The organism is Mycobacterium sp. (assembly GCF_052144515.1).
In the GTDB taxonomy this organism is placed as follows: domain Bacteria; phylum Actinomycetota; class Actinomycetes; order Mycobacteriales; family Mycobacteriaceae; genus Mycobacterium.
In genome coordinates, this window is record NZ_JBKQQD010000535.1 from 1 (window position 1) to 49826 (window position 49826).

The following is a 49826-nucleotide window of genomic DNA, read 5'->3' on the forward strand; positions in this document are numbered from 1 at the left end:
ATCGGTCGCGTCGCTGGCGTCCAATTCCGCCCGGATCCGGCCGCCGCCGCGCCGGGCGACGGTTGTCGAGTCTTGCAGTTTGGCGAACAACGACGAGCCCGCCGCCGCGGGAAAGGATTGAAACCACTGGCGGGCGTCGAGGCTGAATACACCTGTACGCGCCCGGTCGGCGCCGAGCACCAGCTGCATCGCGGCCAGCCCTTCCTCGGCCGTGATCATCGAGATGCCGAGAGCGGCGAAGAACTGGGCACGCCCGACCTCGGCCCATGGGCCCCAGTTGATTCCGACCGCGGGAAGTCCAAGGGAGCGCCGATAGGCGACAAGGCCGTCGACCCACGAGTTCGCGGCGGCATACGCTCCCTGGCCGGGCGCGCCCAGCAGGGAGGCTGCCGACGAGAATGTCAGCCACCAGTCGACGTCTAAGTGGGCGGTGGCCTGATGAAGCCGCCAGCTGCCGGTGACTTTCGGAGTGAACACGCGCCGCGCGGCCGAATCCGACATATTCAGCACAATCTCATCATCCAGAACCATTGCGCTATGCAGGACTCCGGCCAACCGGAAACCGGCGTTTTCGACCGCCGCCACCAGCCGATCGGCTGTGCCGGGTTCGGCGATGTCGCCGGTGACCACCTCGACCCGGCTACCCGCGGCGTTCATCTCCGCGATAGCCGCCCGAACGTCGTCGCTGGGAGCCGAACGCCCGTTCAGGACAATCAATCCCGCGCCTTGCTGCGCCAGCCACTGTGCGATGACGAAACCGAGACCGCCCATGCCGCCGACGATGAGGTAGCCGCCGTCCGGGCTTACCAGTGGTTGCGGTGGCGGGGACGTGACCGCTTCGATGCTGCCGCTGCGCGGGATCGAGACGACGATCTTGCCGGTGTGCCTGCCGGAGGCCATGAGCGCAAACGCGTCGGTCGCTTTGTCGAGGCTGAACTCGGTAACGGGCAGCACCTGCAATTTGCCGTCCGACACATGCTTCAGGACGTCTTGGAGCAGATGGCGGTACCGTGCCGGCTGCAGCCGCAGATTCAGGTCGAGGTCGACCACCGCGAAGGAGGCGCTTTTGGCCAGCGCGGCCAGCCCCAGGCTGGCATCGGCAAAGACGTCCTTCTTGCCCAGTTCGATGAACCGGCCACCGGGAGCAAGTATCTGCACTCCGCGCTGAATCGCTTCGCCCGGCAGCGAATTGAGAATGACATCCACCCCGTAGCCTTCTGTGACGTCGAGTATCTCATCGGCGAATTCGACGCTTCGCGAGTCGCCGACGTACTCGACGCCGAGCCGGGACAGCATTTCGCGTTTGGCATCCGAGCCGGCCGTGGTGTAGATGCGGGCGCCGATCATCTTGGCGATCGAAAGCGCCGCCAATCCCACACCGCCGGTGGCGGAATGGATGAGCACGCGTTCGCCGGGCGACAGCCGCCCGACCTCGCACAGCGAGTGCCAAGCGGTCAGATACGCGATGCCGAACGTGGAAGCTTCGCGATCCGGCAGCGTGTCGGGGACGCCGACCACGAGGTCTGCAAGAGTCGTCAGGTGGGAGCCGAATGTGCCCGGACCGAAGGCGATGACACGCTGCCCGATCTCGACCGAGTCGACATCGTCGCCGAGAGCGGTGACGAAACCGACACACTCGCCACCGATCACGGGCGCGGCACCGTCAAGTCCCGGATACACCCCCATGGCCTTGAGCACGTCGCTGAAGTTGAGTCCGGCAGCGACGACACGAACCTCGACCTGGCCGGCTTGCGGCCGGATCCGCTTCACCGCGTGCACCCTCAGCGCGTCCAGCCGTCCGGGCTCATCGATCTGCAGCCGGACAGCGCCTCCGGAAAGGCCTGAGCCGTCCAGGTTCACGACCGTGCGGCGGGATTCGACCGCCAGATCGCCGGTCGCCGTGGTGGGTGCGGGCATCAGCCTGTTCACATATCGCTGCCCGTCGCGGAAGGCGAGCTCGTCGGCCTCCGAACCGGCGAGCAATTCGTCGGTCAAGGCGAGAAGTGAGCCGGTGCCCTCCGCATCGACGTCGACGACTGTGGTCTTCAGTTCTGCATGCTCGAATGTCAGCACCCGCGCGATTCCACGAAGCTGCGTCTGCGCCAGCGTGACTCGATCACCAGGATCGAGCTGTTGTGCGCCGCGGGTGAGGATCCACAGCCGCGGGCTGTTGCGGGCGCCTATGCGCGACACCGTCTTGACCATGTCGGCGATCAGCAGCGTGCGCGCCTGCGCCAAATCGAGTTGACCCTGATCCGGCAGTGACTCGTCGACGGATCTCGGTGGACAGACGACGACGATGTTCTGCCACCCGATATCGGTTCGGGTGATCGCAGCGCGCAGCTGTGCTGCGTCGTTCGGGGACACCAGCTCGACGTCGGCGATGCGGTCGCGAAGCGACGCCTGCAGCGCGCTGAGCAGCGGGTCGCCGGCGGCGGGGTCACCGATCAACAACAGGCCGCCGGGAGCGCCGGCAGGTTTGTCAAGTTTGTCTAGGGGGGACGACTCCCACTCCAACGTGTACAACCGGTCGGTGAGTTCTGTTGCGCCGCCTCCTGATCGCAGCACCGCCATGTCGACTTCGTCGATGCGCAGCAGCGGTCGGCCATTCGGATCGGTGAGTAACATCTCGCCGACGAGCCGATCCGGGCTATCGGTTGCGGCCAGTGAGCCGAATGCGCGGACACCGTCGGCGACGTCGCCGAACACGTGGATGCCCGCGAAACGTATCGGAAGCACCAGGGTCTGCCGGTCGGTGTGCCCGGCGGCCAAGTCGGTTGCCGCCCGGGTGGCACCTAGTGCCTGCAACGCGATATCCACCATTACCGGATGCAGGAGTAAGTTGCGGGAACCCGCCTTGGCCGAAGAAGGTAGCCGCACGTCAGCACGGACGGCACCGGACTGCGAGACGGTGAGCCCGACGATTCCGCGAAACGCCGGTCCGTGTTGTTGGCCGGCGCCACGCAGCCGCTGATACAGGTCGTCGGGGTTGAGTTCGGCCGCGACGTCGTCGGTCTGGGCGGCGTGGCTTGCCTCGGCGCACGGCACCTCACGATCCGATAGTGTCGCGCGCCCAACTGTGGCGGTGGCATGTGTGATCCATGTCAAAGAGGCACTGCGGGTGCGCATTTCGACCCGGCACAGCTGTTCGTCACCGATGAGCGTGGTGACGAGAACGGTGCCGCTGGTCACGTGCATGACCTGGTGAAGACTGAGCTCGCGGATGGTCCAGGGCTGATCTTCAGTGCCTTGCGGGCCTTCTGGGCCGTGTACGGCCCCGAATGCGTCCATCACCGCCGCCAGCGCAATCTCGGCGTAGGCCACCCCTGGTAGGACGCAGAGATCGTCGATGCAGTGATCCCCGAGCCACAGCAGATCCGGGCTGAGCTCGTTTTCCCATACCCGGGTGCCATTGGTCGGGTCGATGACACCGATGCCCAGCAGAGGGTGGGTGTGTGCGTCACGCGGTGCGGTCGCTGTGGGGGTGATCCAGTGGTGGGTGTGGTGCCAGGGGGTGGTGGGCAGGACGGGATGGGGTTCGGGGGGGTGTGGGGTCCTGGGTGGGTGGGCGGTGTGGGCGGTGTTGAGGTTGGTGTGGAAGATGATGGTGTCGTCGGTTTCACGCTGTAAGGTGCCCACAGCCAGGTATTTCGCGCCGTGCTGTGCGCTGCCCAGGGTGTCTGTGATGGCCTGAGTCAACAACGGATGCGCGCTGACCTCAATAAACGTGTGATGATCAGCCCCCGCAGCAGCAATGGCCTGCGCAAAACGCACCGGGTTACGCATATTGGTCGCCCAGTGCTCGCCATCAAACACCGGGCGGATCTCAAGGTCGGCATAGGTGGTGGAGATAATCGGAACACTCGGCGGCTGCGGCGTGAGATCAGCCAACTCCGAACGCAGTAGCGGCTGCAAAGCATCCATAGCCGGATTGTGCGGAGCCACCTCGATATTGACCCGGCCGGCAAAACGCTCTCGGGCACGCACCTTGTCGATCAGCTCATCAATAAGCGGTGGCGGCCCGGCGATCACCGTCTGACCTGGCGAGGCATAAATCGCCAAACTCACCTGCGGATACTCAGCAATCAACGCCTCAGTATCGGCGGCGTCGAGTTCCAGCAGCGCCATACCACCCTGCCCCGACAACGGCGCCATCAGCCGCGCCCGGGTCGCGGTCACCCGCAACCCCTGCTCCGGGGTGAGCGCCCCGGCCACCACCGCAGCGGCCACCTCTCCCATCGAGTGGCCGATCAGCAAATCAGGTGTCACCCCGTAGGAGCGCCACAACGCGGTCAACGTCAGCTGCATCCCGATCAGACCCAGCTGGATCTGTTCGATGCCGACCAGCTCTCTGCCGGTGCTGATAATGTCGAGCAGCGAAAACCCGGCCTGTTGGACAAACACCGGCTCCAACTCGGCCACCGCCGCCGCAAACGCCGGCTCATCGCCCAACAGCCGACGGCCCATCCCCGCCCACTGCGACCCGCGACCTGAATAGACAAAAACCGTGCCCGGCCCGACCGAACCCTCAGCACAACCCACCACACCCGCCGCGGGCTCACCGGCCCCCAACGCCCGCAACCCCGCCACCGCCTGAGCACGACCACGCGCCACCACGGTGCCGAATTTGGCTTGCCGAGCCCGGTGGTGATTGAGCGTGTGCGCCACATCAGCCAACCCCACTGCCGACCCAGGCCCCGCCATCCACTCCGCCAACGCCGACGCCGTCGACGCCACCCGCGCCGCCGTCTTACCCGACACCACCAACGTGGACACCGCCGGATCAGGTCCCCGCTGCGGCGCCGGCACCGGATCGGGCGCCTGCTCGATCACCACATGCGCATTCGTCCCGCTGACACCGAACGACGACACCCCCGCCCGGCGCGGCCGACCGGTGGTCGGCCAGGCCATTCCGTCGGCGGCGATGGCCAGCCGAGATGCGGCCTCGCTCGCATGCGGTGTCAACTGGTGGAAGTTAAGTTGCCGCGGAATGTAACCGTTGCGTATGGCCAGCACGGCCTTCATGAGGCCGGCGACACCCGCCGCCGCTTCCAGGTGACCGAGGTTGGTCTTCACCGACCCGATCGCCAATGGATCGGAACTTTGGCGATCGCCGAAAACCTTGCTCAGCGAATCGAGTTCGATGGGGTCACCCAACGGAGTGCCCGTTCCATGGGCCTCGACGTAGTCGATGTCGGAAGGCTTCAACTTCGACGACGTTAATGCGGTGCGTAGCAACGCCTGTTGCGCCGGACCGTTGGGAACGGTCACTCCGCTGCTGGCACCGTCCTGGTTGACCGCCGTACCGCGCAACACCGCAAGGATGCGGTCGCCGTCACGCACCGCGTCATCCAACCGCTTCAGCACCACCAGCGCGGCGCCCTCACCGCGCACATATCCGTCGGCGGACACGTCGAAGGTCTTGCACTGCCCCTCCGGCGACAGCATTCCCCATCGCGAGCACGCGATGCTCGGTGCCGGGCTGAGCAACAGGTTGGTTCCACCCACCAACGCCATGTCGCTTTCCCGCCCGCGCAGGCTCTGACATGCCAGGTGGACCGCCACCAACGACGACGAGCAGGCCGTGTCGATAACCACCGCGGGACCGCGAGCCCCGAGGATGTAGGCCAGCCGTCCGGCGGCGAAGTTCGCCGAGTTTCCGGTTGGGATGTAGGCGTCGAGGTCTTCGGGCCGCAGCCGGCCCGCCAGCGTGAGCATGTAGTCGTAGGCGGTAACGCCGACGAATACCGCGGTCTGCGTGCCGCGAATGGTGTGCGGCGGCACGCCCGCGTCCTCCAACGCTTCCCAGGCGACCTCAATTAGCAGGCGCTGTTGCGGGTCCATCGCCGCCGCTTCTCGCGGGGAGATCGAGAAGAACTCCGCGTCGAACTCATCCGGCTGCCAGCCCGTGAGAAAGCCGCCCTCGCGGCTGCATATGGTGCCCGGCACGGTGTGATCGTCGGTGTAGTAGGCGTCGGCATCCCACCGGTCGGCGGGAACCCGGACGACGCCGCTTCGGCCGTCGCACAACAAATCCCAGAACTGCTCGGGGTTGTTTACCCCGCCCGGGAACCGGCAGCCCATTCCGACCACCGCGATCGGTTCGGTGCTGGACTTTTCGGCGATTTCCAGGCGCGCCGTGAGGTCATCGATCTTGTGCAGCGCCTCGGTGATGATCGCCCGGCGATCTGGGGTCGCGGCGGTCATTGCGCTCCTCTTAGTCTTTCCGAAAGTTGTTCCAACAGCTCGGCTTCGGTGAATTCGTCATACGCATCGGCGACCGGTTGGTCATGCGTCGCATCCACTGCTTCAAGAAGCTCGGGCAGGATGGTGGCCAGATAGTCGGTAAGGCTGTACACGGTCGGGTAGTCAAAGACGACGGACGCCGGAAGAGGCTCGCCGAGACTTTCTGATAAGGCCCGCTGCAGCGTCACGCTCATGAGTGAGTCCATGCCGAGCTGGAAGAAGCCGGCCGACGGATCGAGCGCTTCGGTGGGAGGCATTCCCATCACCTTGGCGGCCAAGGCGCCGACGTGGTCGAACAACATGTCGTGTCGTCGTTCTGCTTGGCAGTTCCGCAGGTCTTTGCGGAACGCACTTTCCGGCATCGTGACGTCTTCTGGCGCCGGCAACAGGTCATCAACGACGCGAAGCGATCCTCTCGTCCGAAATGCGGCTGCCAGAAGGGGCCAGTCCGCGGCAACCACGGCAGTTCGCACTCCGGCATCCGGGCTCATCACCAGCGGCAGCGCGCCAATGGCGACCCCGTCGGCCATGGGTAGCAGTCCGGATTCCGTGCTGACCTGACCCGCGTCTTTTTGGGTGTCGGCCAAGGATTTCCACAACCCCCAATCGACGACGGTGGCCGGCAGCCCCATGACGCGACGCGCGTAGGCGAAGGTATCCAGGAAGGTGCTGGTCGCGGTGTAGTGGGCGAGCCACCGTGAACCGAGGAGACCCGAGACCGAGGAGAACAAAACGAACTGCTGCACAGGCTTTGTGAGCGATAGCTGATGTAGCAGCGTTGCGGCGTTCAGCTTGGGACGAAACATGGCGGAGACGTCGTCGTCGGTCATCTCGCTGAGCAGAACCGGTCCGCCCGCGAAGGCCGCCAGGTAGATTCCCTCAAGTGGCGGCAAGTCCGTCCCAAAACGGTCGAACAGTGCGCGCATCGCGGCGGCGTCGGTTGCGTCGGCGGCCACTTCGATGAGGTTCGTCCCGGTCGATGCGAGGCTTTGGGTCAACTCCTGCAGGGAGCCCGGTTTCCGGGCCACCGCGACGACCGTTTTGGCCCCCATCCGCGCGAGCTGTCGGATCAGATGCGGTCCGATGTTGCCGGTAGCCCCGATGACAAGCTGGCTGGTCTCCGGGCTCAGTTTCACCGGGGAGGCCGTGGGCGCCGTTCGCCTCAGCCGGGGCACATGGCATGCACCCGACCGGTAGACGACCTGATCCTCTTCGTCGGCACACTGGGCCGCGGCCAGCACATGCCGCACGGCCAGCTCCGCCGGCAGGGACTCGTCGAGATCGATTATCCCACCCCAGATTTCAGGATGCTCCAGTGCCAGCGAGCGACCCAGACCCCACAGCACCGCGTGGCCGGGGTTGGCTCGATCGCCTTCGGAGACGGGTTGGGCATTGCGGGTCAACACGAACAACTTGGCCGGCAAGCTGCTCGCGACCATCGCAGCGGTCAGCCTTCGTGTTGCGTGGAATACCTGGTAGGCCACCCCAACATCGAGGAGTTCGCCGGAGACCGGTGGTGCGTAGAGCACGTTGTCCACGCCGCGTAGCGCGTCGAGCAGCGGGGTCGGATCGCTGTCGTCCGCGAGCGCCGTCGGCGCGAGGAGGTTTACCCGCGATTCCGGACCGACGACACGGGCCATTTCGGCGGAGAGTCCGGTGTCTGCCACCACCAGCCAGGTAGCGGTGCTTGACATGTCGGCGGCGGGTGCCGGGCGGACCGGCCAGGTCAGCTGGTAGCACCAGTCTTCGAGCGCGTCAGCGCCGTGTTCGGCGTTGCTTGGTTGTTCGGGGCGTCCGTTCACCGCAATCCCGTTGCGGCCCGGATGTTCCAGCGCCGCCGAGCTGGCCTGCGGGGTGGTGATCCAGTGGCGGGTGTGTTGCCAGGGGGTGGTCGGGATTGGGGGGTGCGGCCCGGGTGGGTGCGGGGTCTGTGGTGGGTGCGTGGTGTCGGCGGTGTAGAGGTTGGTCCGGAAGGTGACGGTGTCGTCGGTATCGCGTTGCAGGGTCCCGATACTCAAGTATTTGGGGGAGTTGCCCTCGCGGTGCGCGTCTTCCAGGGTGTCGGTGATGGCCTGGGTCAGCAGCGGGTGTGCGCTGATTTCGATGAAGGTGTGGTGATTGATTCCGGCTTGGGTGATGGCCTGCTGGAAGCGCACCGGGTTGCGCATGTTGGTGGCCCAGTGCTCGGCGTCGAAAACCGGTCGGGTTTCAGTGTCTGCGTAGGTGGTGGAGATGATCGGAATCGTCGGGGTCCGCGGGGTCAGATCGGCAAGCTCGGCACGCATCTGGGGCTGAAGCGCATCCATGGCCGGATTGTGCGGGGCCACTTCGATATTGACCCGACTGGCAAAGCGGTTCTGCGTGCGCACTGCGTCGATGAGGGCGTCGATCTGGTCCGTGGGTCCGGCGATCACGGTTTGGCGCGGCGAGTTGTAGATGCCCAACGTCACCTGCGGGCAGTCGGCGATCAACGCCTCGGTGGCCGCGGCGTCGAGCCCTAGCAGTGCCATGCCGCCCTGTCCGGACAGCGGGGCCATCAGCCGCGAGCGGATGGCGGTCACCCGCAATCCCTCGGCGGGGGTGAGCGCTCCGGCAACGACGGCGGCGGCCACTTCGCCCATGGAGTGGCCGATCACCAGGTCGGGTTGCACCCCGTAAGACCGCCACAGTTCGGTCAGCGCCAACTGCATGCCGATCAGGCCCAGCTGGATCTGCTCGATGCCGACCAGTTCTTTGCCGCCGGCGATCACGTCGTGGAAAGAGAACCCGGCCTGTTCGACGAACACGGGTTCCAGTTCGGCCACCGCGGCAGCGAAAGCCGGTTCGTCGGCCAACAATTGGCGACCCATCCCGGCCCACTGCGAACCGCGCCCGGAGTAAACGAACACCGTGCCCGGCCCGGCCGAGCCGTCCTGACAGCCCGCTACGCCGGGGGCGTGCTGGCCGGCGGCCAGTGCGCGCAACCCGACCACCGCCTGGGCGCGTTCGCGGGCGACCACGATGCCGAATTTGGGATGCCGGGAGCGGTGATGGTTGACGGTGTGGGCCACATCGGCCAGGCCCAGCCCGGCGCCGGGGCCCTCCATCCAATCGGCGAGCACCTCCGCCGTCGCGGCTACCCGCCGCGGCGTCTTGCCCGTCACCACCAATGTCGACGCCCCGGTGTCGGTGCCGCTTGCGGATACCGGCGTTAGCTCGGGACCCTGCTCGATGATGACGTGCGCGTTCGTCCCGCCCAAGCCAAACGACGACACCGCCGCCCGCCGCGGCCCCTCCTCGGTTGGCCACCCTGAGTTCTCGGTGGGAACAAAAAATCGGGTCGCCGACGCGTTGATCGCTGGATTCCATTGCGAGAAATGCAAATTCGGCGGAATGTGGCCACGCTGCACCGCCAGCGCCGCCTTGATGAACCCCGCGATCCCGGCCGCCGCCTCCAGGTGACCGAGATTGGTCTTGACGGCCCCCAGCGCACACGCGGTGTCGCCGCGGCCATACGTGGCCGCCAGCGCCTCGAATTCGATGGGGTCACCCAACACGGTGCCGGTTCCATGGGCTTCGACGTAGTTCACACTCTCGGGTGCGACGTCGCCGGATCGCAGCGCATCGGCGATCACGTCACACTGCGCGGCCGTATTCGGCGCGGTGACGCCATTGGAGCGCCCGTCCTGGTTGACCGCGGAGCCGCGCACCACCGCCAGCACGCGGTCGCCGTCGCGCACCGCATCGGTCAACCGCTTGAGCACCACAACCCCGGCGCCCTCGCCGCGAACAAACCCGTCCGCGGCGGCGTCGAAGGTGGCGCACCGACCCTGTGGGGAAAGCAATCCCCATGCCGAAATCGCGATTTGGGTCTCCGGGCGCAGGGTCAGACTCACCCCGCCGGCAAGGGCCAGATCGGTTTCCCGCAGCCTCAGGCTCTGACACGCCAGGTGCACGGCCACCAACGACGACGAACACGCGGTGTCCACTGCCACCGCCGGACCGCGCAGCCCCAACAGGTAAGAAATCCGACCCACCGCGATGCTGTGCGCATTTCCGGTTCCGGTGTAGGCGTTCACACACTCCGGGCTCGCGGCCAGCATGGACTGATATTCGTTGAAATAAACCCCCATCATCACGCCGGTTCGGCTGCCGCTGAGGGAATCCGGGGGTATGCCGGCGTTTTCGAGGGCTTCCCAGGCAACCTCGAGCAGCATCCGTTGCTGCGGGTCCATGGCCGCGGCTTCGCGCGGGGTGATGCCGAAGAACTCGGCGTCGAACCCGGCGATGTCGGGCACGAAGCCGCCCCACTTCGTCGTCATCCGCCCGGGCGTCAACGGGTCGGGGTGGTAGAACGCATCCGCGTCCCATCGGTCCGCCGGTATCCGCGAGATCGCGTTGCGGCCTTCGATCAGCAAGTCCCAGAAGCTATCCGGGCCGGCGGCATCCCCCGGAAACCGGCAACCAATGCCCACCACCGCGACGGGTTCCGCCACCGCGATCCGAGAGATCTTGTTGAACTCCTCGGCGAGGGCGGCGCGCTGCTGCGCGGTCATACCGGATATTCGGCTGAAGGCCGTTCGCATCACGCTACCTCTCGGCCTCGGTCGAGGTCGATTCGATCTGGTCGAACAGGCTGTCCAACACGCTTCCTGCCGACGCGGATAGCGCGGCCATCTCGTCTTCTTGCGAATCATGCTGCGGTGCAACAATTTGTGCCAGATATTCGGCGAGTGATGCAACGGTCGGGTGATTGAACAGCATGGTCGCAGACAGCTCAATCCCAACGAACTGCTCTGCTTCACGCCGAATCGCCATTGCCATAAGGGAGTTGAGGCCGAGTTCGGCGAAGGGCCGGTCGGTGTCCAGATCCGTTTCAGGCAACCGGAGCTCGGCGGCGATGATGGTCCGCAAACCACTTTCAAGTTCATTGCGTACATCCGCGGCCGACATTTGCGACCAGTTCCGTGCCGGGAGCAGGTAGGTGTCCTCAGCGGCCGATCCGTCCGCACTGATAGGCGAGGGCACCGGCACCACAACCGCTTGCGCGATGTCGTAGCCATCGAGGTACTCCCAAGCGGTGAACGCCTCCGACGGTGTGATGTCACGCGAACCCATTCGCTGTAGCTCTGCGCTGAGGATCTGGGCGTCTGCGGCGAATCCCAGCCCTCGCCAGGCTACCCAGTCGAGGCTCATGGTGTGGCAGCCCTGTTGGCGGCGCGCTCGTGCCAACGCGTCCAGGTAGGAATTGGCGGCGGCGTAAGAACCCTGCCCCGGAATACCGAATATGCCTGCAGCCGAGGCGGTCAAGAAGAAGAAGTCCACGCTTCCAGGTGGAAATGCCTCGTGCAGCACCTGGCTACCGCCGATCTTGGGCCACATGACCTGCCGCACCGGATCGTCGGTCATCTTCGTCACCAATTGATCGTTCGTGACGCCTGCGGCATGGATGATCCCGCGAATCGGCGCGGCCCCGTCGCGATCGCGCCTGGCCAACAGGGCCTGCACATCGTCGCGGCGTCCGACGTCGACGGCGACGGCTTCGACTGTCACACCCCGCATCTCCAGGGCGCGAATCGCGTCGATCTTCTGGCGCAGTTCGGCGTCGAGGGTGTCCAGTTCCCAGTCCCGCCTTGGCGGTAACGGCGTGCGGCCGGTCAGTACCAATCGGCGAGCGCCGCGGTCGGCGAGCCAACCTGCCATCAGCAGGCCAAGTGCGCCCATTCCACCGGTGATGAGGTAGGCCGCATCGGGTCTGCATTGGAAGGACTTGCGCACCGGCCTGCCGCGGACCGGTGCCAATGTCGGCGCGAGCACTACGCCCTCACGTAGCACCAAGATCGACTTGCTCCGTGTTTGAAGCAGATTCGCAAGTGCGGGCCCAGATTCGTCGAGGGTGTCGTCGACCGCGAGATCGGCTAGTCCGCCCCACAGTTCGGGATGCTCCGCGGCGATGACGCCCGCTAAGCCCCACAAGAAGCTCTGGCGTAGCGCGGACGGGGCCACGGATTCGTGGACTCCGCGCGTGACGATCCAAAGCGCGGCGGGGTTATGCGGCTCTCGCTCCGCCAAAGTCCGCACCAGACCGCTGATTTCGGCGGAGATACGCACGGCGAAGTCGACGTCGGCCTCGGTGGTGCTTGCCGGGTGGGAATCCGCGATGTAAACGACGTAGCGGGCCTCAGACACCCCATCCGCCGCCGCGTAGCCCGCCTTCTCGAGGCGCAGCCTGAGCAGGGCGCCATCATCGCCGATTACGGCGACAGGCCCTGGACCGGTGGCTCGTCCCGCCGCCGGATGGGCCTGCGCATCATCCAGATCGGTCCGCGGTTGCCAGTCGATCGTGTGCACGAACTTCCTGGCATCTGTCCAAGCACCCGCATCGGATTCGACGGGACTGTCCGGCCCGGCCGGTTGTGCCCCAGCAAAGTCCAGCGCCCGATACCGAAGTGACCGCATCGACGCCCACGGGAGTCCGCCGCGGGTGGTGACTGTGACATCGACGGTGATCCCGTCGCCGTCGCGAGCGGTGCGGTTCAGTGTGACCGAGCCACCCGGTGTGGTGACAGCATCGCTGAGCCACACCTGCTCGATGCTTGCCGGCACGTAGAGCCGCGCATCGGAGACGTCGGACAGCGCGGCTGCGTGAACTGCGGCGTCGAGTAGCGGCCCGATTGACCCTCCGGGCAGAGCCTCGGGGAGGTCGATCGCAACCTCGAGGCCGGCTGACGTCGGTGTCCATGAATCCACGGACCACTCGAAGGGCAGGCCGTCGACGCCACGCAGTGCGAGCAGCGCGGCTATGTCTGGAATTGGGTCGCTGTGACCATTCGTGTGTGCGTGACCGTTGGCCTGATAGGGCTCGTTCGAAGCGACGACGGAACCCGTCGGTGACGACGAAAGCTGTGCGGTCACATGCCGCGTCCAGTTTTCTGAAGGGGTTTCGGTTGCTGGACTTGAGGCCAGGCTGATCGATTGGTTGTCGGCGACAACCTGGATCAGGCGCGGCCGGTCGGCGAAAATGGGCTGCTCAAATCGGATCCCGGTTAGCGCGGAATGGCCCAATTCTGCTGCAGCACAAAGGATTGTGTGCAGCACAACAGATGCTGGCACCACCTCGACCCCGTGGAATCGATGCCGGCCCTGGTACGGCTTGGCGTCGGGAGCCAGCCTCGCTTGCCAGAGGTGTGAGGGCGAATTCCCTGAGACCGCGGTGACCGTGGTGTGTCGGCCGAGCAGGGTGCCCGCCAGCGGTGCCGATCCAACGGAGTTGGCCGGGCATTTCGTGGTCATCCAATGGCGGGTGTGCGCCCAGGGTGTGGTGGGGATCGGGAGATGCGGCTCGGGGGGATGGGGGGTGTGTGGTGGGTGCGTGGTGTGCGCGCTGTTGAGGTTGGTGTGGAAGGTGATGGTGTCGTCGGTGTCGCGTTGCAGGGTCCCGATGCTTGTGTATCGGGTCCCGTGCTGGGCACTGTGCAACGTGTCGGTGATGGCCTGGGTTAGCAGCGGATGTGCGCTAATTTCGATGAAGGTGTGGTAGGCGGAGTCGGCGCCGCTAACGGCCTGGGCGATGGCCTGCTGGAAATGCACTGGGTTGCGCATGTTGGTGGCCCAGTGTTCGGCGTCGAAGACGGGGTTGGTGCGCAGCTCTTCGTAGGTGGTGGAGATGATCGGGATGGTCGGGGTGCACGGGGTCAGATCAGCCAGCTCGGAACGCATCTGGGGCTGCAACGCATCCATGGCCGGATTGTGCGGGGCCACTTCGATATTGACGCGGCTGGCGAAACGGTCGCTCGCGCGGACGCGGGTGATCAGCTCGTCGATCTGCTCGGTGGGCCCGGCGATCACGGTCTGGCGCGGCGAGTTGTAAATCCCCAGCGTCACCTGCGGGTAGTCGGCGATCAACGCCTCGGTCGCGGCCGCGTCGAGCTCGAGCAGGGCCATGCCGCCCTGTCCGGACAACGGTGCCATCAGCCGGGACCGGGTGGCCGTCACCCGCAGCCCGTCGGCGGGAGTGAGCGCGCCGGCAACGACGGCGGCGGCGACCTCACCCATCGAGTGGCCGATGACCAGGTCTGGTTGCACCCCGTAGGAACGCCATAACGAGGTAAGCGTCAGCTGCATGCCGATCAAGCCCAGCTGAATCCGCTCGATACCGATCAGTTCTTTGCCGTTGGCGAGCACATCGTGCAGCGAAAATCCGGCCTGCTCGACAAACACCGGTTCCAGTTCGGCGACTGCAGCCGCGAAAGCCGGTTCGTCGGCCAGCAATTGGCGGCCCATGCCAGGCCACTGGGAACCGCGCCCGGAGTAGACGAACACGGTGCCAGGCCCAGGCGAGCCGTCCTGGGGGGCCACCACACCGGGCGCGTGCTGGCCGGTGGCCAGTGCCCGCAGTCCAGCTGTCGCTTGGGCGCGGTCACGGGCGACGACGGTGCCGAACTTGGCTTGCCGCGACCGGTGATGGTTCACCGTGTGGGCTACGTCAGCCAGGGCCACCTCGGCGCCGGGCCCCTCCATCCAATCGGCCAGCACCCCCGCGGTCGCGGCCACCCGCTGCGGCGTCTTGCCCGGCACCACGAGCGTCGACACCGCCGGATCCATGCTCCGCTCGGGTGTCGGGAACACTTCCTGGCCCTGCTCGATCACGATGTGCGCGTTCGTCCCGCCGAATCCGAATGACGAAACGCCGGCGCGCCGCGGATGCCCCGTGTCCGGCCATTCAGTCTGGGTGTCAACGACTTTCATCCGCAAGTCGGCGAACGGAATGTGCGGGTTCGGGCTTTCGAAGCGCTGGTTCGGCGGAATCTCGCCACGCTGCACCGCCAGCACCGTCTTGATGAAGCCGGCGATCCCGGCCGCTGCTTCGGTGTGACCGAGGTTGGTCTTGATGGCGCCGATGAGCAGGGGAGAACCCTCGGCGCGTCCGCGACCCAGCACCGTGCCCAGGGCGCGCGCTTCGATCGGATCGCCCAATAGTGTTCCGGTGCCGTGAGCTTCGACGTAGTCGACCTCATTCAGTTGCATCCCGGCGTTGGTGTAGGCAGCGCGCAGCACCGCCATTTGGGCCGCCGGGTTGGGGGCCATCAGCCCATTGGAGCGGCCGTCCTGGTTGACCGCTGAGCCGCAGATGACCGCAAGCACCCGATCTCCGTCGCGCTGTGCGTCGGTCAACCGCTTCAGCACCACGACCCCGGCGCCCTCACCGCGCACAAACCCGTCGGCGGCCGCATCGAACGCGCGGCAACGACCTGTCGGTGACAACGCGCCCACTTGGTCGAAACCGCGAAATACCGCAGGGGACAACAACAAATTCACGCCGGCCGCGATTGCCAGGTGGGAGTCCTGGGTCCGCAGGCTCTGGCAGGCCAGGTGGATCGCCACCAACGACGACGAGCATGCGGTGTCAACCGCTACCGAAGGGCCGCGTAGGTCGAGGAAATACGACAGGCGGTTCGCGATGATGCTCATCGCGCCACCGGTATTGCTCCAACCGTCTATCTGCGCGAGATCCGTGGAAGCAATGGCGCCGTATTCACTCAGGCATGACCCCGCGAATACGCCCGTTTGCGAACGGCGCAGCGAGTTGGGGGGAATTCCTGCGTGCTCCAACGCCTCCCAGGCCACCTCCAGCAGCAGGCGCTGCTGCGGGTCCATCTTCTCCGCCTCGCTGGGGGAGATCTCGAAGAAGTCCGCGTCGAAGGCATCGATGCCGTCCAGGAATGAGCCCCAGCGCGTGGTCCGGGTCAGCAGCGCTTTTACTTCGGGCGAGCCGTCGTCGAAGCGTTCCCACCGTTGGTCGGGGACTCGCCCGATCGAGGAACGGCGGTCACAGAGAAACTGCCACAACTCTTCTGGCCCGGATATCGCCCCCGGGAAGCGACAGCCCATTCCGATGACGGCGATCGGGTCATCGAGCGAACTTCCAGTCGTGCGCTTCAGCGTCTTTTCCGATTCGGGGTCCGGCTCGGGCGCGGTCAGGTATGCGGCCAGGGCGTTGATCGTCGGGTGCTCCCAGAAGTCGATCGGGGATACGGTCTTGCCCAACAGTTCTGTCAATTCCCCGGACAGCACGACCGCGTCACGGGAGCCCACGCCGAGGTCGGCCAGTGACAGAGCGGGGTCGACCTCGTCCGGTGTACAGCCGATGTTCGTCACCAAGTAGTCGACCAGCCAGTGGCGAAGGTCAGCCTCGCCACCAATGCTCGCCGTCATACCTTCACATCCAGCCGTTTGAATCCGTCCGTTCGATAACGTTCGACGCAGGCTGAACGCCGGATCTTGCCGCTCGTGGTGATCGGGATCGAACCAGGCGACACCAGAACGAGATCGGCCACACGCAGACTGTGGGACTTTGAAATCGCCTTGGTGATTTCACGTTTCACCGACCGGAGTTTGAGCATGGACTCTTCCCTGGAAGCTCCGCGTCGCTTGAGTTCGATGATCGCCACCAGCTGCTCGGTGATGTCGTCCGGCACAGCTATCGCCGCGACCCGGCCGCCGGTGATCTCCTGGATCGTCGCCTCGATGTCATCGGGGTAGTGGTTGCGGCCGTCGACGATGAGAAGGTCTTTGATGCGGCCCATGATGAAAAGTTCGCCGTCGGACATGACGCCCAGGTCTCCGGTCCGCAGCCACGGACCTTCCGGGGTTCCCGGCGCGGGACTGACCAACTTGGCGTTGAAAACGCGCGCGGTCTGCTCCGGCTTGCGCCAATATCCCATAGCTACGTGGTCACCATGCACCCAAATCTCGCCGACCCCTCCAGGCGGATTCTCGATCATGGTCTCCGGGTCGACGATTCGCACGGCCGACGGGTCGGGCGACCCGTAGCTGATCAGTTCGGTGCCGACCGACCGTTCGGTGCCGCAGAGCTTGGCCTGTCCGGCGGTCAGGTGCTCGTAGTCGAATCGAACCGTTTTGGGGACGGTCCCGGCTTCGGCGGACGCCACGAAGAGGGTTGCTTCCGCGAGCCCGTACGAGGGTCGTACCGCCGCGGGGCTCAGATTGTAAGGAGCGAAACGCTCAGTGAAACGTTCCAGCGTTGCCACATGAATTCGTTCACTGCCGCTGACGATTCCGACCACATCACCGAGGTCGAGACCCGCCATGTCGTCGTCGGACGTTCTGCGCACGGCCAACTCGAAGGCAAAATTCGGTGCCGCAGAAAAGGCCGATTCTGTAGTGGCTAGCAGTTGCATCCAGCAGGCCGGGCGGCGCAAAAACGACATCGGGCTTGTCAACACAGCGCTACGTCCGAGGACCAGCGGCGCGCAAATTCCGACAATCAAGCCCATGTCGTGAAACAAGGGGAGCCACGAAACCAGGGTCATGTTCGGCTTTGGGCGATCGTCCCAATAGGCGTGCGAGCATTGCGTCACGTTGGCGATGACGTTCTTGTGCGACACAACGACACCGGCCGGTGTGCGCGTCGATCCGGATGTGTATTGGAGATAGGCTGCTCCGTTAGACAGCTTAGGGGAGGCCGGCAACTGGCGTGGCGAGTCCAAATCAAGCAGATCAACCTCAATGACGAACGGGGCGGGCTGTCCGTCTTGTGCGCACGCGTATTTCGTCACGTCGCCGACTACAGAGGAAGTCGTGAGAATGGCGACCGGCTGGGAATTCCGTAATACCGCGGAAACGCGGTCGTCGTGTATGCCATATTGCGGCGTTGAAAGCGGAACCGCGATAAATCCAGCCTGTAGCGCCCCGAGGAAAGCGATGATGTATTCCAGTCCTTGCGGCGCCAAAATTGCCACTCGATCACCGGGCGAGCCGCATAGTTTGAGTTCTTCAGCGATGACGCAAGCACGCCCGTGGACCTGCGACCACGTCAAACTCTCAGCAAAGCCCTTGGGGTCCAACCCGTAGTCGATGTAGGTATACGCGGTGGTGTTTGCCTGCTGATCCGCCCGCTCCTTTAGCAAAGCGGGTAGGGAAAGGTCGGTCACCAGCATTGCACTACACTCCCATTCGGCTTTCTGCGCTCACTTTCGCTGCGTCCCCCTGTGAGCCGCCTGTCGGATCGCACATCTGGACTTCCCAGTGCTCTGAGCCCTCCCGGTCTGCGCTGACCAGGCAGCTGTGACGACTACGCAGCCCTTCCATCGAAGCACATCTGGGGGGCGTCTGATCGCACCAAATGAGCCCCGCTCCCCGTATTAGTTTGTCGCATGTAAGGTAAACATCTCTTGGGACGGGCGCGGGCGGTAATCGCAAAATCCATACCCTTCTCAAAGAGTACGCCCATGCTATTGCCAGGTATTGAGGCGTGTCTGCTGTGGTTGGTGTGACTTGTGATGCGTCGGTGACCGGTGTTTGTTGAGTGAGACTTGAGTCCTCGTTCTGGTACGCGGGTGCCGTCTAGTTTTGGGACCAGCGTCCCGTTGTGACGAAATACACAGCCCTTGCGGCGGCGCCGGGCCGGTGTGTGGCGGACCGGGGCAGCAGACCGGCTGGCCGCCCGGTCCGTGCGTCTGCCAGGTCCATCGAGCTGGCGGCGTTCCGTCGTGCAGCGAACTTGGGGCGCCGGGCTACCTGTGTGTTGACCGCCGTGTTTCGGTCGGCAGGACCTGCAGCGTAGCTAAGCTCGGGCGCACCACTCGAGGGTCTTGTCTTCGATGTCTGTTACCAGCCCTGACCAATTGTGGGTTAGGTAGAAATGATCCCCGTGAAATACGCGGATCGCGAACTCTGCCGTCGTTCGATCGCGCCACGGAGCCATGTCTTCTTGGCTTGCAATCCAATCCTTATCACCGATGAAAGCGTAAATTGGGCACGACACCGTCGTCTCCGGTGGGCAGTTATAGCCGGCAATGACACGAACGGCTCTCAATGTGGGTAGCACCCTGGCGCGAAATTCTTCATTCGCAAAAAAATCCGGATTCGCGCCAGTCATTCGGGCGGCGAAGTCCAACATGTCGTTGTCTGAAAAACCCTGAATTTCTTTGTATCTGATATGCCCGGGGGCTGAACAGGCCGACAGAAAGAGGGCGATTATGTGATGTCCTGCCGATTGGAATCTCAACGCTACTTCGAAAGCCAACAGTCCGCCCATGCTGTGACCAAAGAAGGCGACCGGATCGTCGGCCCGAGTCGACGGCTCCATGATCGCAAAGATTTCATCGGCGAGGGCCGGAATGCTTGCCAGCGGCGGCAGGCCATACCCGTCGCGCTGTCCGGGATACTGGACAGCGATCCGCTTTAGGCCTGTGGAAAACTCGCGGGAAAATGGGACATAGAATGCCGCGTTTCCGCCTGCATGCGGGAAAATATACAGCGTGGGCGCAGTTTCGCTGTTGTTCGAACGCCCGTTCACCGAGCCAGCATACCGTGCTCCACAGATGGGCCCACAGAACACCGGCATCGACACCACGAGTGTGAAAGAGTCCAGCCGCGGCGATACGCTGTAGCAGGTCACGTGGGTAGGAGTCCCCACGTACCTGCGGAAATGCGAAATGGGCCCGACACACCGGCCTTGCCACCACAGTCACAACCGCAACACCAGGCACACTGGTAACAACAGGAATTTGCAAGATGCCAGGAGGGTATGGCCGTGTACCGAGTCTTTGAAGCGCTGGACGAATTGGGCGCAATTGTCGAAGAAGCCCGTGGCGTGCCGATGACGGCGGGCTGTGTGGTGCCCCGCGGTGATGTGCTGGAGCTGATCGACGACATCAAAGATGCGATCCCTGGCGAGCTGGATGATGCCCAGGATGTGCTCGATGCGCGCGATTCGATGCTCCACGACGCCAAGGCACACGCCGAATCCATGGTGTCCTCGGCGACCACCGAGTCGGAGTCGATGCTGAACCATGCGCGCGCGGAGGCTGACCGGATCCTGTCCGACGCGAAAGCGCAGGCCGATCGCATGGTAAGCGAGGCGCGCCAGCACAGCGAGCGGATGGTCGGGGAGGCTCGTGAGGAGTCGATTCGCATCGCCACCGCCGCGAAGCGCGAGTACGAGGCCAGCGTTAGCCGCGCCAAATCCGAATGCGACCGGCTGATCGAAAACGGCAACATCTCCTATGAGAAGGCCGTGCAAGAGGGCATCAAGGAACAGCAGCGCCTGGTGTCGGACAACGAGGTGGTGCGGGCGGCCAACGCGGAATCCACGCGGCTCATCGACACCGCGCACGCCGAGGCCGACCGGTTGCGCGGCGAATGCGACATCTACGTCGACAACAAGCTCGCCGAGTTCGAGGAGTTTCTCAACGGCACGCTTCGTTCCGTCGGCCGCGGCCGCCACCAACTCCGGACGGGGGCCGGCACCCACGACTACGCGGTGCGTTAACCCGTCGGCCTTCGCGCCGTAGGATTTCCCCTATGACGCGGCGGCACAGCGACACGGCGCAGCAGCGACGTTCAGGTCCGACGTCGCCGATGGTGGTCGATATCACGCGGCTCGGGCGGCGCCCGGGAGCGATGGTGACCCTACGTGACACCGTGCCCAGCCCGTCGCGCATCGGAGCGGAGCTGATCGCGATCGAACCGGGAGCCCCGTTGGAGCTGGATCTGCGGGTGGAGTCGGTGTCGGAAGGCGTCCTGGTGACGGGGACGGTGGCCGCGCCCACCGTCGGGGAGTGCGCCCGTTGCCTGAACGCGATGCAGGGGCGCGTCGAAGTCGTCTTGACCGAGCTGTTCGCCTATCCGCAGAGCACGACGGAGGCGACCACCGAGGAAGGCGAGGTCGGGCACGTGGTCGACAACACCATCGACCTCGAGCAGTCCATCATCGACGCCGTCGGGCTCGAACTGCCGTTTTCGCCGGTGTGCCGATCGGATTGCCCAGGGCTGTGCCCGGAATGCGGTGTTCTGCTGGCCGCGGAGCCCGGTCATCACCACGACCTCATCGACCCGCGATGGGCGAAATTGGCCCAGATGCTCGATGACACCCCGAACGACTCATCGCGGGGTGAGCGGTGACCCAACCACGACCAGAGCTGCTCGACGCGCTCGGGGTCGACCTGCCCGACGAGTTGCTCGAGCTGGCGTTGACCCACCGCAGCTACGCCTACGAGCACGGCGGGCTACCGACCAACGAGCGCCTCGAGTTCCTCGGCGACGCCGTGCTCGGCCTGACCATCACCGACGAGCTCTTTCATCGTCATACCGACCGTTCGGAAGGGGAGTTGGCCAAACTGCGCGCCAGCGTGGTCAACACCCTGGCGCTGGCCGAGGTCGCGCGGAAACTGTCGCCGGGGGGGCTCGGCGCGCACATCTTGTTGGGGCGTGGCGAGTTGACCAGCGGGGGAGCAGGCAAGTCCAGCATCCTGGCCGACGGGATGGAATCGCTGCTGGGCGCGATTTATCTGCACGGCGGCATGGAGATGGCCCGCGAGGTGATCCTGCGGTTGTTCGGCCCGCTGCTGGACGAGGCGGCCACGCTGGGCGCCGGGCTGGACTGGAAGACCAGCCTGCAGGAGTTGACCGCGGCACGCGGCTTGGGCCCGCCCTCCTACGTCGTCACCTCCACCGGTCCCGACCACGACAAGGAATTCACCGCGATGGTGGTCGTGATGGACACCGAATACGGCTCGGGTGTGGGTCGCACCAAGAAAGAGGCCGAGCAGAAGGCCGCCTCAATGGCCTGGAATGCGCTCGACAGCGCTGGGAAAACTTCCGTTTAGATGCCCGAACTGCCCGAAGTCGAGGTGGTGCGCCGCGGCTTGCAGGCCCATGTAGCGGGCAAGACGATGACGGCGGTGCGGGTGCACCACCCCCGTGCGGTGCGCCGTCATGAGGCCGGACCCGCCGACCTGACGGCCCGGCTGCTGGGCGCACGGATCACCGGAACCGACCGCCGCGGCAAATACCTGTGGCTGCTGCTGGACATGCCGGCCGACCCGGACACCGCGCTGGTGGTGCATCTGGGTATGAGCGGACAGATGCTGCTAGGGACCGTCCCGCGCGCCGACCACGTGAGGATCTCCGCGCTGCTGGACGACGGGACCGTGCTGAGCTTCGCCGATCAGCGGACCTTCGGCGGTTGGCTCCTTGCCGACCTGGTGACGGTGGACGGCAGTGTGGTGCCGGTGCCCGTCGCCCACCTGGCGCGCGATCCGCTCGACCCGCGGTTCGATGCCGACGCGGTGGTAAAGGTTTTGCGGCGCAAGCACTCTGAGCTCAAGCGTCAGCTGCTGGATCAGACGGTGGTGTCGGGGATCGGCAACATCTACGCCGACGAGGCGCTGTGGCGGGCCAAGGTGCATGGCGCGCGGATCGCGGCCACGCTGACGCGCAAGCAGCTGGTCGCCGTGCTGGACGCCGCCGCCGACGTGATGCGCGAGGCGCTGGCCAAGGGTGGGACATCGTTCGATTCGCTGTACGTCAACGTCAACGGCGAATCGGGCTACTTCGACCGGTCGCTGGACGCCTACGGCCGCGAAGGCGAGCCCTGCCGTCGCTGCGGCGCGGTGATACGCAGGGAGAAGTTCATGAACCGTTCGTCGTTCTACTGCCCGAGGTGCCAGCCGCGGCCGCGCGGTTAGGTCTTGCCGTTCGCGCCGTCCTGGCCGGCCAGCTTGCCGCCGGATCCGCCGGTGCCGGCGCTGCCCTCCGGTGTCCCGGGCCCGGCGTTGCCGCCGCCGCCGCCATTGCCGAACAAGCCGGCGTTGCCGCCGTAACCGCCGTCGCCGCCGGCCGCTGCGATGCCCTCGCCGCCGGCGCCGCCGGCACCGGCGGAGCCAGAGAAGTCACCACCGTCGCCGCCGTTGCCGCCTTTACCGCCAGCCCCATCATGGCCGGTGCCGCCGGCCCCGCCTACCCCGCCCGTGCCCCCGAAGCTACCGCCGTCGCCGCCGGCCCCGCCGGCGCCACCGTCTCCCATGCCGCCGGAGCCGCCGGCGCCGCCTATCCCGCCGGAGCCCAAGAGTCCGGTCCTGGAGTTGCCGCCGGCGCCGCCAGCCCCGCCGGGCCCGTTGATGCCGGTGCCGCCGGTGCCGCCGGGCCCACCGTTGCCGGTGACCGAGCCGGGGCTGCCCCCTGCACCACCTGCACCGCCTTGTGTCTCGCCGGTGCCGCCTACGCCGCCACTGCCGCCCGATCCGCCGAGCGTGCCGCCAGCGCCGCCATCGCCGCCATCCCCGCCGGCTCCGATGCCGCCGGTGCCGCCGGCCCCGCCCGTGCCGCCGAAGCCGAACCGTCCGCCGCCCCCGCCGGCTCCGCCGTCACCCCCGGTGGTGCCGCCGTCGCCGCCGGCGCCGCCGGCCCCGGCAATCCCGCCGGGGGTAAATATCCCCCCGATCCCATCGGAGGCCGAGCCCCCGCTACCGCCGTTACCTCCGGTAGTGCCGCCGTACCCGCCGGCGCCGCCGATTCCGCCGTTGCCGGAGCCGAAGCGCCCGCCGGCCCCGCCGTGCCCGCCGTTCCCGCCGGTGCCGGTCTCACCTATGCCACCTGCTCCGCCCGCGCCAGCGTTAGGACCCCCGACGGGGCCGCCGGGGGAGAACAGGCCGGCGGCCCCGCCGTTCCCGCCGTTACCTCCATTAGTTGCGCCGTACCCGCCGGCGCCGCCGGAGCCACCGGCCCCGAACAGTCCGCCGTTGCCGCCGGCGCCGCCGGCGCCGCCGGTGGTGGCGCCAGATCCGCCGGCCCCGCCGGCGCCGCCGCTGCCAAACAGGCCGCCGTTTCCACCGCTCCCTCCGTTACCGCCGGTGGTTCCGCCGGATGCGCCGGACCCGCCGGCCCCGCCGTTGCCGAACAGGATGCCCCCGTCGCCGCCGTTCTCGCCGGTGCCGGGCGCGCCGTTGGCGCCGTTGCCGATCAGCGGGCGGTCCAAGAGCGCCATCGTCGGCACATTCACCGCCTTCAGCAGGGTCTGCTCGGCGTTGGCCGCCTCAGCGGACGCATAAGAGCCCGCGCCCCCGTTCAAGAGCTGCACGAATTGCTCGTGAAAGGCCGCGACCCGGGTGCTCAGTGCTTGATAGCTCTGGGCGTGTCCGGCGAATAGGGTCGCGATGGCCGTCGACACCTCGTCGGCGCCCGCGGCCAGCACTCCCGTCGTCGGGGCGGCCGCCGCCACATTGGCTTCGCTGATTGTCGAACCGATATTCGCCAAGTCCGTCGCGGCCGCCACCAGCGCTTCTGGAGCCGCGATGAGAAACGACATCTGACACCTCCGATACGTAATGTCCAATTACGTCACGAACGTCTTGAACCCCCCGGGGTCCCCCACCGCCGAATGATCGGCAGGAGCAGACCCTATCGTGACCCGAGGCAACACGTCCGCGTTTGCCAAGACTTCCGTACGTTTTCATATGAGGGCTCCGTCGGCGCAGGTGATAGGGGCCAGTAGAACCCGGTAAAAATGGACTCATGACAGAACTGTGGGTCGAACGCACCGGAACGCGCCGCTACACGGGGCATAGCTCGCGCGGTGCGCAGGTACTCGTCGGCTCCGAAGACGTCGATGGCGTGTTCACCCCCGGAGAGTTGCTCAAGATCGCGCTGGCGGCGTGCAGCGGATGTCCAGCGACCAGCCGCTGGCCCACCGGCTCGGCGACGACTACAAGGCCGTTGTCCGGGTGTCCGGTGCCGCCGACCGCGACCAGGAGATTTATCCGCTGCTGGCCGAGACGCTGGAACTCGACCTGTCGGGATTGTCGGCGGACGACAGGGAGCGGCTGGTGATCGTCGTGAACCGGGCCATCGACCTGGTCTGCACCGTGGGGCGCACCCTGAAGTCGGGCACCAAGGTCACCTTCGAGGTCGCTTCCGGGGCCAACAATGTCGGATCCTGACGTCCGGCTCACCGCCTGGGTGCACGGCAACGTCCAGGGAGTTGGTTTCCGCTGGTGGACGCGATGCCGGGCACTGGAGCAGGGCCTGACCGGTTACGCCGCCAACCAGGCCGACGGCCGCGTGCTGGTAGTGGCGCAAGGGCCGCGCTCGGCCGCCGAGAAGCTGCTGAAGCTGCTGGAAGGCGGCGCGGCCTGGCCGTCGCAGCCGGGGCGCGTCGACAAGGTCGCTGCCGAATGGTCGCATGCACACGAGCAGTTCGAAGGGTTCGTCGAGCGCTGACGGGCCCCGCCGAGTCACACCGGCCACAAGGGCACCGCCACGCTTTCTATGAAGCGAATCGCAAACGTGATATCGCCGGTGCTATCGGTTTTCAGCAGGCAACATCGCCTTCTCTCAGTGACTGATGTGACCCCTGTGGCCAATGCGTCGGGCTGGTTACATCTAGGCATATTTCGGGCGTTGCAACACCCCGCGATGCGGGTGGACGGGGCGATTTGAGCGGTAGTCTGGCAGGCCGTGTACCTCAAGAGTCTGACGCTGAAGGGCTTCAAGTCCTTCGCATCGCCGACGACTCTGCGTTTTGAGCCCGGCATCACCGCCGTCGTCGGGCCCAACGGCTCCGGCAAATCCAACGTGGTCGACGCCCTCGCGTGGGTGATGGGGGAGCAGGGCGCGAAGACGCTGCGCGGCGGAAAGATGGAAGACGTCATCTTCGCCGGCACGTCGTCGCGCGCCCCGCTGGGCCGCGCCGAAGTCACCGTCACCATCGACAATTCCGACAACGCGCTGCCGATCGAGTACTCCGAGGTCTCCATCACCCGCAGGATGTTCCGCGACGGTGCCAGCGAATACGAAATCAACGGCAGCAGTTGCCGTTTGATGGACGTTCAGGAGCTGCTGAGCGACTCCGGCATCGGCCGCGAGATGCATGTCATCGTGGGGCAGGGCAAGCTGGACGAGATCCTGCAGTCGCGGCCCGAAGACCGCCGCGCGTTCATCGAGGAAGCCGCGGGCGTGCTCAAGCACCGCAAGCGCAAAGAGAAAGCGCTGCGCAAGCTCGACGCGATGTCGGCGAACTTGGCCCGGCTCACCGATCTGACCACCGAACTGCGCCGCCAGCTCAAACCCCTGGGCCGTCAGGCCGAGGTGGCCCGTCGCGCCCAGACCATCCAGGCCGATCTGCGTGACGCCAAGCTGCGGCTGGCCGCCGACGACCTGGTCAACCGGCAGACGGAGCGCGACGCGATCCTCGAGGCCGAGACGACGATGCGCCGCGAGCATGACGACGCCGCCGCCCGGCTGGCGGTGGCCTCCGAAGAGCTGGCGGCCCACGAGGAAGCGCTGGTAGCGCTGTCGCAACGAGCCGAGTCGGTCCAGCAGACCTGGTTTCGGCTGTCCGCCCTGGCCGAGCGGGTCGGCGCCACGGTGCGCATCGCCAGCGAGCGCGCGCAGCATCTCGATCTCGAGCCGGCGGCACTCAGCGACACCGACCCCGACGCACTGGACGCCGAGGCCGAGCAGGTCGCGGCCGCCGAGCAGCAGCTGCTGGCGGAGCTGGCGGCGACGCGTAGCCGGCTGGAAACCGCCCGGGCGGAACTGGCCGACCGCGAGCGCGCGGCCGCCGAGGCCGACCGGGCCCACCTGGCGGCGGTCCGGGCCGAAGCCGACCGGCGGGAGGGTCTGGCGCGGCTGGCCGGTCAGGTGGAGACCATGCGGGCCCGCGTCGAATCGATCGACGACACCGTGGCGCGGCTGTCCGAGCGCATCGAAGACGCGGCCACGCGGGCGCAGCAGACTCGGGCGGAGTTCGAAACGGTGCAGGGCCGCGTCGGTGCACTGGATCAGGGCGAGGTCGGCCTTGACGAGCACCACGATCGGACGGTGGCCGCGCTGCGGTTGGCCGACGAGCGCGTCGCCGAACTGCAGTCCGGCGAGCGGGGCGCCGAACGCCAGGTGGCTTCGCTGCGAGCCCGCATCGATGCGCTCTCGGTGGGACTCGAGCGCAAGGACGGTGCGGCGTGGCTGACCGAAAACCGCAGTGGTACTGGGCTTTTGGGACCGATCGCGAAATTGGTCAGAGTCCGGTCGGGTTATGAGGCGGCGCTGGCCGCGGTGCTCGGGTCGGCCGCCGACGCGCTGGCCGCCGAGAGCTCGGGCGCAGCCCGCAGCGCGATCGCCGCACTGAAGGAAGCCGACGGGGGTCGCGCGGCGCTGCTGTTGAGCGACTGGCCGGCCCCCGACGAGCCCGCCCCGGCGCTGGGGCTGCCCGGCGGGGCGCTCTGGGCGCTCGACTTGGTCGAGGCACCGCACCGGCTGCGCGGCGCGATGAACGCCCTGCTTTCGGACGTCGCGGTGGTCGACACCCTGGCCGAAGCACTTGACCTGGTCGCGGCACGCCCGCACTTGCGCGCGGTCACGATGGCCGGCGATCTGGTTGGCGCCGGATGGGTGACCGGCGGTTCCGACCGCAAGCTGTCCACGCTGGAAGTCACCTCGGAGATCGACAAGGCCGGCGGCGAATTGGCCGCGGCGGAGACGCAGGTGGCTGAACTGAGCGCGGCACTGGCCGGGGCTCTGACCGAGCAGGCCGCCCGTCAGGACGCGGCCGAGCAGGCATTGGCCGCGCTCAACGAATCCGACGCCGCAATCTCGACCATGTACGAGCAGCTGGGTCGCCTCGGGCAGGACGCGCGCGCGGCCGAAGACGAGTGGAGCAGGCTGCTGCGGCAGCGCGAGGAGCTGGAAGCCGGGCGCACGTCGACCGTCGACGATGTCACCGAACTCGAAACCCGGCTCCGCAATGCGCAAGAGACCCAGCAGGTACACGCGGCCGCTCCGAGTTCCGCGGCGGCCCGGCAGCAGCTCGCCGCCGCCGCCGAAAACGCCCGCGCGGTCGAGGTGGAGGCCCTGCTGGCGGTGCGGACCGCCGAGGAACGCGCCAACGCGGTGCGTGGGCGGGCGGACTCGCTGCGCCGAGCGGCCGCCGCCGAACGCGAGGCGCGGGTGCGTGCCGCCCAAGCGCACGCCGCGCGACTGCGGGCGGCGGCGGTGGCCGCGGCCGTCGCCGAGTCCGGCCGGCTGCTGGCGTCGCGGTTGAACCGGGTGGTCGAGGCCGCCGCGCGACACCGCGATGCGATGACCGCCGAACGCCAGGAGCGGTCGGCGGCCATGACGGCCGTCCGCGACGAGACGCACGCGCTGAGCACGCGGGTGGCCACGCTCACCGATTCGCTGCACCGCGACGAGGTGGCCAACGCCCAGGCGGCGATGCGTATCGAGCAGCTCGAGCAGATGGTGCTGGAGCGGTTCGGAATGGCTCCGCCCGATTTGGTCGCCGAGTACGGTCCGCAGGTTCCGCTACCACCGACGGAGCTCGAGATGGCCGAATTCGAGCAGGCCCTGGAGCGCGGCGAGCAGGTGACCGCGCCCGCCCCGATGCCGTACGACCGGCCCACCCAGGAGCGCCGGGCGAAGCGGGCCGAGCGTGAGCTGGCCGAGCTGGGCAGGGTCAATCCGCTGGCGCTGGAGGAGTTTGCCGCGCTGGAGGAGCGCTACAACTTCCTGTCCACCCAACTGGAGGATGTCAAGGCTGCCCGCAAGGATTTGCTCGACGTCGTCGCCGACGTCGATGCCCGCATCCTGCAGGTGTTCAGCGACGCTTTCACGGACGTGGAACGCGAATTCCGTACCGTCTTCACGTCCCTGTTCCCCGGTGGCGAGGGCCGGTTGCGGCTAACCGATCCGGACGACATGCTGACCACCGGCATCGAGGTGGAGGCGCGTCCGCCCGGCAAGAAGGTCACCCGGCTGTCGTTGCTGTCCGGCGGCGAGAAGGCGCTGACGGCGGTGGCGATGCTGGTGGCGATCTTCCGGGCCCGCCCGTCGCCGTTCTACATCATGGACGAGGTGGAAGCTGCGCTCGACGACATGAACCTGGGCCGCCTGCTCGGCCTGTTCGAGCAGCTGCGCGCCCAGTCGCAGCTCATCATCATCACCCACCAGAAACCGACGATGGAAGTCGCTGACGCGCTCTACGGCGTGACCATGCAGGGTGACGGCATCACCGCGGTGATCTCGCAGCGGATGCGCGGTCAGCAGGTCGAGCAACTGGTCGGCAATCCCTCCTAGCCGTCGTAGCCTCCCCCGCGGCTCCGACCTGTGACGCGCCCCTGAAAGAATGTTGACGTGTCCCAAGGTCTTTGGATCGCCATCGCCGTTGTCGCCGCCCTCGTCATCATCGCCGCGCTCGTCTTTGGCCTGCTGCGTTACCGTCGGCGCCAGATCAGGCTGTCCCGGCCCCAGACTTCCCAGCCGTCGGCGCTGGACCGCTCCGGCGGGTACACCGCGTCGTCCGGCATCACCTTTAGCCAGGGTTCGACGGCTGTCGAGCCGGTCGACCGGATCGACACCAGCGGACTGCCGGCCGTGGGCGACGATGCGACCATCCCGCGCGACGCGCCGAAACGCACGGTCTCGGATGTACTGCTTCCCGAACCCGTAGCCGAACCTGTAGCCGAACGCGAGCCCGAACCTGTAGCCGAACCCGAACCCGAACCCGAGGCCGTCACGCCGCCGGTCGCTGAACCCCCGGTAACCCCGGCCCCCGAGATCCCGGAAATCGAGGCCATCGAGCCGCCGGAAGGCCGACTGGAGCGGCTGCGCGGGCGGCTCGCCCGGTCGCAGAATGCGCTGGGGCGCAGCGTGCTGGGTCTGCTCGGCGGCGGCGACCTGGACGAGGACTCCTGGCAGGACGTCGAGGACACCCTGCTGGTGGCGGATCTGGGTCCGGTGGCCACCGAGTCGGTGGTGTCGCAGCTGCGCGCCCGGCTGGCCAGCGACAATGTGCGGACCGAGGCCGACGCCCGCGCGGTGTTTCGCGACGTGCTGATCAAAGAGCTGCGCCCCGACATGGACCGCTCGATCCGCGCGCTGCCGCACGCCGACCATCCCTCGGTGCTGCTGGTCGTCGGTGTCAACGGCACCGGCAAAACCACCACCGTCGGAAAGCTGGCGCGGGTGTTGGTGGCCGACGGCCGGCGCGTCGTGCTCGGCGCGGCCGACACCTTCCGGGCCGCGGCCGCCGACCAGCTGCAGACCTGGGCGTCCCGGGTCGGCGCCGAGGTGGTGCGCGGGGCCGAAGGCGCCGACCCGGCATCGGTGGCATTCGACGCCGTCGACAAGGGCATCGAGCGCGGCGCGGACGTCGTGGTCATCGTCACCGCCGGGCGGCTGCACACCTAGGTCGGGCTGATGGACGAACTCGACAAAGTCAAGCGCGTGGTAACCCGGCGCGCGGCCGTCGACGAAGTTTTGCTGGTGCTCGACGCCACGATCGGGCAGAACGGGCTGGCGCAAGCCCGGGTGTTCGCCGACGTCGTCGACATCACCGGCGCGGTGCTCACCAAGCTGGACGGAACTGCCAAGGGCGGCATCGTTTTCCGCGTCCAACAAGAACTCGGGGTGCCGGTGAAGCTGGTCGGGCTGGGCGAAGGTCCCGACGACCTCGCGCCGTTCGAGCCCGAGGCGTTCGTCGACGCCCTGCTTGGCTAACGTTGCTTACACGGCGCGTGCGACGTTAATCCTGACGAAACACGCTGGCTCTATTAGCGAAACATCGATTGCGCATGGTTCTGGATCAGGTCACAGGCACACGCCTGATGGCCATGTGGGGGCCGACCGGAGGTGATAGCGAGTGAGTTTCCCGATAATGGGCCAGCCCGATACCGGCGATACCGCCTGGATGTTGGCGAGTTCCGCGCTGGTGTTGCTGATGACGCCGGGCCTGGCGTTCTTCTACGGCGGCATGGTGCGCACCAGAAGCGTGCTCAACATGCTCATGATGAGCATCAGCGCTATGGGCGTGGTGACGGTGCTGTGGGTGCTCTACGGCTACTCCATGTCGTTCGGTAACGACGAAGGCGGCATCGTCGGCAACCCAGGTGATTACTGGGGCCTGAAGGGTCTTATCGGTTCCAACGCCGTCAAAGCTGATCCGAGCAAGGCGCAGGCGGCCGTGGACATCCCGCTGGCCGGCACCATGCCCGCCACCGTGTTCGTGGCCTTCCAGCTGATGTTCGCGATCATCACCGTCGCGCTGATCTCGGGCGCCGTGGCCGACCGGCTGAAGTTCAGTGCCTGGCTGGTGTTCGCCGGGCTGTGGGCGACTTTCGTCTACTTCCCGGTCGCGCACTGGGTGTTCGCGGCCGACGGCTTCGCCTCCGAGCACGGCGGCTGGATCAACAACAAGCTGCACGCGATCGACTTCGCCGGCGGAACCGCGGTCCATATCAACTCCGGTGTGGCGGGTCTGGCCCTGGCGCTGGTGCTGGGCAAGCGTAAAGGCTGGCCCACCACGCTGTTCCGGCCGCACAACCTGCCGTTCGTGATGCTCGGCGCCGGGTTGCTGTGGTTCGGCTGGTTCGGGTTCAACGCCGGATCGGCGACCAGCTCCAACGGTTCCGCAGGCTCGACGTTCATGACCACCACGATCGCCACCGCCACGGCCATGCTGGCCTGGCTGCTCACCGAACGCATCCGGGACGGGCACGCCACCACGCTCGGCGCGGCCTCGGGCATTGTCGCCGGACTGGTGGCCATCACGCCGTCGTGCTCGTCGGTCAACGTGCTGGGCGCCCTGGTTATCGGCTTTGTGGGCGGTGTGGTGTGCGCGCTCGCGGTGGGGCTGAAGTTCAAGTTCGGCTTCGACGACTCGCTCGACGTGGTCGGTGTGCACATGATCGGTGGTTTGACAGGCACCCTGCTGGTTGGTCTGGTCGCGGCCCCGGAATCAACGGCAATTAATGGGGTGACTGGGGTTTCTAAGGGCCTGTTCTACGGCGGTGGATGGTCGCAGCTGGAGCGGCAGGCGGCCGGCGCATTCAGTGTCCTCTTCTACTCCTTCTTCGTTACGCTTACCCTGGCTTTCATCCTGAAGTACACCATCGGGCTGAGGCTGAGTGCCGAGGACGAGGCCGGCGGCATCGACGAGTCGGAGCACGCAGAAAGTGCGTACGAATTCGCAGTTATCGGGGCCTCGGCTATTCCGCACCGCGTCAGCGCGGAGGAAAGCCCTAACGGACTGGACGCGCGAGCGGGCGAGAAAGTGGAGGCAGAGTAGTCATGAAGCTGGTCACCGCGATCGTGAAGCCGTTCACCCTCGATGATGTCAAGACCAGCCTTGAAGAAGCTGGCGTCCTCGGGATGACGGTCAGCGAAATTCAGGGCTATGGACGGCAGAAGGGCCACACCGAGGTGTACCGGGGTGCTGAGTACTCGGTCGACTTCGTGCCGAAGGTTCGTATCGAGGTGGTTGTCGACGATTCCATCGTCGACAAGGTCGTGGACAGCATCGTCCGGTCGGCGCGCACCGGCAAGATCGGCGACGGCAAAGTCTGGGTCACCCCGGTAGAGACCATTGTGCGGGTACGCACCGGTGAACGCGGAACCGATGCGCTATGACAGTAGCCGCAGATTGCTGATCCGACGTGGACGGGCCGGGAGGGTATGAAACCCGCCCGGCCCGACCCATCTGGAGCGGCGGTAAGTGCTTGCTCAACAAGCGATTTGGCCGCCAGCCGCAGAGCGCTGCTGTCAGACGCGAATCGTGAACTAGACGCCGCCGCGCTGCGTGAAGCATTGCTGGACCTGCACGAGTCCTGGCTGAAGGCCAAGGCGGTCGAGATCGGGATCACCGACGGCAGCGGCTTCGCGATCGTCGGGAACGGCGGGCTGGGCCGCCGCGAGATGCTGCCGTACTCCGATCTGGATCTGCTGCTGTTGCACGACGGCAAGGACCCCGAGGTGCTGGCCGATGTCGCGGATCGGCTGTGGTATCCGTTGTGGGATGCCAACATTCGGCTCGACCACAGCGTCCGAACGGTGAGCGAGGCGGTGGGCATCGCCGGCTCGGATATGACGGCCGCTCTGGGCTTGCTAGAAGCGCGCCACATCGCCGGCGAGGAGGCGCTGTCCAGCGAGCTGATCGATGGGGTGCGGCGGCAGTGGCGCACCGGAATTCGGTCCCGGATAGATGAACTCGTCGAGATGACACAGGCCCGTTGGCGGCGCTGCGGCCGGATCTTCAACCGCGCCGAGCCCGATCTCAAGTCGGGCCGCGGCGGCTTGCGTGACGTTCAACTGCTGGACGCGCTGGCGATCGCCCAGCTCATTGACCGCCACGGCATCGGCAACCCGGACATGCCGGCGGGTTCCCTGGACAGCGCGCACCTCACGTTGCTTGACGTGCGCACCGAACTGCACCGGGTGTCGGGCCGCGGGCGCGATCAACTGCTTGCCCAGTTCGGCGATGAGATCAGCGCCGTCTTGGGGGTCGGCGACCGATTCGCCCTGGCGCGCATGCTGTCCAACGCCGGGCGCACCATCAGTTACCACTCGGAAGCCGGGCTTCGGACCGCCGTCAACGCCCTGCCGCGGCGCGGGCTGACGGCCATGGTGCGGCGGCCGAAGCGCCGACCGCTCGACGAGGGTGTCGTCGAGTATGCCGGAGAAATCGTGCTCGCCCTCGACGCCAAGCCCGAACGCGATCCTGGCCTGGTGCTGCGCGTGGCCGCCGCGTCGGCCGAGACCGGCTTGCCCATCGGCTCTGCCACGCTGAGTCGGCTGGCCGCCACCGTGCCAGACCTGCCGACCCCCTGGCCGAAGGAGTCGTTGGACGACCTGCTGGTCGTCCTGTTGGCCGGGCCCGCCACGGTGAACGTGATCGAAACGCTGGACCGCACCGGGCTGTGGGGCCGACTGCTGCCGGAATGGGACGCGGTCCGCGACCTGCCGCCGCGCGACGTGTCGCACAAGTGGACGGTGGACCGCCACACCGTCGAGACCGCCGTCAACGCCGCGCCGCTGACCACCCACGTGGCGCGATCGGACCTGTTGGCGATCGGTGCGCTGCTGCACGACATCGGCAAGGGGCGGGGGATCGATCACTGCGTGCTCGGAGCTGACCTGGTGATCCCGATCGCCGAGCGGCTGGGGTTGCCTGCGCCGGACGTCGACACGATCTCCAACATGGTCCGCCACCACCTCCTGCTGCCCGTCACGGCAACCCGAAGCGACCTGAACGACCCCAAAGTCATCGAATCCGTGTCCGAAGCTCTGGGCGGGGATGCGCAACTGCTTGAACTACTGCACGCGCTGGCTGAGGCGGATTCCAAAGCCACGGGCCCGGGGGTGTGGAGCGACTGGAAGGCCTCCCTGGTGGCCGACCTGGTGCGCCGCTGCCGGATGCTGATGGCGGGTGAGCCACTGCCGAAGGCCGAACCGACCACGCCCCACTATCTTTCGTTGGCGGCCGACCACGGGGTGCACGTGGAGATCAACCCGGCCGAGGGCGAGCGCTTCCACGTGGTGATGCTCGCTCCGGACGCGCCGGGGCTGACGTCGAAAGCCGCTGCCGTGCTGGCGTTGAACTTCCTGCGCATTCATTCGGCGACGGTCAACATTCACGAGGGCGTCGCGATCACCGAATTCGTGGTGTCACCGACGTTCGGTTCCCCGCCCGAAGCCGGCCTGCTGCGTCAGGTTTTCGTGGGCGCTCTCAACGGCGTCGACGTCCTCGACACGCTGGAGAAGCGGGATAGCGACGCAAGCAGTTCGGCGCAGTCCCGGGCCGGGGAGGTGCAGTTCGGCGCGCCGCTGACCCGTTCGACCGCCCCGCCCCGCATCCTGTGGCTCGACGCGGACACGTCGGGCCAGCTGATCTTCGAGGTGCGCGCCATGGACCGGTTGGGTCTGCTCGCTTTGCTGGCCCAGGCGCTGGAGCGTGCGGGAGCCGACATCGAGTGGGCCAAGGTCAACACGTTCGGATCGACGGCGGCCGACGTGTTCTGTGTGACAGTGCCTTCCGAGTCCGACACGGCCGAGGTGCGGGGCGTCGTCGAGCAACAGCTCTTGGCCGTGCTGGGTGTGCCCGCGGAGGTCGTTGTCGGCGCGCCTGTCGGCGATTAGGTCTCACGACTGTTCTGCGTTGAGTTGGCGCACGGCGTCGATGCGCGCCCTGAGCTGGTCGCGGGTTGCGGCGGCGATCGGCGGGCCGCCGCAGCGGCGCCGCAGTTCGTTGTGGATCCATCCGTGCGGTTTGCCGGTGCGGTGGTGGGCCACCGATACCAGGGCGTTGAGTTCGCGGCGCAACTCGCGCAGTTGGCCATGCGTGGTGATCGGGGCCGCCGGCCGCCCTGCCTCTTTGTCAAGCAGCGCCCGCTTTTGCAGCTGCGCGTCTTGGCGGCGGTGCAGCAGGGCGCGCATCTGCTCAGCATCGAGCAACCCGGGGATGCCGAGGTAGTCGGCCTCCTCGTCGCTGCCGGCGGGGGTGGCCGTGCCGAACGAGGATCCGTCGAAGATGACCTGATCCAATTCCGCGTCGGCCCCCAACGAGGTGAAGCCCTTCTCGGTGTCGGGCTTCTCGGTTTGCGTTGTGACGGCTGGATCGTCGAGGAGGGGATCGTCGGTTTCGCGGTGCGGTTGTCCGAGCACGTGATTGCGCTGGGCCTCCAGCTCGCTGGCCAGCTGCAGCAGGTTAGGCACCGACGGCAAGAAGATGCTTGCGGATTCTCCCGCCCGGCGAGACCGCACGAACCGCCCGACGGCCTGCGCGAAATACAGCGGCGTCGAGGCGCTCGTGGCGTAGATCCCGACCGACAGCCGGGGCACGTCGACACCCTCGGACACCATGCGCACCGCGACCAGCCACCGGCTGGTGCTCTCGGCGAAACCGGTGATGCGCGTTGACGATCCGGGGTCGTCGGACAGCACCAGCGTGGGTGCTTCCGAGGTGATCGTAGTCAGCAGCCGCGCGTAGGCGCGGGCCGCGGCCTGATCGGAGGCGATGATCATGCCGCCGGCGTCGGGCACGTGGGTGCGCAGCTGGCGCAGCCGCTGGTCGGCGGCCGCGATCACCGCGGGTATCCATTGACCGGCCGGGTCCAGCGCTGTCCGCCATGCCCGTGCGGTCTGCTCGGCGGACAGCGGCTCGCCCAGTCGTGCCGCGTGCTCGTCGCCGGCGCTGTCCCGCCAGCGCGCCTCACCGGAGTAGGCGAGGAACACCACCGGCCGGACCACGCCGTCGGCAAGCGCTTCGGCATACCCGTAGCTGTGATCGGCCTCCGAACGCGCCACTCCGTCGGGGCCGGACGTGTAGGTGACGAACGGGATCGGGCTGTCGTCGCTGCGAAACGGTGTGCCCGTCAACGCAAGTCGGCGGGTGGCGTCGCCGAACGCTTCCCGGATCGCGTCGCCCCAGGTCTTGGCGTCGCCACCGTGGTGGATTTCGTCGAAGACGACCAAGGTTTTGCGCTGCTCGGTGCGCACCCGGTGCAGCGTCAGGTGCGCTGCGACCTGGGCGTAGGTGACCATCACGCCGTGATATTCCGGCGAGGTCTGGGGCTTGGTGTTGGAGAACTTCGGGTCCAGGGCCAAACCGTAGTCCGCCGCGGCCCGTGCCCATTGCACCTTGAGGTGCTCGGTGGGCACGACGACGGTGATCTGCTCGACGGCGCGCTGACCGAGCAGTTCGACGGCCACCCGCAGGGCGAAGTTTGTCTTCCCCGACCCGGGGGTGGCGACGGCCAAAAAATCGCGCGGCGAGCCGGCCAGATACTTCACCATCGCACGCCGCTGCCAGCCCCGCAGCGGCCGGACCTGCTCTGTCGACAAAGCTCCCCTGTAGATGCTCTGCGGCGGTGCTTCGGCCGCGTTGGTTCGCGGGTGTGAAATGTAGCACGGCAATAGTTTTCGGCGCTTTTTCGGCGCGTTGCGATCCAGCGGCGTGTCTTACACCGTGCGGGTCAAACGGTCGGCGAGCAGCGCGGCGAACCTGGCCGGATCGTCGAGCTCGCCGCCTTCGGCGAGAAGGGCGGTGCCGTACAACAATTCGGCGGTTTCGGCAAGGCCCTGGTCTTCGGGGCGATCTTTGTGCGCCTGCTGCAAGCCGGTGACGAGCGGATGAGTCGGGTTGAGCTCCAGGATCCGCTTGCCGACCGGAACCTCCTGCCCGGCAGCCCGGTACATGCGTGCGAGCGCCGGTGTCATGGCGAAGGTGTCGGTGATCAGGCAGGCGGGCGACTCGGTCAGGCGCGTGGACAACCGCACTTCCTTGACGTGATCATCCAGGGTCTCCTTCAACCAGTTCAGCAAGTCGGCGAACTCTTTCTGCTGCTCCTCGCGCTCGGCATCGCTGGTATCCCCTTCGGACTCGAGGTCCACCTCGCCCTTGGCGACCGACTGCAAAGGTTTGCCGTCGAACTCGGGCACCAGTCCCACCCAGACCTCGTCGACCGGGTCGGTGAGCAGCAGCACCTCGTAGCCCTTGGCCTTGAAGGCCTCGAGGTGAGGCGAATTCACGACCTGCTGACGCGAATCTCCGGTGGCGTAGAAGATTTGCTCCTGGCCTTCTTTCATGCGCCCGACGTACTCGGCGAGGGTGGTGGGTTCCTCGTCGCTGTGCGTCGAGACGAACGAGGAGATTTCCAGCAGCGTGTCCCGGTTGTCGAAGTCCGACATCAGGCCCTCTTTGACGACCCTGCCGAACTGGGTCCAGAACGTGCGGTAATCGTCAGGCCGCTCGGTCTGCAGATCCTTGATCGCCGAGAGGACCTTCTTGGTCAGCCGGCGACGGATCGCGTTGATCTGCCGGTCCTGCTGCAGAATTTCGCGGGACACGTTGAGCGACATATCCTCCGCGTCGACGACGCCCTTGACGAAGCGCAGGTACATCGGCATGAGCTGGTCGCAGTCGTCCATGATGAAGACGCGCTTGACATACAGGTGCACCCCGATCTTGGCGTCCTGGTTGAACAGGTCGAACGGGGCGCGCGACGGGATGAACAGCAGGGCCCGGTACTCGAAGGTGCCCTCGGCCTTCATCGGGATGATCTCGAGCGGCTCGTCCCAGGCGTGGGCGATGTGCTTGTAGAACTCCTTGTACTCGTCGTCGGAGACCTCGTCTCTGGACTTGGCCCACAGCGCCTTCATCGAGTTGATGGTCTGGGTCTCGATGGTGACCTGCTCTTCCCCGCCCTCTGCCCCTTCTTCTTGGGAGGCGGGGGTGCGTCGCTCGACCTCCATCCGGATGGGCCACGCGATGAAGTCGGAGTAGCGCTTGACCAGCTCCTTGATCTTGTACTCCGCGGTGTAGTCGTGCAGCTCGTCCTCGGCGTCTTCGGGCTTGAGGTGCAACGTGACCGACGTGCCCACCGGAGCGTCATCGACGGATTCAATGGTGTAGGTGCCCTCGCCGCTGGACTCCCACCGGGTGGCCGCGCTCTCGCCGGCCTTGCGGGTGAGCAGCGTGACCTTGTCGGCCACCATGAAACTCGAGTAGAAACCGATCCCGAACTGACCGATCAGTTCCTCCGAGGCGCCTTCGTTCTTGGCTTCACGCAACTTCTGCCGCAGCTCGGCGGTACCCGACTTGGCGAGCGTGCCGATCAGATCCACGACCTCCTCGCGCGTCATGCCGATGCCGTTGTCGCGAACCGTCAGGGTGCGCGCGGCCTTGTCCACGTCGATCTCGATGTGCAGATCGGAGGTGTCGACCTCATCGGGGTCGAGGTCTTTGTTGCGCAGCGCTTCGATCCGCAGCTTGTCCAGCGCATCGGAGGCGTTGGAGATCAGCTCCCGCAGGAAGGAATCCTTGTTGGAGTAGACCGAATGGACCATCAGATCCAGGAGTTGGCGCGCCTCAGCCTGAAACTCCAACTGCTCTACATTCGTACTCATGCGATCCGTTATAGCTCAGGGCTTCTTTGGTCAGCGCGACCGCCCCGCTGCGCTCGCCAGGTCGCGGGTTTGCAGCCAGGCGCGGATGCGTTCGGCGACGTCAGCCCACCCGGGTTCGAGCATCATGTTCTGCCCCATCGTGAAGAATTCCGGCTTGGTCCGGTAGGCGCGCGCCGTAGCACGCACCGCGCCGACGCTGACGAAGCCGTCATGCACTGCGCCCAGGACCAGCATCGGGGTGGTCACCCGCCGGGTTTTGACACGGCGGAACATCGGATCAGTCATTGCCGCGCGGATGCTCTCGGCACCGGCGCGTTCCCAGCAGGATTCAACGATGGTCTCGGGCGTGTCCGCACAGAAGAGGTATTCGCGGGCGAGCGTCGCGGTGCTGAGGAATTTGACCAACGTGGGGTCGCCGAACGACTGCACGGACATCTGGGGACGGCGGCGCCAGACGCGCAGCGCCGCCCCGCAGCTGCGAAGAAATCCAGAAAGTGGTCGTCCCAACACCACGCGCCATGCCAGCCGCCGTGTACAAGCAGCAGCGGCACCGGATGCGCTTGGCTGCACGACCCCTTGTCGATTACCTCGAGCATGAGCCTAACCCTCGTTTGCCGCCACCCGCGCCGTCAATACGTCCCAGCGCGCGTGACGCTGGCGTCACAGTGGCCTTCGAACGTGACGCCAGCGTCACGCTCGCGCCCGGCAGCGCCGGGCTGGCGATCACCACTAGGCTGGCGGGCGTGTTTGAATCGCTGTCCGATCGGCTGACCGGTGCCCTGGCGGGGCTGCGCGGTAAGGGCCGACTTACCGACGCCGATATCGAAGCCACCACCCGCGAAATCCGGCTGGCGCTACTGGAAGCCGATGTGTCGCTGCCCGTGGTACGGGCGTTCGTGCACCGGATCAAGGAACGCGCCCGGGGCGCCGAGGTATCCGGTGCGCTCAACCCGGCACAACAGGTCGTCAAGATCGTCAACGAGGAACTCGTCGGCATCCTCGGCGGCGAGACCCGCCAGCTGGCGTTCGCGAAGACACCGCCGACCGTGGTGATGCTCGCCGGCCTGCAGGGCTCCGGTAAGACGACACTGGCCGGCAAGCTGGCCGCCTGGCTGCGCGGGAAGGGGCACACGCCGCTTCTGGTGGCCTGCGACCTGCAGCGGCCGGCGGCGGTCAACCAGCTGCAGGTCGTGGGTGAGCGCGCCGGCGTGGCGGTGTTCGCACCGCATCCCGGAGCGTCACCCGAGTCCGGCCCCGGCGACCCGGTCGCCGTCGCGTCGGCGGGGCTTGCCGAGGCCCGGGCCAAGCACTTCGACGTCGTCATCGTCGACACCGCCGGGCGGCTGGGCATCGACGACGAGCTGATGGCCCAGGCCGCGGCGATCCGGGACGCCATCACCCCCGACGAGGTGATCTTCGTCCTGGACGCGATGATCGGCCAGGACGCCGTCGCCACCGCGCAGGCGTTCGGCGAGGGCGTCGGTTTCACCGGCGTGGTCCTCACCAAACTCGATGGCGACGCCCGCGGCGGGGCCGCGCTGTCGGTCCGCGAGGTGACCGGCGTGCCGATCCTGTTCGCCTCCACCGGCGAGAAGCTGGAGGACTTCGACGTCTTCCACCCGGATCGGATGGCGAGCCGCATCCTGGGCATGGGCGATGTGCTGAGCCTGATCGAACAGGCCGAGCAGGTATTCGACGCCCAGCAGGCCGAGGAGACCGCCGCCAAGATCGGCAGCGGCGAGCTGACCCTGGAAGATTTCCTCGAGCAGATGCTCGCCGTGCGCAAGATGGGCCCGATCGGCAACCTGTTGGGCATGCTGCCCGGCGCCGGGCAGATGAAGGACGCACTGGCCGCCGTCGACGACAAGCAACTCGACCGGCTGCAGGCCATCATTCGGGGGATGACGCCGCAAGAGCGGGCCGATCCCAAGATCATCAACGCGTCGCGCCGGCTGCGCATCGCCAACGGCTCGGGCGTGACGGTGTCCGAGGTGAACCAGCTGGTCGACCGTTTCTTCGAAGCCCGCAAGATGATGTCGTCCATGCTCGGGGGCATGGGTATACCCGGTTTGGGCCGCAAGTCCGCGACGCGAAAGAGCAAAGCGGGCAAGGGCAAGGCTGGCAAGAAAGCCAAGAAGGGGGCACGCGGTCCGACCCCGCCGAAGGTCAAGAGCCCATTCGGGCCGGGCATGCCGGGTATGGCAGGAATGCCCGAAGGGTTCCCCGATCTGTCGCAGATGCCCGACGGCCTCAATGAGCTGCCACCCGGGCTGGCCGACTTCGACCTGTCCAAGCTGAAGTTCCCGGGCAACCCAGGCAGAAAGTAGCCGTATCGTGCGCATGCACGTGCGAGGTGTCGGGCTGCCCGACGAGGCTGCGGTCGAACTCTGGATCGTCGACGGCCGCATCAGCCGCGAGCCGGTTGCCGGGGCCGACACCGTCTTTGACGGCGGTTGGATCCTGCCCGGGCTGGTGGACGCGCACTGTCACGTCGGGCTCGGCGACCATGGCGAGATCCCACTCGACGAGGCGATCGCGCAGGCCGAGGCCGAGCGCGACGTGGGCGCGCTGCTGCTGCGTGACTGCGGCTCACCGACCGACACCCGCAGCCTCGACGACCACGACGACCTGCCCCGCATCGTCCGCGCCGGCAAGCACCTGGCCAGACCGAAGCGCTACTCGCCGAACTTTGCCGTCGAGCTCGAAGACGAATGCCAGCTGCCGGCGGCCGTCGCCGAGCAGGCGAGGCGCGGCGACGGCTGGATCAAGCTGGTGGGGGACTGGATCGACCGCTCGGTCGGCGATCTCGCCCCGCTGTGGTCCGACGACGTGCTCAAGGCCGCGGTCGATGCCGCGCACGCGCACGGGGCCCGGGTCACCGCACACGTCTTCAGCGAGGACGCGCTGCCCGGCCTGATCAACGCGGGCATCGACTGCATCGAGCACGGCACCGGGCTCACCGATGACACCATCGCCCTGATGGTGGCGCACGGCACCGTCTTGGTCCCGACGCTGGTCAACGTCGCAGAGAACTTTGTCGGAATCGCCGAGGCCGCCACGCGCTATCCGGCCTACGCCGCCCACATGCGCGACCTGCATGCCCGCGCCGTCGCGCGCATCACCGCGGCGCACGAGGCGGGCGTGCCCATTTACGCCGGCAGCGACGCCGGCACGATGATCGCCCACGGGCGGATCGCCGACGAGGTCGAGGCGCTCAAGGGGATCGGCATGAGCCCGACCGAGGCGTTGGGCGCAGCGTGCTGGGATGCCCGCTGCTGGCTGGGCCGGCCCGGCCTGGATCACGGTGCATCGGCTGACCTGTTGTGCTACTCGCGTGACCCGCGGCAGGGGCCGGGAGTGCTCAACCACCCTGATCTCGTCATCCTGCGCGGCAAGACCTTTCGGCCCTGACGCCGGACCCGAACGAGGCGCGCGTGCCGGACGCGCGGGTTGTCCGGATGACGGTTAGGCTCTCAAGATGGCGTTAGCCAGCGGCGCGACCTTCGCCGGTTACACGGTGGCGCGAAGGCTGGGTTCCGGAGTGACGGGTGAGGTTTATCTTGCTCAGGATCCTCGATCGGCCCGCTGGGTGGCGTTGAGAGTTCTTTCGCCGCAGCTGTCCTCGGACGACGAATTCCGGCAGCGATTCGTCTCGGAGACGGCCTCTGCCACCAACCTCTATCACCCGCACATCGTGGAGGTGCATGCGCGCGGCGAGTTCGAGGGACGGCTGTGGATCGCGATGGACTACGTCGAGGGCAGCAGCGCTGCGCAGCTGATGGCCGAGCGCTTCCCGGCGGTTTCACCTGCCGGCGAGGTGCTCGCGATCATCACCGCCGTGGCGTCGGCTCTCGACCATGCGCATAAGCGCGGGCTGCTGCATCGCGATGTCAAACCCGCCAACATCTTGCTGACCGGTCCGGCTGCGGGCGAGCAACGAATCCTGTTGGCCGACTTCGGGATAGCACCTCGGGGTGGCACCGTCGGCTACGCCGCGCCCGAACAGTTGACCGGCGCCGAGGTCGACGGGCACGCCGACCAGTACGCCTTGGCCGCTACCGCTTTTCACCTGCTGACCGGCGCGCCGCCGGTCGAGGCTGCCGACCCCGGTGGCGCGCTGCGCCAGATTCTCGACGAGCCGCCGCCCCGGCTCAGCGACCAGCGTCCGGAGTTGGCGCGCCTGGACGGTGTGTTCTCCCGTGCGCTTGCCAAAAGACCCGCTGACCGTTTCGACAGCTGTTGCGACTTCGCGGAGGCGGCCAACGAACAGGCGGGCGTGTCGATCGGCGATCGCAGTCCCGAGGCCGTCCTTGCCCCGGACTCCCCGGACTCCCCGGCCTACCCGGCCTACACCTGGCCCGAGGATCACATCACCGAACGAGCCCCGGATGCCGGGCCGCGTCATGCGAAGCCGGACCGCGAGAGCCTGGTCGATCATTCCGCGTCGACCAAGCCCCCGGTGATTTACTCCGGAGAGCTCCCGGCGGCCGCGCCGAAAAAGCGGCGAAAGCCGTGGCTGTGGCTGTCGGCCGCGGCGGTGGTCCTGGTCGTCGCGCTGGTCGCCATCGGCATCGTGATCGGGCGCAAGACCGAACCGACCGGCGCTCAGGCCGGCCCGGCCAAGACAACGGCGCCGGCCGGCCCACCAGGTGGACCGCCGACCAGCACCACGCCGTCGGCGCCCGTGCCACTCGACGGCACCTATCGCGTCGAGGTGCAACGCGAAAAGCAAACGTTCAATTACGTCCCCGACCCGCAACCGCCGAACGTGCAAACCTGGTGGGCCTTCCGCTCGTCGTGCACCCCCACGGCATGCACCGCCGCCGCCACGCAACTCGACGACGACGAGCACACGCAAGCGATGTCGCCCGGAAGCAGCACGCTCGTCATGCAGTTCGGGGACGGGCTGTGGCAGTCTCGGCCGGAAGCGACTCAGTTCCCCTGCATCGCGGGGAACGGGATCGCACAGACTGAGACCACGTCGCAGGTGCTGTCGCTGCGACCGCGGCCGCAGGGCGACTTCGTCGGCGAAGAGGAAGTCAGGGTGCAAACCAATGAGTGCGGCCAGCGAGCGGCGGTGATCCGGATCCCCGCGTTGGCCTCCCGCAGCGGCGACGTGCCGCCGGCGGTCAACGTGCCCGACCCGGCCACGATCATCGACAACCCCGCAGGCAACCCCACGCCACCGACTGCCATGCCGTCGGGTCCGCGGCGCTGATTTCAAGAAAGATTGCGAGCGATCGCTATCTATGTTAACTTCGCTGTATCGCGGCAACCAACCTTGGAGGAAACAGTGACGTACGACGTGATCATTTGCGACGGATTGTGGTTCGACGGCACGGGCAACGCGCCGCACACCCGCACCCTGGGCATCCGCGATGGCGTGGTTGCTACCGTGAGCTCAGGGCCGCTGGACGAGACGGGCTGCCCCGAGGTGATCGATGCGGCGGGCAAGTGGATCGTGCCCGGCTTCCTCGACGTGCACACCCACTACGACGCCGAGGTGCTGCTGGACCCCGGTTTGCGGGAATCGGTGCGACACGGCGTCACCACGGTGTTGCTGGGCAACTGCTCGCTGTCGACGGTGTACGCCGACTCCGAGGATGCCGCCGACCTGTTCAGCCGGGTCGAGGCGGTGCCGCGCAAGTACGTCTTCGGTGCGCTGGAAGCCGCCAAAACCGACAAGACATGGTCGACGGCCGCGGAATACATCGAGGCGATCGACGCCCTGCCGCTCGGGCCGAATGTGAGCTCGCTGCTTGGTCATTCGGACCTGCGGACCGCCGTGCTCGGACTCGAACGCGCCACCGACGACTCCGTCAGGCCCACCGATGCCGAGTTGCAGAAAATGGCCGCGCTGCTCGACGACGCGCTCGAGGCCGGGATGCTGGGCATGTCCGGGATGGACGCGGCTATCGACAAGCTCGACGGAGAGCGCTTCCGGTCGCGTGCGCTGCCGTCCACGTTCGCGACGTGGCGCGAGCGGCGCAAGCTGATCAAGGTGCTGCGCAAGCGGGGCCGGATTCTGCAGAGCGCACCCAACGTCGAGAACGCTGTCTCGGGACTGCTGTTCTTCTTGTCCAGCAGCCGGATCTTCGGGCGCCGCAAGGGCGTTCGGATGAGCTTGCTGGTCTCGGCCGACGCCAAGTCGATGCCGCTTGCGGTCTACGTCTTCGGACCGGTCACCCGCCTGGCGAACAAGCTCCTGGGCTCCAGCGTGCGCTTTCAGCACCTGCCGGTCCCGTTCGAGTTGTACTCCGACGGAATCGACCTGCCCGTCTTCGAGGAGTTCGGCGCCGGAACCGCGGCCCTGCATCTGCGCGACCAACTGGAGCGCAACGAGCTGCTGGCCGACAAGGAATACCGCCGGCGGTTCCGGCGGGAGTTCGACCGCCTCAAGCTCGGACCGTCGTTGTGGCACCGCGACTTCCACGACGCCGTCATCGTCGAGTGCCCCGATAAGTCGTTGATCGGCAAGAGCTTTGGCGCAATCGCCGACGAGCGCAAACTGCACCCGCTCGACGCGTTCCTGGATGTGCTCGTCGAGAACGGTGAGCGCAACGTCCGGTGGACCACCACCGTCGCCAACCACCGGCCCAAGCTGCTCAACGCACTCGCCGCCGAGCCGAGCATCCACATGGGCTTCTCCGACGCCGGCGCGCACCTGCGCAACATGGCCTTCTACAACTTCGGCCTGCGGTTGCTCAAGCGCGCGCGGGATGCCCACCGGGCCGGTTCACCGTTCCTTTCGATGGAAAGCGCCGTGCATCGCCTGACCGGCGAACTGGCGGAATGGTTCGGCATCGACGCCGGCACGCTGCGGGAAGGCGATCGGGCGGACTTCGTGGTGATCGACCCGGCGGGCCTCGACCAATCGGTGGACGGCTACTACGAGGACGAGGTTCCGTTCTATGGCGGCTTGCGGCGCATGGTCAACCGCAACGACGCGGCCGTGGTCGCGACGGGTGTGGGGGGTGCCGTCGTGTTCCGCGGAGGCCGGTTTGGAGGAGAGTTCCGCGACGGCTACGGGAAAACCGTGCAGTCGGGCCGGTACCTGCGCGCGGGCGCGCGGCCCACGGCCGTGCGGCGGCCCGCCGCCGTGGGCTTGGGAGTGGGAGGCGCCTGACATGGCCAGGACCCAGCAGCAACGCCGCGAGGAAACCGTCGGACGGCTGCTTGAGGCCTGCATCGACGCCATCGTCGAGGTCGGATACGCGCGGGCGTCGGCCGCCGTGATCACCAAACGGGCGGGGGTGTCGGTCGGCGCGCTGTTCCGTCACTTCGAAACGATGGGCGACTTCATGGCGGCCACGGCATCCGAGGTGCTGCGTCGCCAGCTGGAGTCATTCACCAAGCGAGTCGCCGAAATACCAACCGACCAGCGGGCGCTCGACGCGGCGCTGTCAATCCTCCAGGACATCACCAGCGGACCGACCAACGCCGTCCTCTACGAACTGTTGATCGCCGCGCGCACCGACGAGAAGCTCAGGGACACAATGCAACACGAGCTCGGGCAGCACTCCGCGAAGATTCACGACGCGGCCCGGGCTCTGCCGGGCGCCGAGAGCTTCGCGGAGGAAACATTTCCGGTTATCGTGGCACTGCTGACGAACGTGTTCGACGGAGCCGCCGTCGTCGAAGGGGTATTGCCCCAGCCCGACATTGCGGAGAAACGGATTTCGGTGCTGAGCGCGTTGCTCACCGCGGCGTTGCCGACCGCCGGTTCATGAAAAGCAGTTACAGCGAGCCGATGCTGGACTGCGGATTGAGCGCGAAACCCCAGTCGAACAGGCTGGCGGCCTGATCCCAATACGTCGGGCCGCCCTGTTTCACCAGCCCGTACATCATGGCGATCACCAGCCGGCGGCCGCCGCGGGCGGCGGCGCCGACGAACGTCTTGCGCGCGGCATTGGTGAAGCCGGTCTTGCCGCCGATCGCGCCGGGGTAGCGCTGCAGCAGCTCGTCCTGGTTGACGATCGGTTCGTCGCCGTGATCACCGGGGAATATCGCCGACGGCTCCGCGGTGATCTGGGCGAACACCGGATTACCCATCGCGGCCCGGAAGATGACGGCTAGATCGTGCGCCGTCGTCGCGCCGGAGCCGCCGGGTCCGTCCAGCCCGGACGTAGTGGCGGCGTGGGTGTTCGTCGCCCCCAGGGATGCGGTCTTGGCGTTCATTTTGGCCACGGCGGCGTCCGGGCCGCCCAGCATCTGCGCCAGGGTGTTGGCGGCGTCGTTACCCGAAACCAGCAGCAGGCCGTCGAGCAGTTGGCGCGCGGTGTAGGTGCGGAAAGGCTTGATGCCGACGCAGTTGCACTCCACCTCGGTGTCGGCGACATCGGCGACGACGGTGGAGTTCAGGTTCAGCTCGTCAAGGGCCACCAGCGCCAACAGCACCTTGATGGTGCTCGCCGGGGGATGGGCCACGTCCTGTTCGCGGCCGGCCAGCACCTGACCGCTGTCGAGGTCGGCCACGATCCAGGTCTGCGCCGGCCCGTCGGGGATCGGCAGCGACCCGGCCGGTTGCACGTCGACGTCGGCCCGGGCTGTGGCCGTGCCAAAGGTGGCGATGACCGTGAGCAGGGCGGCGATGGCGGCCATGAGCTTGCCCATGGGCGGTCAGTTTAACTTCCGGGATGCTTCGACGACGATTTCGCCTGTGTCTCCCGCTGTTCGCAGTCCCGGCCGCGCAGTGTTGAATCGACCCATGCTGAGCCTCGCCGAAATTTCCGACCGCTTGGAGATCCAACAGCTGCTGGTCCACTAATCCACCGCCATTGACCAGCGCCGATTCGACGACCTCGACAAGGTGTTCACCCCCGATGCCTACATCGACCTCTAGGCGGTCAAAGGGCATGTGTTTAGGCACGGCTGCACCTGCGCTGCTCAGGGCTGGAAGGGCAACTACGCCTTCACCGTTAGCATCGGTCTGATCGTGCCGAAACATGACGCTGACCGTAACGTTTGCAGGCCCTAGGTCAGGGTATCCGCCCGGAACGGGAGGTCGTGAAAGTGCATCCAGGGACGAGGCCGTAGCGGGTTTTTCCTCAATCGCATCTATGAACGATCCGCCAGCGTTGAAGGGCCACGACAAAAGGAGGGCACTGGTGAAGCGTGGGGTCTTGGTCGGCATAGCGGCCGTGGCCATGGTGGTCGCGGGTCTGGCTAGCTGTTCGAACGACAAGTCCAATACGAGCTCGTCCAATACGAGCTCATCGTCAGCTAGCACGGAGAAGGTCACTATCGACGGTCAGAATCAGAACATCACAGGTCAGGTCAGCTGCGCCCAGGCCGGCGGCAACCTCAACATCGGCATCGGCGATCCGACAAACGGGATCGGCGCGGTGATCACTGCTGCCGATCCGCCAGCCGTCCAGTCGGTTGGACTGGGCAACGTCAACGGCGTGACGCTGGGCTACGCCGCCGCCGCGCCGAATCAGGGCAACGTCCAGGCTACAAAAAACGGCAACTCCTACACGATCAAGGGCACCGCGACGGGCGTTAACATGGCTAGCCCGCAGCAGCCGGTGACCAAGCCGTTCGAGATGGATGTGACGTGCCCCTAGCGCAGATCATCTCACCGCACGGCGTCGTGGCGGACGGCACGCCGTTTCGGTGCCTGGTCACGGGGTAGCCAGACATTGTCGAAGTCGGGCTCGGAAGGGACGAACGGGATGTATGTGAAGCGCGTGGCCGGCGCGGCAATTGCCGCAGGTGTCGGCATATCAGCACTGACAGTAGGCGGAGAGCTGGCCAACGCCGCCCCGTTGAAGCCACCCCCGCTATGTGGGAACTGCGGACCGAGCCTTGGCGGACCGTGGCACGGGCCGGCCCCTGACGCGCCAGGACCTGGCGGACCGGCAGGACCTGGCGGACCGGGTCCTGGGCCGCCTGGGCCGCCTGGGCCGGGGCCTGGCGGACCGGGTCCTGGGCCGCACGGACCGGGGCCTGGCGGGCCGGGTCCTGGCGGGCCGGGTCCTGGCGGGCCGGGACCGGGCGGGCCGGGTCCTGGCGGGCCGGTTCCTGGCGGCCCGGGACCTGGCGGACCGGGACCTGGGCCGGCGCACGGACCGGGACCGGGCGGACCGGGACCGGGCGGACCGGGACCGGGGCCGGGGCCTGGCGGACCGATGCCGCAGGGCGCTTATGTTCGGGGTAATGCCGAGGTGGGCGGCCCCAGGGATGCGCCTCGCGGCTTCAGCACACGCGACCACGGCGCGCCGCCTCCGCCGCCAGCGAGAGGGTTCGGCTGGAATGATGGGCCTCCTCCCGGTGGGCCGCCGCCTAATTGGGACGGCCCGCCGCCTCCGGATGGCTGGAACGGTCCTCCGCCTCCCGGTGGTTGGAACAACCGGTGGAACGGGCCGGACCGCGGCATAGCCCAGGCACAAGGCGACTTCGGGCCGTGTAATTATGGCGGCTACACCGCCATTCCGGTCTTCAATCCGGTTTTCGGTGGATGGGGCTTCTGGTACTTCGGTGTCTGGATTCCGCTGTACTGACGCAACATAAAAACTTCCGGCGTCCGGACCGTGCTTCACAGGTCCGGACGCCGGAAGCCGTTTATGAGGACAGCGAATTGGCCAATATCGCGGCGTCGGGCCGACCCGGTTCGGTTACAAACTGCCGGTTATGCCGTTCGCCACCGGTCACTCAACGATCGGGTCATCGGCTGATACCCTGCGTGGTCCGCGCCGGTGTGGGCGGTGGGCGCGATGCCCGAGCGGTCAATTCGGTTGCGGTGCGGGCAACAACGTCGCTTGGATCGCTGCTATAGCCGCGAGCGTCCTCTAGCTACGTCTAGTACCGCTCCCAGAATGCCGGTCCGACGGGCTCGGCGAAGCCGCCGTTGGCGATCAGATACGGCTTGTCTGCCCCCGCCATGCGTATTTGCTTGGTTGCAAGATCAATTGGAGGGGTTCTTTCCTGCCCCCATGGGCCTGCGGCGGGCACTCATCCGCGAACTGGTGCGACTACCCAGGCTGCAGGCTGGATAGTCCTGGTCCGAAAATTATGGGTGAGCCGCGGCTGCTCGGGTGATTTGGTGTTTGTTGCGCTGCGCCCGAGGTGGCGTGGTGGTCAGGCGGCCTGGATCGGGTCGAAGCGGACGGTGAACCCCAACATGT

The 49826-nt window shown here is 66.8% G+C and carries 25 protein-coding genes and 4 pseudogenes; 19 read left to right on the plus strand and 10 right to left on the minus strand.

Annotation, left to right across the window (positions count from 1 at the left end; all coding sequences use genetic code 11):
- The 5 genes from ACLP9N_RS36345 to ACLP9N_RS36365 all read right to left on the minus strand — a co-directional run.
- Nucleotides 1–6207: SDR family NAD(P)-dependent oxidoreductase (locus tag ACLP9N_RS36345; RefSeq protein ID WP_442411931.1), on the minus strand; the 6207-nt coding region annotated here is incomplete at its 3' end.
- Nucleotides 6204–10814: a type I polyketide synthase gene (locus ACLP9N_RS36350; RefSeq protein ID WP_442411932.1), complete on the minus strand. Its 4611-nt coding sequence runs from the start codon at nt 10812–10814 to the stop codon at nt 6204–6206. The genes ACLP9N_RS36345 and ACLP9N_RS36350, both read right to left, overlap by 4 nt.
- 1 nt (nt 10815) lies before the next feature.
- Nucleotides 10816–16440 (minus strand): acyltransferase domain-containing protein, encoded by a 5625-nt coding sequence (locus tag ACLP9N_RS36355; RefSeq protein ID WP_442411933.1) that lies wholly within the window; start codon nt 16438–16440, stop codon nt 10816–10818.
- Nucleotides 16437–18185, minus strand: coding sequence for a long-chain-fatty-acid--AMP ligase FAAL26/FadD26 (fadD26, locus tag ACLP9N_RS36360; RefSeq protein WP_442411934.1), 1749 nt, complete (start codon nt 18183–18185; stop codon nt 16437–16439). The genes ACLP9N_RS36355 and fadD26 overlap by 4 nt, the downstream gene beginning before the upstream one ends.
- 626 nt (nt 18186–18811) lie before the next feature.
- On the minus strand, nt 18812–19594 hold the full coding sequence (locus tag ACLP9N_RS36365; protein ID WP_442411950.1) for a thioesterase II family protein: 783 nt from the start codon (nt 19592–19594) through the stop codon (nt 18812–18814).
- 189 nt (nt 19595–19783) lie between these two features.
- On the opposite strand from ACLP9N_RS36365, the gene sepIVA reads away from it, so the two are divergent.
- From sepIVA to mutM, 4 genes are read left to right on the plus strand one after another with little or no spacing between them, the layout of a single operon-like run.
- Nucleotides 19784–20521 (plus strand): cell division protein SepIVA, encoded by a 738-nt coding sequence (sepIVA, locus tag ACLP9N_RS36370; protein WP_442411935.1) that lies wholly within the window; start codon nt 19784–19786, stop codon nt 20519–20521.
- Between the two features lie 32 nt (nt 20522–20553).
- A complete protein-coding gene (locus tag ACLP9N_RS36375; RefSeq protein WP_442411936.1) occupies nt 20554–21153 on the plus strand; it encodes a YceD family protein in 600 nt (199 codons plus the stop codon).
- Complete coding sequence (gene rnc, locus ACLP9N_RS36380) at nt 21150–21857, plus strand: ribonuclease III (RefSeq protein ID WP_442411937.1); 708 nt, start codon at nt 21150–21152, stop codon at nt 21855–21857. The genes ACLP9N_RS36375 and rnc overlap by 4 nt, the downstream gene beginning before the upstream one ends.
- On the plus strand, nt 21858–22718 hold the full coding sequence (gene mutM / locus ACLP9N_RS36385) for a DNA-formamidopyrimidine glycosylase (RefSeq protein WP_442411938.1): 861 nt from the start codon (nt 21858–21860) through the stop codon (nt 22716–22718).
- On the opposite strand, the gene ACLP9N_RS36390 is transcribed toward mutM, so the two are convergent.
- Nucleotides 22715–24337, minus strand: a complete 1623-nt coding sequence (locus ACLP9N_RS36390; RefSeq protein ID WP_442411939.1) for a PE family protein — start codon at nt 24335–24337, stop codon at nt 22715–22717. The genes mutM and ACLP9N_RS36390 overlap by 4 nt on opposite strands.
- Before the next feature lie 206 nt (nt 24338–24543).
- Between ACLP9N_RS36390 and ACLP9N_RS36395 the strand changes: the two are divergent.
- The 7 genes and pseudogenes from ACLP9N_RS36395 (at nt 24544) to ACLP9N_RS36425 (ending at nt 34932) form a co-directional block, all read left to right on the plus strand.
- Nucleotides 24544–24968 (plus strand): annotated as a pseudogene (locus ACLP9N_RS36395) (OsmC family protein).
- Nucleotides 24955–25248 (plus strand): acylphosphatase, encoded by a 294-nt coding sequence (locus ACLP9N_RS36400; protein ID WP_442411940.1) that lies wholly within the window; start codon nt 24955–24957, stop codon nt 25246–25248. Before ACLP9N_RS36395 ends, ACLP9N_RS36400 begins: the two are co-directional and overlap by 14 nt.
- Nucleotides 25249–25485: 237 nt before the next feature.
- The gene (gene smc / locus ACLP9N_RS36405) at nt 25486–29097 is read left to right on the plus strand and encodes a chromosome segregation protein SMC (RefSeq protein WP_442411941.1); all 3612 of its coding nucleotides are present in this window, start codon (nt 25486–25488) and stop codon (nt 29095–29097) included.
- Between the two features lie 57 nt (nt 29098–29154).
- A pseudogene (ftsY, locus tag ACLP9N_RS36410) lies at nt 29155–30519 on the plus strand (signal recognition particle-docking protein FtsY).
- 157 nt (nt 30520–30676) lie between these two features.
- Complete coding sequence (locus ACLP9N_RS36415; RefSeq protein ID WP_442411951.1) at nt 30677–32086, plus strand: ammonium transporter; 1410 nt, start codon at nt 30677–30679, stop codon at nt 32084–32086.
- 2 nt (nt 32087–32088) lie between these two features.
- On the plus strand, nt 32089–32427 hold the full coding sequence (gene glnB, locus ACLP9N_RS36420) for a nitrogen regulatory protein P-II (RefSeq protein ID WP_442411942.1): 339 nt from the start codon (nt 32089–32091) through the stop codon (nt 32425–32427).
- A 45-nt stretch (nt 32428–32472) separates the two neighbouring features.
- Nucleotides 32473–34932, plus strand: a complete 2460-nt coding sequence (locus ACLP9N_RS36425) for a [protein-PII] uridylyltransferase (RefSeq protein ID WP_442411943.1) — start codon at nt 32473–32475, stop codon at nt 34930–34932.
- A 3-nt stretch (nt 34933–34935) separates the two neighbouring features.
- Here the strand turns inward: ACLP9N_RS36425 and ACLP9N_RS36430 are convergent, their stop codons facing one another.
- From ACLP9N_RS36430 to ACLP9N_RS36440, 3 genes and pseudogenes are all read right to left on the minus strand, one after another.
- Nucleotides 34936–36588 (minus strand): DEAD/DEAH box helicase, encoded by a 1653-nt coding sequence (locus ACLP9N_RS36430; RefSeq protein ID WP_442411952.1) that lies wholly within the window; start codon nt 36586–36588, stop codon nt 34936–34938.
- Nucleotides 36589–36753: 165 nt separating this feature from the next.
- Nucleotides 36754–38700: a molecular chaperone HtpG gene (gene htpG / locus ACLP9N_RS36435; protein ID WP_442411944.1), complete on the minus strand. Its 1947-nt coding sequence runs from the start codon at nt 38698–38700 to the stop codon at nt 36754–36756.
- 30 nt (nt 38701–38730) lie between these two features.
- Nucleotides 38731–39296, minus strand: a pseudogene (locus tag ACLP9N_RS36440) (alpha/beta hydrolase).
- Between the two features lie 147 nt (nt 39297–39443).
- Between ACLP9N_RS36440 and ffh the strand changes: the two are divergent.
- From ffh to ACLP9N_RS36465, 5 genes are all read left to right on the plus strand, one after another.
- Complete coding sequence (gene ffh / locus ACLP9N_RS36445; protein WP_442411953.1) at nt 39444–41027, plus strand: signal recognition particle protein; 1584 nt, start codon at nt 39444–39446, stop codon at nt 41025–41027.
- A gap of 13 nt (nt 41028–41040) precedes the next feature.
- Nucleotides 41041–42111 carry an amidohydrolase family protein gene (locus tag ACLP9N_RS36450; protein ID WP_442411954.1) on the plus strand — a complete coding sequence of 357 codons (1071 nt, stop codon included), beginning with the start codon at nt 41041–41043 and terminating at the stop codon, nt 42109–42111.
- Nucleotides 42112–42178: 67 nt separating this feature from the next.
- Complete coding sequence (locus ACLP9N_RS36455) at nt 42179–43918, plus strand: serine/threonine-protein kinase (protein ID WP_442411945.1); 1740 nt, start codon at nt 42179–42181, stop codon at nt 43916–43918.
- Between the two features lie 63 nt (nt 43919–43981).
- Nucleotides 43982–45826, plus strand: coding sequence for an N-acyl-D-amino-acid deacylase family protein (locus ACLP9N_RS36460; RefSeq protein ID WP_442411946.1), 1845 nt, complete (start codon nt 43982–43984; stop codon nt 45824–45826).
- Nucleotide 45827: 1 nt separating this feature from the next.
- Nucleotides 45828–46430 carry a TetR/AcrR family transcriptional regulator gene (locus ACLP9N_RS36465; protein ID WP_442411947.1) on the plus strand — a complete coding sequence of 201 codons (603 nt, stop codon included), beginning with the start codon at nt 45828–45830 and terminating at the stop codon, nt 46428–46430.
- A 7-nt stretch (nt 46431–46437) separates the two neighbouring features.
- Here the strand turns inward: ACLP9N_RS36465 and ACLP9N_RS36470 are convergent, their stop codons facing one another.
- Nucleotides 46438–47313 (minus strand): D-alanyl-D-alanine carboxypeptidase family protein, encoded by an 876-nt coding sequence (locus ACLP9N_RS36470; protein ID WP_442411948.1) that lies wholly within the window; start codon nt 47311–47313, stop codon nt 46438–46440.
- A 94-nt stretch (nt 47314–47407) separates the two neighbouring features.
- Here ACLP9N_RS36470 and ACLP9N_RS36475 point away from each other — a divergent pair.
- The 3 genes and pseudogenes from ACLP9N_RS36475 to ACLP9N_RS36485 all read left to right on the plus strand — a co-directional run.
- A pseudogene (locus tag ACLP9N_RS36475) lies at nt 47408–47536 on the plus strand (nuclear transport factor 2 family protein); the annotation flags it as partial.
- Nucleotides 47537–47807: 271 nt separating this feature from the next.
- A complete protein-coding gene (locus ACLP9N_RS36480; protein WP_442411955.1) occupies nt 47808–48266 on the plus strand; it encodes a lipoprotein LpqH in 459 nt (152 codons plus the stop codon).
- A gap of 564 nt (nt 48267–48830) precedes the next feature.
- Entirely contained in the window at nt 48831–49202 is a 372-nt protein-coding gene (locus ACLP9N_RS36485) for an MAP_0585 family protein (protein ID WP_442411949.1), read from the plus strand.
- Nucleotides 49203–49826: the final 624 nt, after the last annotated feature.

What these genes read in the sequence shown, in the direction of transcription:
- ACLP9N_RS36355 (WP_442411933.1), bottom strand. Translation starts at nt 16,440, where the DNA reads ATGACGGCGAGCATTGGTGGCGAGGCTGACCTTCGCCACTGGCTGGTC.
- fadD26 (WP_442411934.1), bottom strand. Translation starts at nt 18,185, where the DNA reads ATGCTGGTGACCGACCTTTCCCTACCCGCTTTGCTAAAGGAGCGGGCG.
- ACLP9N_RS36365 (WP_442411950.1), bottom strand. Translation starts at nt 19,594, where the DNA reads ATGCCGGTGTTCTGTGGGCCCATCTGTGGAGCACGGTATGCTGGCTCG.
- ACLP9N_RS36375 (WP_442411936.1), top strand. Translation starts at nt 20,554, where the DNA reads ATGACGCGGCGGCACAGCGACACGGCGCAGCAGCGACGTTCAGGTCCG.
- mutM (WP_442411938.1), top strand. Translation starts at nt 21,858, where the DNA reads ATGCCCGAACTGCCCGAAGTCGAGGTGGTGCGCCGCGGCTTGCAGGCC.
- ACLP9N_RS36390 (WP_442411939.1), bottom strand. Translation starts at nt 24,337, where the DNA reads ATGTCGTTTCTCATCGCGGCTCCAGAAGCGCTGGTGGCGGCCGCGACG.
- ACLP9N_RS36400 (WP_442411940.1), top strand. Translation starts at nt 24,955, where the DNA reads ATGTCGGATCCTGACGTCCGGCTCACCGCCTGGGTGCACGGCAACGTC.
- ACLP9N_RS36415 (WP_442411951.1), top strand. Translation starts at nt 30,677, where the DNA reads ATGGGCCAGCCCGATACCGGCGATACCGCCTGGATGTTGGCGAGTTCC.
- glnB (WP_442411942.1), top strand. Translation starts at nt 32,089, where the DNA reads ATGAAGCTGGTCACCGCGATCGTGAAGCCGTTCACCCTCGATGATGTC.
- ACLP9N_RS36425 (WP_442411943.1), top strand. Translation starts at nt 32,473, where the DNA reads ATGAAACCCGCCCGGCCCGACCCATCTGGAGCGGCGGTAAGTGCTTGC.
- ACLP9N_RS36430 (WP_442411952.1), bottom strand. Translation starts at nt 36,588, where the DNA reads ATGGTGAAGTATCTGGCCGGCTCGCCGCGCGATTTTTTGGCCGTCGCC.
- htpG (WP_442411944.1), bottom strand. Translation starts at nt 38,700, where the DNA reads ATGAGTACGAATGTAGAGCAGTTGGAGTTTCAGGCTGAGGCGCGCCAA.
- ACLP9N_RS36450 (WP_442411954.1), top strand. Translation starts at nt 41,041, where the DNA reads ATGCACGTGCGAGGTGTCGGGCTGCCCGACGAGGCTGCGGTCGAACTC.
- ACLP9N_RS36455 (WP_442411945.1), top strand. Translation starts at nt 42,179, where the DNA reads ATGGCGTTAGCCAGCGGCGCGACCTTCGCCGGTTACACGGTGGCGCGA.
- ACLP9N_RS36465 (WP_442411947.1), top strand. Translation starts at nt 45,828, where the DNA reads ATGGCCAGGACCCAGCAGCAACGCCGCGAGGAAACCGTCGGACGGCTG.
- ACLP9N_RS36470 (WP_442411948.1), bottom strand. Translation starts at nt 47,313, where the DNA reads ATGGGCAAGCTCATGGCCGCCATCGCCGCCCTGCTCACGGTCATCGCC.
- ACLP9N_RS36485 (WP_442411949.1), top strand. Translation starts at nt 48,831, where the DNA reads ATGCCGCAGGGCGCTTATGTTCGGGGTAATGCCGAGGTGGGCGGCCCC.